Annotated in this window: 49 protein-coding genes (2 of these 49 cut by a window edge); 8 read left to right on the top strand and 41 right to left on the bottom strand. The window is 39.1% G+C overall.

The genetic code is table 11. From position 1 onward, the window contains the following. The 7 genes from B2W36_RS21845 to B2W36_RS21815 form a co-directional block, all read right to left on the bottom strand. A protein-coding gene (locus B2W36_RS21845) for a cytochrome-c peroxidase (RefSeq protein WP_293889558.1) crosses the window boundary here: on the bottom strand, window positions 1-236 show its 5' portion. It extends 853 nt beyond the left edge of the window; only the first 236 of its 1089 coding nucleotides appear in the window; it begins with the start codon at window positions 234-236; its stop codon lies off the left edge, out of view. Window positions 237-246: 10 nt separating this feature from the next. Continuing rightward, window positions 247-1095, bottom strand: a complete 849-nt coding sequence (locus tag B2W36_RS21840) for an MbnP family protein (RefSeq protein ID WP_293889557.1) — start codon at window positions 1093-1095, stop codon at window positions 247-249. A 114-nt stretch (window positions 1096-1209) separates the two neighbouring features. Further along, window positions 1210-2058, bottom strand: a complete 849-nt coding sequence (locus tag B2W36_RS21835; protein ID WP_293889556.1) for a FixH family protein — start codon at window positions 2056-2058, stop codon at window positions 1210-1212. Window positions 2059-2072: 14 nt separating this feature from the next. Further along, window positions 2073-2726 (bottom strand): SCO family protein, encoded by a 654-nt coding sequence (locus tag B2W36_RS21830; protein ID WP_293889555.1) that lies wholly within the window; start codon window positions 2724-2726, stop codon window positions 2073-2075. A gap of 88 nt (window positions 2727-2814) precedes the next feature. Beyond that, a complete protein-coding gene (locus tag B2W36_RS21825) occupies window positions 2815-3195 on the bottom strand; it encodes a hypothetical protein (protein ID WP_293884871.1) in 381 nt (126 codons plus the stop codon). A 163-nt stretch (window positions 3196-3358) separates the two neighbouring features. Beyond that, window positions 3359-3541 (bottom strand): hypothetical protein, encoded by a 183-nt coding sequence (locus B2W36_RS21820; protein WP_293889554.1) that lies wholly within the window; start codon window positions 3539-3541, stop codon window positions 3359-3361. Between the two features lie 192 nt (window positions 3542-3733). After that, a complete protein-coding gene (locus B2W36_RS21815; RefSeq protein WP_293889553.1) occupies window positions 3734-4177 on the bottom strand; it encodes a serine hydrolase domain-containing protein in 444 nt (147 codons plus the stop codon). A 182-nt stretch (window positions 4178-4359) separates the two neighbouring features. Here B2W36_RS21815 and B2W36_RS21810 point away from each other — a divergent pair, with 182 nt between their 5' ends. Continuing rightward, a complete protein-coding gene (locus tag B2W36_RS21810) occupies window positions 4360-4926 on the top strand; it encodes a fasciclin domain-containing protein (protein ID WP_293884863.1) in 567 nt (188 codons plus the stop codon). 759 nt (window positions 4927-5685) lie between these two features. Here the strand turns inward: B2W36_RS21810 and B2W36_RS21805 are convergent. The 3 genes from B2W36_RS21805 to B2W36_RS21795 all read right to left on the bottom strand — a co-directional run bounded on the left by B2W36_RS21805 (window position 5686) and on the right by B2W36_RS21795 (window position 7888). Beyond that, window positions 5686-6840, bottom strand: a complete 1155-nt coding sequence (locus tag B2W36_RS21805) for an acyltransferase (protein ID WP_293884862.1) — start codon at window positions 6838-6840, stop codon at window positions 5686-5688. A gap of 78 nt (window positions 6841-6918) precedes the next feature. Next, on the bottom strand, window positions 6919-7482 hold the full coding sequence (locus B2W36_RS21800; RefSeq protein ID WP_293889552.1) for a Crp/Fnr family transcriptional regulator: 564 nt from the start codon (window positions 7480-7482) through the stop codon (window positions 6919-6921). Between the two features lie 181 nt (window positions 7483-7663). Next, complete coding sequence (locus tag B2W36_RS21795; RefSeq protein ID WP_293889551.1) at window positions 7664-7888, bottom strand: hypothetical protein; 225 nt, start codon at window positions 7886-7888, stop codon at window positions 7664-7666. Between the two features lie 201 nt (window positions 7889-8089). Here B2W36_RS21795 and B2W36_RS21790 point away from each other — a divergent pair, with 201 nt between their 5' ends. Continuing rightward, complete coding sequence (locus B2W36_RS21790; protein WP_293889550.1) at window positions 8090-8623, top strand: AAA family ATPase; 534 nt, start codon at window positions 8090-8092, stop codon at window positions 8621-8623. A 415-nt stretch (window positions 8624-9038) separates the two neighbouring features. Here the strand turns inward: B2W36_RS21790 and B2W36_RS21785 are convergent, their stop codons facing one another. The 5 genes from B2W36_RS21785 to B2W36_RS21765 form a co-directional block, all read right to left on the bottom strand. Then, window positions 9039-10040, bottom strand: coding sequence for an NADP-dependent oxidoreductase (locus B2W36_RS21785; protein ID WP_293889549.1), 1002 nt, complete (start codon window positions 10038-10040; stop codon window positions 9039-9041). Between the two features lie 143 nt (window positions 10041-10183). Then, window positions 10184-10948, bottom strand: a complete 765-nt coding sequence (locus B2W36_RS21780; RefSeq protein ID WP_293889548.1) for an SDR family oxidoreductase — start codon at window positions 10946-10948, stop codon at window positions 10184-10186. A gap of 61 nt (window positions 10949-11009) precedes the next feature. Beyond that, window positions 11010-11747 (bottom strand): SDR family oxidoreductase, encoded by a 738-nt coding sequence (locus B2W36_RS21775; protein ID WP_293889547.1) that lies wholly within the window; start codon window positions 11745-11747, stop codon window positions 11010-11012. 31 nt (window positions 11748-11778) lie between these two features. Then, window positions 11779-12867: an alkene reductase gene (locus B2W36_RS21770; RefSeq protein ID WP_293889546.1), complete on the bottom strand. Its 1089-nt coding sequence runs from the start codon at window positions 12865-12867 to the stop codon at window positions 11779-11781. Window positions 12868-12933: 66 nt separating this feature from the next. After that, a complete protein-coding gene (locus B2W36_RS21765; protein WP_293889545.1) occupies window positions 12934-13524 on the bottom strand; it encodes a TetR/AcrR family transcriptional regulator in 591 nt (196 codons plus the stop codon). Between the two features lie 554 nt (window positions 13525-14078). Here B2W36_RS21765 and B2W36_RS21760 point away from each other — a divergent pair. After that, a complete protein-coding gene (locus tag B2W36_RS21760) occupies window positions 14079-16394 on the top strand; it encodes a TonB-dependent receptor (protein ID WP_293889544.1) in 2316 nt (771 codons plus the stop codon). Between the two features lie 271 nt (window positions 16395-16665). Here B2W36_RS21760 and B2W36_RS21755 read toward each other — a convergent pair whose 3' ends face one another. Further along, a complete protein-coding gene (locus tag B2W36_RS21755; RefSeq protein ID WP_293889543.1) occupies window positions 16666-19605 on the bottom strand; it encodes a M16 family metallopeptidase in 2940 nt (979 codons plus the stop codon). Between the two features lie 302 nt (window positions 19606-19907). Here B2W36_RS21755 and B2W36_RS21750 point away from each other — a divergent pair, with 302 nt between their 5' ends. Then, window positions 19908-22373: an outer membrane beta-barrel family protein gene (locus B2W36_RS21750; protein ID WP_293889542.1), complete on the top strand. Its 2466-nt coding sequence runs from the start codon at window positions 19908-19910 to the stop codon at window positions 22371-22373. A 279-nt stretch (window positions 22374-22652) separates the two neighbouring features. Continuing rightward, window positions 22653-23366, top strand: a complete 714-nt coding sequence (locus B2W36_RS21745) for a DUF3667 domain-containing protein (RefSeq protein ID WP_293889541.1) — start codon at window positions 22653-22655, stop codon at window positions 23364-23366. 95 nt (window positions 23367-23461) lie between these two features. On the opposite strand, the gene B2W36_RS21740 is transcribed toward B2W36_RS21745, so the two are convergent. After that, window positions 23462-23830, bottom strand: a complete 369-nt coding sequence (locus B2W36_RS21740; RefSeq protein WP_293889540.1) for a winged helix-turn-helix transcriptional regulator — start codon at window positions 23828-23830, stop codon at window positions 23462-23464. A gap of 160 nt (window positions 23831-23990) precedes the next feature. Here B2W36_RS21740 and B2W36_RS21735 point away from each other — a divergent pair, with 160 nt between their 5' ends. Together B2W36_RS21735 and B2W36_RS21730 are read left to right on the top strand one after the other, a co-directional pair. Beyond that, window positions 23991-24923 carry an alpha/beta hydrolase gene (locus B2W36_RS21735; protein WP_293889539.1) on the top strand — a complete coding sequence of 311 codons (933 nt, stop codon included), beginning with the start codon at window positions 23991-23993 and terminating at the stop codon, window positions 24921-24923. A gap of 17 nt (window positions 24924-24940) precedes the next feature. Further along, the gene (locus B2W36_RS21730) at window positions 24941-26098 is read left to right on the top strand and encodes an MFS transporter (protein ID WP_293889538.1); all 1158 of its coding nucleotides are present in this window, start codon (window positions 24941-24943) and stop codon (window positions 26096-26098) included. 166 nt (window positions 26099-26264) lie between these two features. Here B2W36_RS21730 and B2W36_RS21725 read toward each other — a convergent pair whose 3' ends face one another. The 10 genes from B2W36_RS21725 to B2W36_RS21680 all read right to left on the bottom strand — a co-directional run bounded on the left by B2W36_RS21725 (window position 26265) and on the right by B2W36_RS21680 (window position 39892). Beyond that, window positions 26265-27449 carry a glycoside hydrolase family 76 protein gene (locus tag B2W36_RS21725; RefSeq protein ID WP_293889537.1) on the bottom strand — a complete coding sequence of 395 codons (1185 nt, stop codon included), beginning with the start codon at window positions 27447-27449 and terminating at the stop codon, window positions 26265-26267. A 69-nt stretch (window positions 27450-27518) separates the two neighbouring features. Continuing rightward, window positions 27519-28643, bottom strand: coding sequence for a glycoside hydrolase family 76 protein (locus B2W36_RS21720; protein WP_293889536.1), 1125 nt, complete (start codon window positions 28641-28643; stop codon window positions 27519-27521). A 13-nt stretch (window positions 28644-28656) separates the two neighbouring features. Beyond that, entirely contained in the window at window positions 28657-29799 is a 1143-nt protein-coding gene (locus tag B2W36_RS21715) for a SusE domain-containing protein (protein ID WP_293889535.1), read from the bottom strand. A 73-nt stretch (window positions 29800-29872) separates the two neighbouring features. Next, on the bottom strand, window positions 29873-31498 hold the full coding sequence (locus B2W36_RS21710; protein ID WP_293889534.1) for a RagB/SusD family nutrient uptake outer membrane protein: 1626 nt from the start codon (window positions 31496-31498) through the stop codon (window positions 29873-29875). An 11-nt stretch (window positions 31499-31509) separates the two neighbouring features. Continuing rightward, entirely contained in the window at window positions 31510-34947 is a 3438-nt protein-coding gene (locus B2W36_RS21705) for a TonB-dependent receptor (RefSeq protein ID WP_293889533.1), read from the bottom strand. Between the two features lie 211 nt (window positions 34948-35158). Continuing rightward, entirely contained in the window at window positions 35159-36328 is a 1170-nt protein-coding gene (locus tag B2W36_RS21700; RefSeq protein ID WP_293889532.1) for a FecR family protein, read from the bottom strand. Window positions 36329-36433: 105 nt separating this feature from the next. Further along, window positions 36434-37036 (bottom strand): RNA polymerase sigma factor, encoded by a 603-nt coding sequence (locus B2W36_RS21695; protein ID WP_293889531.1) that lies wholly within the window; start codon window positions 37034-37036, stop codon window positions 36434-36436. Between the two features lie 637 nt (window positions 37037-37673). Then, the gene (locus B2W36_RS21690; RefSeq protein WP_209578022.1) at window positions 37674-38120 is read right to left on the bottom strand and encodes a GNAT family N-acetyltransferase; all 447 of its coding nucleotides are present in this window, start codon (window positions 38118-38120) and stop codon (window positions 37674-37676) included. A 350-nt stretch (window positions 38121-38470) separates the two neighbouring features. Continuing rightward, entirely contained in the window at window positions 38471-39370 is a 900-nt protein-coding gene (locus tag B2W36_RS21685) for a dihydrodipicolinate synthase family protein (protein ID WP_293889530.1), read from the bottom strand. Between the two features lie 21 nt (window positions 39371-39391). Beyond that, window positions 39392-39892 carry a cupin domain-containing protein gene (locus B2W36_RS21680; protein ID WP_293884847.1) on the bottom strand — a complete coding sequence of 167 codons (501 nt, stop codon included), beginning with the start codon at window positions 39890-39892 and terminating at the stop codon, window positions 39392-39394. Between the two features lie 33 nt (window positions 39893-39925). Between B2W36_RS21680 and B2W36_RS21675 the strand changes: the two genes are divergently transcribed. Beyond that, complete coding sequence (locus B2W36_RS21675; RefSeq protein ID WP_293889529.1) at window positions 39926-41413, top strand: PLP-dependent aminotransferase family protein; 1488 nt, start codon at window positions 39926-39928, stop codon at window positions 41411-41413. Between the two features lie 30 nt (window positions 41414-41443). On the opposite strand, the gene B2W36_RS21670 is transcribed toward B2W36_RS21675, so the two are convergent. The 14 genes from B2W36_RS21670 to B2W36_RS21605 form a co-directional block, all read right to left on the bottom strand. Beyond that, complete coding sequence (locus tag B2W36_RS21670; RefSeq protein ID WP_293889528.1) at window positions 41444-42517, bottom strand: ATP-binding protein; 1074 nt, start codon at window positions 42515-42517, stop codon at window positions 41444-41446. A 244-nt stretch (window positions 42518-42761) separates the two neighbouring features. Further along, window positions 42762-43367 (bottom strand): GNAT family N-acetyltransferase, encoded by a 606-nt coding sequence (locus tag B2W36_RS21665; protein ID WP_293889527.1) that lies wholly within the window; start codon window positions 43365-43367, stop codon window positions 42762-42764. Window positions 43368-43452: 85 nt separating this feature from the next. Next, window positions 43453-44019 carry a Crp/Fnr family transcriptional regulator gene (locus B2W36_RS21660; protein ID WP_293889526.1) on the bottom strand — a complete coding sequence of 189 codons (567 nt, stop codon included), beginning with the start codon at window positions 44017-44019 and terminating at the stop codon, window positions 43453-43455. Window positions 44020-44105: 86 nt separating this feature from the next. After that, complete coding sequence (locus B2W36_RS21655) at window positions 44106-45020, bottom strand: TIGR01777 family oxidoreductase (RefSeq protein WP_293889525.1); 915 nt, start codon at window positions 45018-45020, stop codon at window positions 44106-44108. Then, window positions 45017-45544: an isopentenyl-diphosphate Delta-isomerase gene (idi, locus tag B2W36_RS21650; protein WP_293889524.1), complete on the bottom strand. Its 528-nt coding sequence runs from the start codon at window positions 45542-45544 to the stop codon at window positions 45017-45019. The genes B2W36_RS21655 and idi overlap by 4 nt, the downstream gene beginning before the upstream one ends. Before the next feature lie 53 nt (window positions 45545-45597). After that, complete coding sequence (locus B2W36_RS21645) at window positions 45598-46434, bottom strand: phytoene/squalene synthase family protein (protein ID WP_293884840.1); 837 nt, start codon at window positions 46432-46434, stop codon at window positions 45598-45600. Window positions 46435-46506: 72 nt separating this feature from the next. Then, on the bottom strand, window positions 46507-46920 hold the full coding sequence (gene uraH / locus B2W36_RS21640; protein ID WP_293889523.1) for a hydroxyisourate hydrolase: 414 nt from the start codon (window positions 46918-46920) through the stop codon (window positions 46507-46509). A 640-nt stretch (window positions 46921-47560) separates the two neighbouring features. Then, window positions 47561-48211 carry a MarR family winged helix-turn-helix transcriptional regulator gene (locus B2W36_RS21635; protein ID WP_293889571.1) on the bottom strand — a complete coding sequence of 217 codons (651 nt, stop codon included), beginning with the start codon at window positions 48209-48211 and terminating at the stop codon, window positions 47561-47563. A gap of 101 nt (window positions 48212-48312) precedes the next feature. Next, complete coding sequence (locus B2W36_RS21630) at window positions 48313-48624, bottom strand: hypothetical protein (RefSeq protein WP_293884837.1); 312 nt, start codon at window positions 48622-48624, stop codon at window positions 48313-48315. Between the two features lie 193 nt (window positions 48625-48817). Continuing rightward, a complete protein-coding gene (locus B2W36_RS21625; RefSeq protein WP_293884836.1) occupies window positions 48818-49960 on the bottom strand; it encodes a TlpA disulfide reductase family protein in 1143 nt (380 codons plus the stop codon). 32 nt (window positions 49961-49992) lie between these two features. Further along, window positions 49993-51627, bottom strand: a complete 1635-nt coding sequence (locus B2W36_RS21620; protein ID WP_293884835.1) for a S41 family peptidase — start codon at window positions 51625-51627, stop codon at window positions 49993-49995. Between the two features lie 21 nt (window positions 51628-51648). Beyond that, complete coding sequence (locus tag B2W36_RS21615; RefSeq protein WP_293889522.1) at window positions 51649-53652, bottom strand: TlpA family protein disulfide reductase; 2004 nt, start codon at window positions 53650-53652, stop codon at window positions 51649-51651. An 11-nt stretch (window positions 53653-53663) separates the two neighbouring features. After that, a complete protein-coding gene (locus B2W36_RS21610; RefSeq protein WP_293889521.1) occupies window positions 53664-55022 on the bottom strand; it encodes a RagB/SusD family nutrient uptake outer membrane protein in 1359 nt (452 codons plus the stop codon). Window positions 55023-55034: 12 nt separating this feature from the next. Further along, a protein-coding gene (locus B2W36_RS21605; RefSeq protein WP_293889520.1) for a SusC/RagA family TonB-linked outer membrane protein crosses the window boundary here: on the bottom strand, window positions 55035-57671 show its 3' portion. Its footprint extends 900 nt past the window's final position; 2637 of the gene's 3537 nt are visible here — the last part of the coding sequence; its start codon lies beyond the right edge, outside the window; it ends in the stop codon at window positions 55035-55037.

The raw sequence follows: 57671 nt of genomic DNA, 5'->3' as shown, positions 1-57671 counted from the left end.
GTTGAGGAAAGTAAGGGTTCATAAAACAGGCGCCGTCCCAGTTCGACGCCTGACTTTGTGAGGGGATTGTCTGGCGTTGCAGCTGGCTGGGGAAAGTTGGCCGGCACTTCCAGTACATAAGCAATATTATCTTTTGGACCAACCGGTTCTACGGCTTCCTTCTGACAGGAAAACATTAAATTGGCCACCAACAAAAAACCAAACTGAAATACCTTAATTCTTTTTGATATTGACATCCCCACTATCTTATTTTGTTTTGGATTCAGTCCCTTTGAAAACTATTGCCTTGGAAAGGAACGTATCGCGCAAGCTTTTCATTAGATCTTTTGTTGTCTGGCTGATGGTATTATTGGCCCAAGGATAAGGTGTCGTTGACAACAGTTCTTTAACATCTACATTGAAATTTATAGTAGAGGTTGTGGTGCCGCTGATTTCAATATTTTTATCAAATGCCACTTCTTTTTCAGCGCCAGTGTATAGCTCATTAGACCCGATATCCCACAACAATGCCTTTTTGTTTGGATTGCCATCCGCCCAATAGATATTTCCTTTGAGGTTCAGAAACTTGTAACTTGTAAACCACATCCATCCGTCGTCAAAGCCCATTCCATTCAGCACGCCCAGTTCACCAGTGGTCAACGAGAAGTTATCGTTATATTTAGGCTCTACACCGATCGAAAATTTGATGCTTTTATACTGCCCTACGGGAATATTTTTTAATTCGATTTCTTCTCTTTTTGTGGCTGGGTATACATCATTGGAATGATCAACGACCAATTCCTGGGTTTCCTCAACCAAATAATATGAATTGGGTACCAGTACTTCCTGTCCGGCGGCATTAATCAATTTGACATTGCTTACCCAATAGCGGAATCTATTAAAATCGAATTGAAGATTGTATGTACCACTTTCATTGGTTAGCTTGTAATCATATTTTTTGTTCAATTCAAAATCCTGATCGCCATACCTTGCATCAAACTTAAGTGTCGCTGTCCCTTGGCTATCCGTAAGAACTTCTTTGACAACTTCTTTCTCACAAGATGAAAGACCAAGACCTGCAATTGCGGTCAATAAAAAGACTAGATTTTTTTTCATTTTAATAATTTATTTTATGTTAGTTGGTTTTAAAACTATCGTAAACCTGGAAGCTATTATAGATTTAAAAAAACAGCCAGAAATTACGATAATCCCTATTTTTAATTTCAATAACTATTTAGTTACCTGAACATGGTACTTGATATCGTCCTGATTTGCTTTCTTCCCGTCTTTCCACAGTTCAACGATGATTTCCCATTGGCCGGCCATGGAAAAGTTGACCTCTCCTTCATAGTAACCATTTCCAATGGCTTCGGCGTCCTTATTCCCTGATGATCCATGCCCCATCGACGGCATATTTGTTGCTAATTTGATACGATATCCATCCAGTGCAGGGAAATGGTGGTCTTCCATTTTGTTCAGCAAAAATTTGATCGGATGCTTTCCCTGCTTTAAGGTATCGGGAAGCAGATTAGATACAAATACGCGGCTATCATCCCGTGTACCGGAGCTCATCGTACGCGTTGTCTTCGCGGCGGATACGGGCAGCTTTATGGCTATGGTATCTTTTTCCCCTTCCTTCTCAAGGATGGTATACAAGTGCCAGCCTGGTCCCATATCCGGTATATCGGCCATGATAAATACCATTGGTCCCCGATACCAACCCTCGCCCAAAGCAATAGGATGTTCAAAAGGTGCTCCATGCTTCATCATTCCCATATCCATCTGTGGGTAATAGTCAAGTAATGAACTATTGTAAGGTTTGCCATCTTTGTCCTTTACCTGTAAATAAATAGTATGATATTTATTGTCAAGTTTATCATCTGCATAGACTTTAAATGTCAGACCATTGTATATGGTATCAGAGATCGAAATAAGCTCAGATTCGTTAGGAATGGCAGATGCCACGGAATCCTCGCCATCAGCCTGTTTTTTGTCGGTATTTTTAGACGAACAAGCGATCGCCGATAAGGCAATTGAAAATGCTATAGTAAATTTGAAAACTAGTTTTGATAAATTCATTAAATTATATTTTGTTATCCTTTATTCAGCAAATGCTGGATATCGGTTATGATTTTTGGAATTGAATCTGTTTTTGTACCATCATACACTGCCCTGATACGAAAATCAGTATCGACAAGTGTAAAAGCGCCGCTATGGTCGAATCCTCCCGGAGCGTTCGGATCTTCCTGCGCGAACGAGAAATAACCGCCAGCACCAGCTAGCTTGTACACCTCGGCTTTCGGACCATTCAGGAAAAGCCAATTGGAAGGTGCTCCCAGCTCTGCAGCATAACGCTTCAATATATAGGGCCTGTCGTATTTAGGGTCTACCGTGTGTGATACAATGACAACGCGGGGTTCATTCACAAAGTGTTTTGCGATTTGGAGTAAATTGCGGGAAGTGACCGGACAGATCGTGGGACAACGTGTGAAAAAGAAATCTGCTAGATAGATTTTTCCTTTCAATGTTTTTTTAGACACGATGGTACTGTCCTGATCAACCAATGCAAAATCAGGTATTGTATGGTATAGGGTATCTATAACCTTGGTTCCGCCCCTATCAGTTTCAGTAATCTCTCTTTCACCTAAAATGGGTAATCGATCTGAAATAGATGATGGCTTACATGCAATAAATTGGCATGCTAAAAATAAGGTCACAGATATTCCTATACGGGAATATGTGCTCATGATCTCTTGATTTAATTATTTTTGACACTCGCAATTGAAAAAGCCATCTCGTTGAATAGCTTATCAATTGCCACATGCGATTAAATATTTAAATCAATGGTGGATGGAAAATTGTAAAGATGGGATTGTACGAATAATCTTGTTTGTACTCTGGATAAGACAAACGAATGTAATCTTCGTTACTTAAGGAAGAAATATCAAAAGAAAAATTGTGGGAGTTGTCAATAAAGACTACGTCAATAATACGGGATTCAAGATTTTTTTGTTCTTTCTCCTCATGTTCGCGCATTTTCTTCATCAACACACATTGCCCACGGCAGGAAAGTGCTTTTTCATTGAAGCGATTCACACATTCATTGCGTGCGATATAATCTCTATTCAATTCAAATACAGACCATAGCCATACATTTGAAAAACTCTGTAAGAGCATCAATGGCAGTAAGATCCATATGAATTGTTTCGCCTTCATGTTTAGTTAATCCGCCAAATATAAAGATGAAAGATGGAATAAGCAAACTTATTTTTCACACAGATTTTTAACCCCTTCTATAGATCAATAATCGTACGATATATCAACTATAAGTTAGAATTGTATTAAACCAGATATAAAGTTGTTACGGAAGAACATAAAGCTAATCTGCATATTTCTTATATTCTCTTAACTCTAGCACCAAATCTCCTTCCTTCAGCAAAAGGCGCTGTTCGCTGGGAATAAACTCCAAGATGCTCCCTTCATCATCATATACAAATGTACGATCGGATTTATAGCGATAAGGAACATACATCCGTCCATTGTCTGATAATTGACCGATCAAATTTGTACCATCCGATGAAATCGTAATAGTTTGACTTCTATACTTATTTTGATAGGTTCCTGCGATCTGGCGATACTGCTCTTCGGTCAGGTCTTTTATTTTATTGAAATCAGGTAAGATGGGGTCTGTACCGTAAACATATTAAATGACTGTATTTTGTACTTGACTTAAGTTAATATTAACAGCATTGCACTAAGTGACGATACCCAGCTTTTCTGCAGGAAAATACCAGTAATCCGAGAAATAGTTTTCAATTCTGCCACCGTGAATATACCCTATTGGATTCTTAAAGTTTGCTTGTTCAATTCCCATTCCATATTCACCCTTATTTTCGGGTAGCATCAGCTCTAGGTTTTGCTTTGAAATCAACCTACCCTCACACAGGCCTGAAAGAAATATATTAAGTTCTAATGCTGTTGTCGCTATACCACCGCTGGCAGGATGATTGGAAAAATTTACTATTGAATTTCGAATATACTTATTTTGAATATGATACAATATTGCTTCGTGTTTATTTACATCTGTCTCTGCTGAGAAATAAGTATTGCATAATTTAAGAGGTTTGCATATCTTTTCCTGTAATAACGCTGCATAAGATTTCTGGTATACTTTCTCCAGTAAAAATCCTAATAGCACCTAATTCGTATTAATGTATTCGTTGGCAATATTTGGTTCAAAGCTACATTCGGCTACTCACGATACTATCTTCTTTTGCAACGTATTGTATAAAAATTTCATACTGCATGGCAATCCAAACTTCCTATTTTATCGTAAATGATCATATAAAACTTTTAAATCACATGTAAAAAATAAAGATCATGAAAATTAAATCAATCTTATGGGCAGCTGCCACTGCAGCAACATTATTGGGAAGCACTTACATGAGCCAAGCTCAAACAAAGGAAAAAACTGTTATGGTGGGTGGTGCACCGATGTATCCTTCCAAAAACATTATTGAGAATGCAGTCAATTCTAAAGATCATACGACTTTAGTTGCTGCAGTAAAAGCTGCTGGGCTTGTGGAAACCTTACAGGGGCCTGGTCCTTTTACGGTTTTGGCTCCTACCAATGACGCTTTTGCTAAAGTACCCAAAGAGGCTCTAAATAATTTAATGAAGCCAGAAAACAGGGCTCAATTAACTTCAATATTGACTTATCACGTGATTCCTGGGAAATGGAGCGCTCCGCAAATCGTTCAAGCAATTAAGGATGGCAAAGGAACCTATTTAACCAAATCAGTGCAAGGTGGCGACCTTACTTTTTGGATGAAAGGGAAAGATGTTTATGTAAAAGACGCAAAAGGTAATAGCGCAAAAGTAACGGTTGCTGACGTCAATCAATCGAATGGGGTAATCCATGTGATAGATGCTGTATTGATGCCTTAAATAGGATGTGCACAGTAGTGTAGGGTAAACGAAGAGGAGGAGCAACGGTATCATTGTTCTTTCTTTTCGTTTACATCATTCGATGTTTACAATTTAGTTAAGTTATTAGCGCTATTAATCGTGATTAGAATACCAGTATATATTTTGAAGACTATGTGTACTGACTTTTGAAAATTGCAGTTCTGTTTGTGCTGATTTCAGAAATTTCTTCAGATTTCTGCTTTTAATTTCATCATACCTGTTTTTATATTCGACATCGTTTAAATAAATATCTTTCCCATTTGTCACGCAGAACCTAAAATATATCTTTGAAGTTTTTAAGGCAGGTGATTCGGTTTCATAGTTGTAAGCATAAAATCCGTAAATATTATTTTTTAAGTACTTCTGCGGAGATGCATTTCCTTTTTGTACATATATAAAATCTCCTTCGAACCAAATTGTCATACATACGGAGAGCGCCTTTAAAATAAAAAAGCATGTACCCAAATAGATAAGCATGAAAAACATCATGATCGTAAGATGGAATATTGCCTTAAAAAATATATAGTATAATAAACTATAGCATACCAAACATGGAATAATAATGAAAAGGCTCCAACTTGTGGGATAAGGTAAAACCTGTTTGAACGTAAATACATTACTTTTAGCCATCACTAAAGATACAATATATTTTTTTTCCATTCATCTGCATCTATATACAACCTATTTTTCAGAAAAATAAACATCATAATAATCATTAGCTTACTTCATAAAAGCGGATTATCCAAAGATCCATTTTGATGCCCGGGGAATCATTTTATAAAAACAAGCGACAAAGCCCCAGGAGATCAAGAAAACAATAGCTGCAGTGACAGGGATCTTTAACGATATCGGAATCGCAAGTATGTTAGCCAGCCAATAACCAAAACCTACAACAAAATAATGTATCAGATAAATTCCAAAACCGCATTTTGTAATATTTGAAAACACCTCTCTCCATTTAGATGATTTCACCTTAAACGTTCGAACAAACAAAAAAATGGCTAATGTCATCATTAATACTTGTGGCGAACAATATAAGAAAAACAGTTCGATCTGTTCCTCACTGGAGTTCGGATTGGCTACCATCCATTTAAAACCACTAAATGTGATTCCATACCCAATACCAAATAAGGGTATACTAACTAAAAGCGTTTTGCGAAAGGACCATACTTTGAAACGATGTGTCAATATATACCCAAGCAGTAAATACCCATTAAATCCAGCAAAATAATAAAATGTACCAAAACTATTCCAAGCACTAAGACCAAATAGTTCCTTCGAATAAAATGAGTAGGCATACGGCAAAAAAAGCGTGCATAACCAAATTACAAAAAACACTTTTCGCTGCCCTGGCGTTGACTTCTCTACCCACGCAGAGAAGAAGGGCATATAAAGGTATAGGCCTATCAGCATATAGATATACCACATAGGTACGGTGTAAACATTGAACTTAATCGGAATTAAGGAAATTTGAACGAGCGCACTCTTAAAAGTTTGGGCGGCGTCTTTCGGCGCATAGGCAAATACTTCTGATATGATCGTCGAGGGAAGACCGAGTACACCCGTAATCCAAGGAAAGAGGTTATACAATACAGACCACAATAAAAAAGGAACAGCGATCCGCAGAAGACGCTTTCTATAAAATTCGCCAATGTTCATTTTGACTGGAAGCAACAACAGCCCAGTAATCATAACAAAGATAGGCACACAGGCACGGAGCAGTGAACCGTATATAGCTCCCCAATAGTTAAAATCCGGGTTTGATCGCGCTTCGGGCGACACATTAAACGGATCGGAACAGTGAATGGCAATCACCATGATTATAGCGATAAAACGCAATAGATCAACCCAGACAATTCTTTGCTGATCAAAATTAGAAAAAGAGGTTTGCATGCTCAACGTAATTTGGTTAAGATGCAAAAGTAGACAATCTGATTTTGAACAATTTTTAAGTAGTTAAAGAAATTGATGCTATTTACGCAAAGCGCAAAGTGTTACATGCGATATGCCGAGATAGGAAGCTATATAGCCTAGATTTACCCTTTGGATTAATTTAGCGTGATTTGCCATAAAATCTTCGTATCGTTTTTCGGCCGACAGATAAAATCGGTTGATTAACCTACGCTCCATCTCCACAAAGGCTCTTTGATGCACATACCGCATCCAGTTAGCAATATCAATATGACTACGACAGAGCACTTCCAATTGATCAATTGGCATAAAATATAACAACGAATCCTCGAGAACCTGAACTGTTTCACTCTCATAATCGGGCACAGGTCCGTGAAAACTATTTGTTGAATAAAGTAGATCCCCTTCTTTGCTAAACCAAGATGTAACTTCTTTTCCATCGCGTACTGTGTATGCCCGAGAAATTCCGTTCTCAACAAAATAAATATTTCTATCAATCCTATCTGGCTTTATCAGTATGGTCTTTTTTGACACACTCAGTTCTTTTAAACCGCTAAGCAATATTGCTAAAGACTCATCTCTTATGTCAAAATGCTTACGTATAGATGCGATGATATTATCCATGGAAGGCTATTTTCAATTCTTGGTAAACGACAAAGCTAAGGAAAAGCAATCTATAAAACCTTTTAAACTTTTGCACCTATAGTTTAACGAATAAGGGCATATCGCCAGATTAAAATCCAGATAATTTATCAACTTTCCGAAAAGCTCCTTGCGAATGGATCATCGCTGTTATTATAAAAAACTATGGTTTTATTTCATTGTACATAGGCTGGAACTCGCGATGCCATTTCTCCAATTTATTATTCTTAAACCGAAACAAATAGAATTCATCATCAAAAGGAATATTTCTATAGGAAATCACTTCTATGGTATCCTTATAGCTAACTTCTTTTTGCGATATTGAATAGGATGCACCCAAAATAGTAACAACCTGCGATTTAGACATCCCCAGTTCAAGTTGCTCCATCTTTGATTTCCTCATTGTGGCAATTCGGGTACCTGAACAAGCAGATAAAAATATCGTTAAAAGAGTTAAAATGGTTATAAAATTTGTATTCATATTGCTAATATAAGAAATAAAATCCCTAGATTAACGGCTAAATACCTGAGCATTATGACCATATCCTTCCAAAGCGTATAATATGAAAATAAAACTCCAATAGAAAAAATGAATCTATATATTATCACAGGCGGCCCTGGTGTTGGCAAAACAACATTGGTTGACTTTCTTAATAAAAAGGGCTTTTCAATTGTTCCTGAATCTGCTCGAGCCATCATTAAAGATCAAGTGAATAAAAATGGTGATGGCGTTCCTTGGAAAAACAAATACGTATATGCACAACTGATGTTTAAGGAATCGCTAGAGGCTCATCATCAAATTTTCAATGGTAGTTGCAATAAAACGGTCTTTTTTGATCGTGGACTTGTGGATACATTATGCTACATGAAAATGGAAAATATACCTGTAACTGATGACCAAATTAAGACTGTAAAGGATACAGTTTATAACAGAAAGGTTTTCATATTACCGCCATGGGCTGAAATTTATGAAACTGATATGGAGCGAAAGCAAAGCTGGGAAGAAGCCGTTAATACTTATTGCAAAATGAAAGATACTTATATCGATCTGGGATATGATGTAATCACAGTTCCAACTGGCTCTGTTGAGAGCAGATATAATTTTGTTTTAAATCACATATAACTTATGTTAGGATGCTAAGAACTAATGTACCAGTGAAGCGTCACTCCATTTGGACATCAAGCTGCCCCAGGGGATAATTCCCCTCTCTTCTCCGTTGGTACAGGATAGCGATAGTAGAGATAACGGCGATTAAGCACGCCACCGCTACCGTGGCATAGCGAGCGAAGTCGTATGTTTTTTTTAAGTTTGTTGTAACGCGATTGAATTGTATGCGCTATCCCGATCTACAGATCTGTAGGTTTCCTGCATAAGCTGCATTTTGTACAGGTGCTAACCCACACCATCTTTAACAGGTTTCAGTCTATATGTGAATTCCATGTCTTAGTTTCCCAATAGGGGGGGCATATCATAATTTGACTACGTTGCCCATGGGCGAGTATATATGACAAACTCAATAGGATAATCAAAAAAATTATTACTTGATTTTCAATACTACTTTTCCTTTTGCCCTACCACTTTCTAGGTACTCCAACGCTTCCTGCGCCTGATCAAACGGATAAATCTTATCGACTATTGGTCTGATTGCGCCACTTTCAATCAATTTTGTTATTTCCTCAAGTTGAGTCCCACTGGCTTTCATAAACAAAAAAGAATAGTGGATATTTCGTTGCTTCGATTTTTTTCGGATCTTACCGCTTAGCATACTGAATATAAACTTCATCATCCATGAAAACCCCATCTCTTTGGCAAATTCAGCTGTTGGCGGGCCTGAAATAGAGACAAGCTGTCCCTTTGGTTTAAGAATATTGATTGATTTTAATAGGGTTTTATTATCCTGACTGTTCAGAACATAATCATAATCTTTGAGCTCGTTCTCAAAATCCTGCGTTTTATAGTCGACGACAACATCTGCCCCTAGTGATTTAACCAAGTCAACGTTTTTACGGCTAGTTGTGGTGGCTGTTTTCAGCCCCAGATGCTTAGCCAGCTGGATCGCAAAGGTCCCGACACCGCCAGATCCCGCCTGAATAAAGACCTTTTGCCCTTTTTTCAAGTTTGCTTTTTCAAAGAATGCCTGCCATACTGTCAATCCAACCAGTGGTATAGCAGCCGCTTCTTCCATCGTAATGTTTTTTGGTTTCAGTGCAGCATCTGCCTGATCGAAGGCTATAAACTCTGCAAAAGTTCCGATGCTGAAGTCTGCCGGACGAGCATAAACTTCATCACCTACTTTGAATTTCGTCACCATTTTTCCCGTTTCAACAACTACACCTGCCAGATCATGACCTAGAACAAGAGGCATTTTGTACGGAAGCAATACTTTAAATTCTCCATTCTTGATTTTAGAATCGAGTAAATTGAGAGCAGTTGCATGTATCTCTACTAGGATATCAGTATCTTTTATCGAAGGCTTTTTTGCCAGCGAAAGCTTGAGCTGCTGCTTCTTGCCATATTGATTGATTATATACGCTTTCATATAAAATTTTTAAATGATTTTGGATGTGCTATTGATTGATACCTGAAAATATAGCTAAGAAATTACTAAAAAGAAAAGTATTCATTACCATTTCTACCGATGAATTATCGTATTCTTAGCTATAAGGTCACAACTTGACGTTACTATTTCAGCTGACTGTAGTGTTTTTTTGCATTAACAATGGTATAGGCTTTCTCAGGCATAAAACGATTGAGGAAATAAAGGACTTTGGCATCTCCAACTCGTATAGTATATGTATTATTTTTTAAACCCTGAATTAAAGCCTTTACTAATATTGCTGGACTGATTTTCTGATCAGGTCTGTCGGCTACCATAGCTGTATCTACCAAGGGTGGCAATAATTCAAAAACTTTTACGGTGCTCTGAATAGCCTGCAGATGTGACCGCAGAGATTTTGTGTAAAATGACAACGCCGTCTTTGAAGCCGAATAGGTTGCTTCCAACACGGAAGGAACAATACTTAAAATGGATGTCGTATTGATGATGGCTGCCTCACTACGCAATTTGAGCATTTCTATAAATAGATTGTTTAAGCGTATTACCCCAAAATAGTTGACCTCCATTTCATAGACCGCGCCGGTTAAGTGCTTGTTAGTTGCGATACCAAGATTAATCGGAGGAACTCCAACTCCCGCATTGTTGTAAAGGATATCGATTCCGCCCAGCTTAAAAACCTGTTCGAAAAGTGCATTTGCGTCCTCCTCTTTAGCAACATCACTTTGAAAAGTAATAAGATCTGGGAGCCGTTCTTTTACGGACTCTAATTTATCCTTATTTCTACCTGTGATAATGACTTTGGCACCGTGCTGCAAAAACTGTTTGGCAGCTTCTAGTCCTATTCCGGACGCGCCACCGGTAATAAGAATTGTTTTTCCCTGGATTTTCATTGCATTTGTATTTTTGGTAAGAAGTCACTCTGAAGATTATAAAGAGTGACTTCTTATTGAGTTAAGAATTTTCCTCAGCAGCTAATTTCGCCATCGCCTCTCCTACCGCTGCTGCATATTTTTTCACCTCTCCGACAGGAATGTCAAACTGGTTCTTCTCTAAACCAATGAATAGTTCCTCAGCAACTTCTGATGCAGGAATACCGTTCTCTCCTCCAATATAGGATGAGAATTCAGTATTTGTCAAAGGAGGATAGACTTCATAAACCTGCAAGTTTTTGTGCTCGGCATACGTGTATCTTAAAGCTACTGTATAACTATGTAAAGCTGCCTTTGTAGCGCCGTATGTTGGCAGGAATTTATGGCTCCCATAAACGGCCAAAGAAGAAATATTAACTACCGCTGCTTCACTCTTTTGTAATAAATGAGGAATCATAAGCTCGTTGAAATGTATAATCGCAAAATAATTTATATTCATTTCAACTCGCGCTTTCTCAACTGCATTGGCCTCTTCACTTAAAAGGTATCCAAAAGCTGCTCCGGCATTGTTGATGATAACATTCACATCGGGATAATTGTTTTTCAGCTCTTCTGCCACACGAATTCTGTCCGCCTCCAGAGAAAAATCTCCTTGGATTCCTACCGCTCCCGGCAGCTCTTTCAATGCATTTTCGAGACGTTCTTGATTTCTTCCATTGATAATAATGTGATTGCCTTCTGCAATTAATTTTTTGGCGATGGCCAAGCCAATTCCGGCACTGCCGCCCGTAATGAATATGGTGCTTCCTGTTGTTTTCATTTTTATTTATTTTTTTTTGAATGATTGCTTTTTATTTTAAAAATGGATAATCTGTATATCCTTTTTCTCCAGGTGTGTAAAACGTGTTCTGATCTGGCTTGTTCAATTCTGCGCCTGTTTTAAAACGCTGCACCAGATCCGGATTTGCAATAAATGGAACTCCAAAAGAAACGAGATCCGCATCCCCCTCCTGAAGAACTTTTGTTGCCGATTCCTTATTAAACCCTCGGTTGATGATAATGGTTCCGTCGTAGATTTTACGGAAATGCTTTGCGACTTGCTGTATAGCGTAGGGATTATCTGAAACGTCAGTGAATGGCTCGATGAGATGCAGATATGCCAAATCATATTCATTTAATCTGTTCACGATATAATTGTACAGTTCAATAGTCTCGTCATCGACCAGAATTCCCATAATTCCGTTAAGTGAAGGATTGAGACGAAGTGCAACCTTTCTCATATCAGCAACATTTTTGATGGAGTCCAAAATTTCAAAAAGAATCCTGGCCCTATTTTCTACTGAACCTCCATACTCATCGGTTCTGAGGTTGGAATTTTTGCTAAAAAACTGTTGTAGCAGATAACCGTTGGCTCCGTGTAACTCTACTCCATCGAAACCAGCTTCAAAAGCGTTGACCGCTGCTTTTGTAAAATCTTCTATAGTTCTCCTGATATCTTCTGTCGTCATGGGCTGTGGCTCTTGGGAAGGCTGAAAACCTGACGCCGTAAATACCTGCTGTTCTGGATTTACATTCGACGGCGCCAATGGCTTTTTACCGTCGTGCAAATCGGTATGAGAATAAGCTCCAGTATGCCATAGTTGAGCAAAAATTTTACCCCCTTGCTGATGAACGGCCTCCGTTGTCAGTTTCCAACCTTCAATCTGCTGCTTCGTGTAAATTGCTGGAACATTGATTACGCCGACAGCTTCAGGGCTTATGAATGTGCCTTCTGTGATAATAAGTCCAGCCGTTGATCGCTGCTGATAATATTTAGCCGTCAGTTCGGTAGCGCTATGCTCCTGATTGTCAGAACGGCTTCTGGTCATTGGCGCCATCACAATTCTGTTTTTGAGTTTTTGCCCGCTCAAATTGTAATTGTCAAATAATTCATTGCTCATATTTAAATTTCTATTTGTGTTAATTGTTATAAAATATACTTTTTAGTATATTTTTGCTTAAAAAAATTACAGAATGTACTGATCAAGCTCTTTCTTCAAGTCACTGATTAGGTGAAACATAGGTTTAACGGAATCTATGGTACGGCAGATGACTATACCTCCTTCTATTGCTGCGAACATTTTAAATGCAAATCTTTCCGGATTTAGCTGGGATGAAAACTCGCCACTTTTAATACCTTCATGTAGAATTTCAGACAGTGATTTCTGTCCAGCCAAAAATCTTGTAGCGATCTTTCGCTTGATTTCAGGAAAATTGTCATCCGCTTCAACTGCCGTATTAAATACCGGACACCCCCCACTTATATAAGTATCAATTGGATTTTTATAAAAATCCATAAATGCGTGGATTTTCGCCTTGGCAGTAGTTTCCCTTAAGACTGTAGCAGTAATTTTATCAGTGAGATTATTCAGTGAATACTCTATGACCTGTTCGGAAAGATCATCTTTGCCATCAAAATGTCCATAGATACAACCTTTTGTTAAATTGGTAGCTTCCAAAACATCATCGATACTGACACCAGAAATTCCCTTTTCATTGTAAAGTACTGCTGCTGTTTCAAGAATAAATTGCTTTGTTTTTTCTGCTTTAGTTGCCATGATGATATAATCTGAATAGTGAAACAATACATTTAATAGGCAGGAAACATCAGATTGCCCGTGATTGCTTTTTCTGCTTCGACTTCTTCCTGAAGTACATCCCAGTGTTCTATTATTTTTCCGTCCTTAATTTTAAATATGTCAACAGCGATGTAATTTTTTCTCTTATCGTATGCAAATATACTAAAAGGTATATTTTAAATCCAAATAAAATATACCAAAAAATTTATTTAACTCGATCTAGACCTTAAAAAATAACTTAAAACACAATTAGTAAGACATTTAAACATCTTCAAGTGCTCCCTGATGGTCCACTCACTTCATCCTAAAATGCCAATTAAATTCTATTTCAATCATCTATCAAATACGCCATCATCAATAAAATATAATTCATAAAAATTATTGTTATTATTTAGATTAATTATAAATATATTTGAATCATATCAGATTAGAAAATAGAAACATTACTAGCCATGAAAGTATTTACGAATAGCATAGTGCTAACACAAATCAATTTTGCGAGAGAAATAAAGGATAATAAGAGTTTAATAGCCATGTTGAGAACAATTGTTTTTATAACATTTTTATTTGTAGCACAGATTTCATTAGCCCAAAAGCTAACAATAAGTGGTCAAGTGAGTACTTCTGACGGGAAACCTGCTCCACAAGTTTCCATCACATTAAAAAACCATAAAAAATCTACCGTAGCTGATGAGACTGGTCAATTTAGGTTTAATAATCTTTCTCCTGGAAATTATACTGTCGTCGCATCTTACGTCGGATTAAAACATCAGGAGCAAGTTGTTTCACTCGCTGAAAATGATATGCGAATTGACTTTGTTCTTTCAGAAGATAGCCGAACGTTACAGGAGATCATCGTAAACGGAAATTTCAAGACAACAAAAAAAGAATCAGAGTTTATATCCCGTATGCCTCTAAAGGATTTAGAGACACCACAAGTCTATAATATCGTTGGTAAGGAAATTATGGAACAGCAGATTACGACAGATTATAAACAATCGTTACGTAATATTGCTGGAGGCGGTGTTGCCTATGGATTTGTCAATAACGGATTTGCTTATACGGTGCTCCGCGGTTTTTGGACTGGTGTGCGGATGCGAAATGGCGTTGCATCCTCAAATTGGTCGGGTATTGATCCTGCCGTTGTTGAACGCTCAGAAGCAATAAAGGGGCCTGCGGGGACATTGTATGGCAACAGTACGACTTCTTTTGGCGGACTTATCAACCTGGTTACAAAGCAACCTTTTGAAACCGCTCGAACAGCAATCGATTATACCCTTGGAAGCTACAATCTCCAACGTATTGCGGCGGATGTAAATACACCGCTCAAAAGCGATAAGTCTGTATTATTTCGCCTAAACGCGGCTTATCAATCTGAAAATACTTTTATGGACTGGGGGTTCAACAAGCGGTACGTTGTGGCACCATCCTTTCTCTTTAAGGTCAATGAAAAGCTGAATATTTCGCTTAATACGGAATTAACAAATGCCAAAATGAGCATGCTTCCTTACATCGATTACAGCGCATTGGGTTTGAAAAACATAAAAGAACTTCCACTCAAACATAATCAATCGCTGGGAAGCAATGATGTTATCTTTGATGGTGGTGGGATAAATATCTTCACAAAAGCAGATTATCAGATTTCGGACAATTGGAAATCCACGACTATCGCTTCCTTAAATAGCAATAACATTAATGAGGGCGTATATACGCGAGCTCGTTTTTTATCGTCTACCCAAGTGGAACGAACAGCAAGCAGTTCGGCAACAGATGAAAATGTCTACCAATTTCAACAATTTTTTAATGGTGATTTTATCTTGGGTGGTCTAAAGAACAAGGTTGTCCTAGGACTCGATGTGTATCATTATAACGCTGTTGATAAGGGATATGTGGGCGAAGAGTATAAAGATGTTATTACGATTACAGAAGCCTATTCCCCGCTATCGCTAGCAAAAATCAAAGCAAAGCGGGAGACACTGATAAACGGTTATCAGACAACAAAAAGTTCTGTTTATGCAGCATACGCTTCAAGTGTAACCAATTTGACGGATAGATTGTCAATACTTCTAGGACTGCGGGTAGACCGGCTGAATAATAAGGGAACCGCAGTTATGCGGGGTGATTTTAACGGCGGTTATAATCAGACTGCAGTATCTCCCAAATTTGGGGCTGTCTATCAATTATTAAAAGATCAGTTTAGTGTGTTTGGAAATTACACCAATGGATTTCAAAATAATGCTCCTGTCAGACAGCCTGATGCAACGCTGTTTAACGTGAAGCCTACTACCGGAAATCAATTGGAATTCGGGCTAAAATCATATTTGTTTAACAGTAGATTGAGTGCGACAGTCAGTTTCTTTAACATTGCCATCAACAACGCTGTACGGACAAATCAACAAGGCTATACCTTCCAAGATTCTAAGCAGAAAAGTAAAGGTTATGAGGTCGATCTACAAGCAACTCCTTTTGACGGATTACATATTACTGCCGGATATGGCTATAACAAGAACACTTTCACTAACAAAGATGAAAATGGCCATGATGTTACCCGTAGAAACTACCTGCCGGCTGACTACGGCAATCTGTGGTTGACCTACAAATTTTCAAATGGTATTGCTCAAAACTTTGGATTGGGCGGTGGAACAAATTACGTTGGTGAAATCAATAAGTATACGCTTGATCCAAAAACTGATGCATATTTTCTAACCGACGGAACAGTATTCTATGAGCTTTCTAAAGTTAGATTGGCGCTCAAGATAAACAACATTGGTAACCAAAAAATTTGGGGAATAAATGATAATCCATTACCGACGCGAAACTTTGTAGCATCAGTGAAATATCAATTTTAAAAAAGTTGCTCCATCTTCGATTTCCTCATTGTGGCAATTCGGGTACCAGAGCAAGCAGATAAAAAGGTCGTTAAAAGAGCTAAAATGGTTAAAAATTTAATTTTCATAAACCTAATTTAAGCAATAAAATCATTAGATTAATGGCGAAGTACTCCATTATTGCGGTTATGATATTCTAGCTGATCGTAAAATAGCGCTAATGAATAAAAAAGGGGCCATCAAAATAGATGTGCCCCGATAAACTATAACATTGAATATTTTTTTATTTGGATCAATATCCAAATATTTCATCAAGAGTTAATTTTTTAACATTTCCCAACCCAGACATCAGGCCCTCATTTAGGTCCTTTTCATCGCCTACAATGCAATAGATATACGGTTTATGACTGATATTATCGTTATGGAATGCTTTTAGATCTGAAAATGTCAGCTGAGGAAGCTTCTCAAAAATTATCTTTCTAGCATCTTCTGTAAGTCCACGACGTTGTGCGGCCAAATAGCTGGAAAGAATGCCTGCGCCAGTAATCCGTTCACTTGCCAACGACTTTAGTAAATTGGTGCGAATTGATTCTAGTCCTACCTTTGATTCTGGAAGCTCATTCAAAAGCTCATTCATACCGCTAACGGCATCTTTAAACTTATCAGATTGTGTTCCTATATACGCGCCCACCATACCGTGATTTTGCTTCTTTTGAGGCTGTCCATAGTAAGCATAAGTGGTGTAGGCCAAAGCTTTGGATTCACGCAGCGTTTGAAAAACAATACTTCCCATGCCGCCTCCAAAATAACCGTTGAAGAAAGCCACTGTAGGTATTTGGTTTTTATCAAATAATCCGGAATTACGAACCCAGAAAACTTCTGCCTGCTTCATCGCATACTGGGCAAACAAGACTTTATTTTCGTTTGTAGGCTTTTCCTCAAATTCTATACCTTTCTCAATCGCTGAATAAGGTAAATCATGTTGTTTTAAAGGTTTCAGATTTTTCACTAGATCAGTCACCTCTTGGGGGCCATAATATAGGATGCGATGTTTGGCATTTGCTAGATGATGTAACACAGCTACGAGTTCAGATGCCTTCAATCCGTCAAGTTCCTGATCGGTATAGGTGTAGTTAAATGGATTTTTGGCTCCATAACGTGCATACGCTTTTAATCCTTCCATGATGGATGCCTTATTCTCCTTGGCATTAGCCCGCGACTTTTTGACGCGTTCAATATATGCTTTGAACGCCCCCTCGTCTACCACGCAATTGTGCATAAGATCGTGCAACAGGGCAATGGATGCTGCGAAATTACTATTCATCCCTGAAACAGAAACGCTACTTTCTTCATTTCCCGAAGAGACCGAAAAGTCTGATGCCAATTTGTAGAATGCCTTGCTAAAGTCTTCGCTACTCTTATCTTTGGTACCCAAAAACTCCAAATATCCCACCGCAAGGCTTAATAATTTATTATCCCAGCTTCCAAAATCAAAATGATAGGTAAGGCTAAACAACTCATTATTTTTATTTTGAACGGCCAACACATCGATATCTTTCAATTTTGCTGTTGACATATCTTTTGCAAAATCAATCCATTTAGGTTTGATATCCTGCTCAGGCATCGCGTTAATCTGCTTCAAAAAGGCGGATTCAACATTTCGGTTAACAGTAATCGGCGTAATAGTCGGTTTTACTACTTTATCCACCTTGTCATCCTTTCCTTTTTGTTTATAGATAGCAACATAGTTCGCATCAGAAAGATACTTATTGGCAAAACGTACGATATCTTCTTTTGTAATTTTTGATAATCGATCGGTATAACCTAATTCTTTTGCCCAATCAATCTCCGATGTGAAGCCTGACATGAGCTGCTCCGCAGTGCTACTATAGTTATCGAATAACTTGATCTGCGATTTCTTTTCATTATTAACGATTGAGGTCAGCAAGTCATCTGAAAACTGCCCTTTTCGCAATTTATCAAGCTCGCTCAGCAATAAGTTTTTGACATCATCCAGACTTTGTCCGGCACCGGGGTTCCCCTGAAGTATCAACATCGAATAATCTTTCAATACGTAGGGAAATGCACCTGCACCCAATAATTTCTGTGATTTAACTAGATTTAGGTCAATCAATCCCGCGGATCCATTGGTCAGCACATTTGCCATAAGATTCAGCATTTGCGCATCAGGATCAGCCGCCCCTGGAAAACGAAATCCCATCAGCAGATATTCCGCTGTAGGTCCCATGACAGTTCTAGTAACGGGACTCGTAATCGCTTGTTCCTTTTCAAAAGTGTAGGCTGGAACAGCTTTAGGTTTCATTGTGGAAAACGACTTGTCAATACGTTGAATAACATCGTTGGGATTGAAATCACCCGACATAATCACGCCCATATTATTGGGCACATAATAGGTCGTGTAATATTCCCGTATTGCTTTTAGCGAAGGGTTTTTAAGGTGTTCTACAGAGCCCAATACCGTTTGTTTTCCATAATTATTTTTCGGAAACATGGCCGCAAAAATAGTTTCTATAGCTTTTCTATTGTCGTTATCCAGACTGATATTTTTCTCTTCATAGACGGATTCCAGCTCGGTATGGAATAAACGCAGTATGGGATTCCTGAAGCGTTCGGCCTGAACCGTTAAATATTTGTCGAGCACATTATTGGGAATGTCTTCCACATAGACGGTCTGTTCAAAAGATGTAAATGCATTGGTTCCCTTGGAGCCCATACTACTCATCAGCTTGTCGTACTCATTCGGAATCGCATACTTAGCTGCTTCACCGGATACGCGATCAATTTCTTTATAGATCGCCGCCCGCTCATTAGCATCCGTTGTATGATTATATTTCTCATACAGATTGTCAACCTGATCCAACAATGGTTTTTCTTTCGACCAATCGAGACTACCAAATTTGTCGGTACCCTTAAAAAGCATATGTTCAAGATAATGCGCCAATCCGGTATGGTCCTTAGGATCTGTTTTACTTCCAGCCTTGGTCGCGATGTATGCTTGAATACGAGGCTGTTTGTTATTCGGGCTGAGGATGAGAGTGAGACCGTTTTTAAGTTTGTAGAAACGGGTACGAACGGGATCGTTGGTCACATACTTATAGGCATATCCACCTTCAGTGGAATCTTTCCATACATATTTATCTACCTGGGCCTGGATGCCGGTCGTAATGAACAATAGCGAAATAAAGGCTATTGTTTTAAATTTTCTATTCATAATTGGACGTGATTTTTTAATTGACAACTTAAGGCAACTATCTATACAAGATTATTTACAGCAATAATCAAAATTAGCAGCCACAAACACAAACACCCTTTAATAATTCAAGAAAAAAATCTCAAAAACACCACATAGACGAGAAAAAAAACAAAAATAGCAGTATTTAACCTTACCCCCATTCATTTTTTTTGTTTAGAAGTCATTATATCATATGCAACATTCTTTCGCAAAGATCGACTAACTAGTAGCTACTAATTAAAACTATCGTCATCAAAGCTTAGCGTAAGAAACTTAAATTTATGAATGTACTAAAACAAATTTTTCTGCTTGTCCCATATCTACTCTTCTTCTCTCTATCTCATGGTTCACATCATACAGCTTCTACGGCCACCATCAATGCTGATGATTCGACTTTTAGTGTTAAGGGCAAAATAGTGGATTCAATTACCAATGAAGCGGTTCATCTAGCTTCAATATACCTATATGAGCGTACAAGTGATAAGGCTCCAATAAAAGCAACGATGACAAATGAAACCGGTGACTTCCAACTGAGGCACAGCACTTCGTTTTACATGACAATAAGCTATATGGGATTTCAGCCACAGACCAAAAGAATTGAGCGTATGAATGCGAGCGATATCAATATTGGTATAATAAGACTGCAAAAAATTGAAAATAAGCTTGAAGAGGTGGCCGTTTCTTCAAAAAAGCCTACGCTGGAACTTATTGTCGGCGGATATAAATTTAACACCGACAACAATGTCATCGGAAACAACACAAACATGGCAGAGCTGCTCAAGCAGGTGCCCGGATTGACTGTGGACGAGCTGGAAGGTAAATTACAATTGCTTGGAAAGGGGGCCACAGTGTTGGTTAACGGCCGCAAAGTCAATATGGGCGGTCGGGATCTATTAAATTACCTAAAATCCCTGCCGAGCAACGATGTCCTCTCAGTTAATGTGCTTACAAGCCCGGGCGCAGCCTACGATTCATACGGTGATGGAGGGATCGTAGATATCAGACTTAAGAAAAATACCATTCTGGGTTTCTTTGGTTCTGCCAGTGCCAGTATTTCTACACTTTGGGGCACAGAAGAATCAATGAATCTTAATCTTAGAAAAAATAAGTTTGAAGTTTCATTGGGGTATAATTTTTCATACAATGAAGACCAACATAGACGGAATGATCTCATAAAAAACTACTACTTACCGGATTCAACTTATCTCTATAGGCAAGAGCAGGTTAGCCATAGATCCCAACGGACGCATGCAATCAAAACCAATACACTTTATCATATTGATTCGACGAGCACACTTTCTTTTAATTATTGGTACGCTTACTTTTATGGAAAATTTCCAAACGAACGGGACGCAGCTGTCTATAATCAGAAAGATGAGTTTCAAAGGAGAATTGAACAGCGTGATTTAATTTTTTTAGACAATCATTTCCATATCGTCGATCTTATTTATGATAAAAATTTTGAAAATAAAAATAAGCTCTCGATTGGTCTGAATTATTCTACCTATTCCAATGAGAATAATACGTCATTTTGGAGAAAGGCTTATGATTTTTCCGGCATCGGAATAAATTCATCAGAAAACAATAGTAGAAATTTTATCACGACCAGACCCTATGAAATCTGGACATTCAATGCTGATTATATAAATAACATTGGAAAGGACATCGATCTAAAATTTGGGGCAAAATACAACAGAGCAAATACAAATAGCTTCTTTAAGGATTTAGCAACAAATGGAAATATGGCGGATACAGAAGGAAATAAGGAAGATGAACTCCAATATAACGAGAGGATACTTGCCGCTTATGCTACGATGAGCGGTAAACATAAAGGCTTCTCGTTCGATGTGGGTTTGCGACTGGAATCATTCGACTATTCACTGCGATCCATTTCAAGAAGCGAACAGATAAAAGATAATTATATTAATTTATTTCCCAATTTTAATATTCGACATAATTTAGATGAGAAAAACAGTATTTCTTTATCGGGGAATAGAAGAATTGAACGGCCTGGTTACAACATGCTCAATCCATTTGCAGTGACAGATAATCCGATCTATTTTACCAATGGCAACATTTATTTAAAGCCTTATTTTGCCAATAGACTGGATCTCCAATATTCACATCAACTGAATGACAACCACTCCGTCTTACTCTCTTTATATGGAAACTCTTCAACCAATATGTTTGCGTATGTGTCGAGATACAATCAAGAGGTGGCAAGTCCAGAGTTTAACTATTATAATGATCATAATCAGCAACAGGTTGGAGGCTATCTCATGTTGCAAAACAAATTTGGACGCAAGGTGAATATCAGCACCTACCTATCGCTTCAACGTCCGACGTTCAAATCGAACAATTCAGAAGATATTTTGTTACCCGGAAGCCTAAACTTCAACAGCTCAATCAATACTCTTATCCATATATTCCCAAAGACTACGATTCAAATACTTGGGTTTTATGCTTCGGTACGCAATAGTTTCCAAATGAAATATGGCCCCTCAGGATATATAACGACTGGGTTGCAACAAAAAGTACTTAAAGACAAGCTGAACATATCCTTAACTATTGAAGATATTTTTAACTTACAAAAATTTCCTATTTCCAGTTTAGGTAACGCAATTGCAATAGCGTCAATAAACAAATTATCATCAAGATATGCAAAAGTGAGTGTGAGTTACAATTTTGGAAAGACCTTCTCGATTAAAGAGACAAAAAAAATGGAAAAGGATTCGAGAATAAATTAGCATGTGCGTAAACAGGAGTGACAACCGAGCAGTAAAACTACACTCAAGTGTAGCTTAATTTAGCATAAACTCCAATATTTTTGATCGATATAACAACCGATACCAAATGAAACGCGCAAAAGACATGAATACCAAACAAGATGCTCTTCCTATTAATCTGTTCACCTTTAAACCGTACTAAACATTTTTTTATCGCAATGTTGTATTTTAGTAATAGGAAAACTTCTTCCAGGTATGCACGTATGTCTCGTCACCTGTATCAACCCAAAAAACACTGATATGAACTGTAAAAACTGTGGAGCTACCATTGCTTCTAAATTCTGTCCAGATTGTGGTCAACCAGCGGTTCTTAAAAGAATAGATGCCCACTACATTGCTCATGAAATTGAGCATGTACTTCATTTTGAACGGGGTATATTGTATACGATTAAAGAACTTATTGTCACTCCCGGCCAAAATGTAAAAAAATACATTTCGGAAAATAGGAGCCGGCTAGTCAAACCGATTATTTTTATCATTGTGACTTCGTTGATCTACTCCATTATTACTCACTTTTTTCATGTCGAAGACAAATATGTATTTTACAACGAAGCTAAACCGTCCACTACTGGAGTGCTATTTCAATGGGTGCAGGGACATTATGGTTATGCCAACCTTATCATGGGTATGTTTATTGCTTCGTGGATTCAACTATTTTTCAAAAAGTACAATTACAACTTTTTTGAAATATTAATCTTATTATGCTTCGTCATGGGAATGGGCATGCTTATTTATGCCGTGTTTTCCATTTTGCAGGGTGTTACTCATATGCGCATAGCTAATGTTGGTGGCATTGTCGGCATCGTATATTGCTCTTGGGCAATAGGACAATTCTTCGACGCTAAAAGGGCAGGAAATTATTTGAGAGCACTGGCTGCCTATATTTTAGGATTAATCACATTTTCAATAACGGTACTTCTATTGGGTTTAACCATCGATTATATTATTGGTTAAAGTTACGGCTTTGCTATGTGGTCAGGGCTAGCGTATCCAGCAGCCCTGTTTCCATTTTATATGATTTCAATGTCGAAGGAATAATTTGCAACGTATTACACTTGCTTTTCCATCAGTTTTCTATGTTTACCGCCCCAATTACTCAATTGCGACCAAATAGGTACTAATTCCTCAGCAATTGCTGTCAGTTCATAATCTACTCTATGAGGTACTTCGGCATATACAGTTCGGCTGATAAGCCCCTCCTTTTCAAGTTCCCTTAACTGTAATGTAAGCATGCGTTCGGTGATGCCGTTAATTCTGTCACGAAGTTCGCTGAAACGTAATTTTCCGCCCTCCAATTTACATAAGATCAATAATTTCCACCGCCCTCCAAGCATACAAACGGCGTATGTCAGATCGCATCCTTCTACGATAGATTTCTCATTTTGCATATTAGTTGAGTTCTCTTTTCTCTTTCCCATAACTTACAAATTTGTTCGTATCACACAAATAGCTGCTTTGTGTGTAAATGTATCATTTCTGCTTAGTTTTACTCAAAATTGAAGATACAATATGAAAAAACTCATCGGAATATTTATAATATCAATGTTAATTTCTTGTAAAACGACAAAGACTACCACAATGCAAACAGTTAAATTTACGCTGGAAATCAGTAAAATCGTAGATGAACTCAGAAAGATTCATGTTTTTGACGGCAAAGACATTTTAGATATGAGCCGAAAAGGCTATGAGACTATGGCGATTCAGCTCGGTGGTAAAAAGGAAACGATCAGAGTAATCGAAGAATTTGATATTCCTAACGATCCCCACGCTATTCCTATCCGAATCTATAGACCAAACGGAATGCAAATCCAAAAATCTTCCGCTATCATATTTCTTCATGGAGGTTGGTTTGTTTCGGGAAATTTTGAAACACATGATGCCATGGTTCGGCAATTAGCTAATGCAACAGGTTCCGCTATTATTTTTATCGACTATAGGCTAGCCCCAGAATACCCATTTCCGGCTGGACTTGATGATGCTCATTTTGCCAGTGAATGGATTATTAAAAATGCAGATGATCTACATTTGGACAAGGACAAAATCGGTATCGTCGGCGACAGTGCAGGTGGTGCATTGGCTGCAAGTATTTCAACACAACTAGGCCAACAATTTAGATTTCAAGTGCTCATCTACCCTGCTGCAGATAATAGCCTGGATACACAGTCGTGGAAAGTCTATAAAGACGGTCCTATCATTAACAGGGAGGAAGGTGTTAGGGCTTGGAACTGGTATCTGAATACCCCAGAGAAAAAAACAAATCCATTAGCAATCCCCATACGAATAAAAGATTTTAAAACTACACCTCCGACACTGGTTTTATTAGCTGAACACGATCCGCTAAGGGATGAAGGATTAGTGTTGGCAGAAAACATGAAAGCCTCTGGAGTTCCTATCAAAACCCTGTTTTACAAAGAAATGACCCATGGTTTTATGCATATGGGTGCCCTATTAAAAGAAACGAAAGAAGCTATTGTCGACATCGCCGAATTTACAAAAGAACACACTCAATAAATCTCAACTGATTTTTCATGAAAAAGTACGCATACATCGGGGCTTTAGGATTTTTAGCTGTTATAACCACAGAATTTGGAATCATAGGCATACTACCCCAGCTTGCAGATTATTATCGTATAAGCATTGATGAAGCCGGATATCTACTAGGTGCTTTTGCATTGGTAATTGCCTTAACAGGACCTTTTATGACCTTATTTTTTTCTAGGTTCGAACGCAAGAGCGTCATGCTGTTGGCGATATCAATTTTTCTGCTTACTGGAATAGTTTCTTCCTTCGCTCCCCCTTTTTGGTTATTGATGTTGGTGAGAATTTTACCTGCATTTTTGCAACCTGTTTATATTGCTACAGCATTGTCAGTTGCGATAGCACATGGCAATAAACAAAACGAGAACGAAATGATGAGTATTGTGTTTAGCGGTGTAGCGCTGGCTATGGTTACCACAGTGCCTTTCTCCACGTATGTGGCAAGCTATTTATCTTGGGAATACTCATTTATGGTACAAGCAGTCATTAGCTTTGTAGCACTAGTCGTTATCTACGTGCTTCTTCCTTCGATGCCTATAAAAGAGAAAAAATCTTATGGAAGCCAATTAAAAATATTGACCAAACCAAAGTTCATTGTTAGCACAGCGACGAATTTCTTTATGATTTCAGCCTGGTTTTCTACCTATAGCTACTTTGCTGACTACTTGAATAAAGCAAAGAATATGGATAGCACAATGATCAGTTACATGTTATTCGTGTTTGGAATGATTGGCATACTGGCAAATTGGTCAGCAGGAAAAATGCTCAATAGAGATGTAAAATTTACGACTGCATTTTTTCTCTCAGGCACTATCTTAGTCCCTATACTATTAAACTTTTCTGGAGGTAATACCCTTGCAACAATTTTTGTCATCATTTTATGGGGCTTTCTCTATTCTCCAAGTTTTCTGAATGCGTCAACCTATATGATTTCTTCAGCGCCAGAAGCAATGGAATTTGCAAACAGTCTAGCTACATCATTTGGAAACTTAGGTATAACTGTGGGTACAACTATCGGAGGATGGATTATTGTTAACAAAGGTGTAGCCTATACTCCTTGGCTTACCTTAGTATTTGGTGCACTCGCTTATTTCATGGTATTATTTAGGGGATACCTGGAGAAAAAGGAGGCTAAAAAGTACATGTAAAGACACGCTTTGGTGTAGCGTATATTTTCAGTTTGTCCGTTTAGATAATAACGGACAAACTGGACTGCACCCAATCAAAATATTGCAGCTTAGCCACTAGGTATAGAAAGAAGGTAAATATGTCTATGTCTGCGTCGACACAGCTTAATGATGGAACTAAGCTTGCCTAATACCCTAGCTGCGCCAAACGTCCGTACATCTCCACAAAAGCACATTGATCTAATAGCCACTTAGATTTCTGCTTTTTCTCCAATGTCCAATCAACATCAAACAGTCCATATTCATCCCGCATATTATCCCATGCCCTGTCGAGGTTTTTAGCAAAAATGTCAAGATATGTTTTATTTCCATCCTGTACAAATAGACTGACATATCCTCGCATCATTACGGCATGGAACCATAAATTGCTGTTCTTTAAAATTGGAAAATCGCTTTCCTCCGTAGTGCGAAAAAAATAGGCTAAACATGCTTTCGCCAGCACTTGGGCGTCTTGAAGATATTTTTTTTCCTTCGTCAGCTTATAAAGCAATGCTGCAGCCTGCAACATTTGCCCTGAATTATATGAATACTTGGCTTTACCTATATTTCCATTGAGCTGAATATTATCCCAATACAGGTTATCCATTGGATCTTGCAGTGCTGCTTTCGTCCACGCATACAAACGCCGTCCCTCATTCAGGTATTCCTTGTCTTTCGTTGCTTCAAAGAGTTTAAGTGCGAATACTGCTGCAGGAGCGTTTGAGCAAGTGTTTTTAGACTCTTTCTTCTGCTCGCACCAATAGATTCCACCTCCAAGCTTTTCATCTTCACCACTTTTTACAAAAGTCCAGATCTCTTTTGCATGCTTTAGGTAATTCATCTTTTTTGTCTGCAAATAGCTATCGGTAAAATCAATTCCGAGCCAAACGTTGTCATCATAAAATCGGTCTGACACTGGAGCAGAATTAATGTAGGAAGCATATCCAACAGGCATTCGCGTGTGATCTCTATATTCCAATAGCCCAGGCAATACCCGCTCGTCCAATATCTTTTGGTATAATGCTTTGTTCGTTGGCAGTTCCATCACGCTATTGACTGCCGAAAAACTTCCCGAGAATGGCCATAAATAGGCATATTTCTTTTGTGCTGCGGCTTGCTCTGGATTGTCAAGATAATCTGCTTTGAAGCTTTGGTCAAAAGGAAATTTCTCTGTTAACAGCTGGTTGTTGGCATTTCCATATTTAGCATAAATAACAGTTAAAGTTTGTTGGGCTCTTTCGGCAGACTGTCCTTTATTGCGCTGGGCATTTCCGGTGAGATAACATAAGCCTGACAGTAACACGGTGGTCGTTATTTTAGTAATTTGTTTCATCTGTATCTCTACTTTAAAGAAGCCGTTGCGAACCTTACGAAAACGCAAGGCTTCTTTTCATTTATTCAATTATTTTAGTTTATTCTGATAGCTTGCCAATCCTTCAAACAACATGGCCGCACTTGCATAGGCTGTAAGCTCACTATTACCTAAGGGTGGCTGTGCCCAGGAAGAACCAAAGAACAGCGTGGGCAAATTTGTCCCCTTGGTCCAGGCAACCTTACCATTGTTGACTAAAAACTGCTCAAACTTATTACGGTATGCTGTGTCAATTCCCTCCTGACTTAAATATTCTACGAAATATCGTATAAATATTCCTTTAAACAATGCGCCATCACCATTTCCTTCATCGCGTAGAATATTGTTCCCTCCATCAATACATCGGGTAATGGTGTAGTAACTAATTTTTTGTGCGTCAATCAGATAAAGCTGATCTTTTGTAATCTTAAATAGTTCAACCGCAGTACCGAGTAATGTTCCTTGGTTGTAACTAAGCGTCGTCATATCTACATTGCCCGACTGACCATTGATATTATCATAAACGGCACCTGTTGAAGGGTTGTATAGGGTTGCTTTTTGCCACTCATAGATCTTTTTAGTCCAAGCGAGATACATCTCATCTTTTGTCAGGCGATACAACCGAGCTGCTAAAATACTAGCTGGCCCATTGGAACAGGCATTTTTGCTATACTGCATATCTTTGCGCCAAGCTAACCCACCGCCTGCATATTGTTCATTCCATGCACCAACGATATCCGTCCATAGAAGTAACACAGTGTCGAGGTATTTTTGCTCTTTGGTAATTTCATACAAGCGCAGTATGGTTAATGCATTCCATTCCATATCATCATAGAACACATTATAGTAGCTGTTTCCATTTTTAATCTTTACACCATCGAACCATTTACCGAAATAGGCACTGTATTTGGCGTCTTTAGTTCGTAAATAGGCATCGATGACGACGTCCATGGCATGTGCATTGGGCCAATACTGAAATCCTACATCAGATTGATTGATCGCATTGTTAAAATACCCAGACTCATTCCAAAATCCGGCAATCATCTTATCGGAAACCTGTGTTGCAATAGCTTTCCAGCTTTCCTGTACGGTGTCTTCTTCCGTATAGCTGTCTTCAATTTTAGTACATCCGAAAAGTAGAAACACTATGGATGACAGTATAATCAATTTATTCATCAGGTCTTCTCCTTTAATTTGGTACCACGGTATGTGTATAATCCTTGTCACCTTGTAGAATCATCGAAATTTTTGTTGGATGACCATCCACTGCTGCTGCAAATTTCCATTTATCATCCCACTGCGATAGATTGGGCAATATACGGACGAAATAATAAGATGGAGCTGATGAACTATTAGGTGCACTATCAGTTCCATTTTGGGTTCCCAATTGTAAGGTTTCTGCCTTTCCAGCCTTGACAGTTTCCATTTGAAATTTATAGCGTTGATCGCGACCCCAGCTTTCTTGTTTAAAATTAATGATCCCTGTTGCTGACCAAACTCCCTTACCTTGATAAGGTAGATCCAACACCACAGCTCCGGATGGCGAAAAATAAACTCCCATGTTTTTGATCTCTGTGTAAGTAACTGCTGCAACATTGAAATCAATTCGAATACGATATACTGCTGTCTTAGCAATGCTGTTACTTCCGGTTTCACCTTCTTTTATTTTGGTTTGATCTTCCGAATAGAAAACACGTCCCTCAGCAGACTTGCGATCCGTAAAAATGTATTTTTTACCGGCTTCCAATTTTGTAAAGATCTCATATTCACCGTTCCCTACCAATTTAAAAGGTAAAGATGAGGCAACATCCGTCCCACCCTCAGTTGCCTCTCCAGTGATAAATAATTCATCGGGGATTTCCGCAAAACCTTCCAGTGTTTTGATGTTCAATACCTTTTTCGCATTGCTCAACACCCGTTTCATTCCACGGATAGCATAGACTGACCAGATTACATCGCCGCTCTCACCAGGGTTGATCCCCGCTTTCGTTGCTACCTGATTCAATATTTTGTGACTGATATTGGCGCCGTTTGAGTTTCCATTATTATCCGAGGTGACTGTATAAAGAGGCTTGCTAAAATCGCCATCGGACTTGTCAAAGACAACTTCATATTGAGCTGCCCCACCGTCGGCCACCAAGGCCGACTCCCATTCAAAATACAGCGCTGCGGAGCTGGAACTTAATAATTTGACAGCTTTTCCATCTGCAGGAGCATATAGATTCTCAACAGCAGACACCTCTGCGTCAGCGTATTTCATATCGTCTTTTTTACAGGAAACGATGCTCGCAACCAATGCGACCATTGCTATAACTTTAAAATACCATTTCATGTCTTTATCCTAAATTTATGGTTTGAAACGTACATTTTTTTAATGCGACGTTTGTGCTAGTTTTTTAATTAATTTAGTTTGAGTAGCCCTGATTGTTAGGCAATAAATTTTTATTTAGATCGATCTGGGTTCGTGGTATCGACCAGAGATAGTCTCTACTTTCATCAAATCGACGGATATCCAGTTTGATATTGCTATTGTTACCGCCGTATTTAGCACCCAATACCTGACCATCCAAATAAGTTTTACCCGCCTTCCAGCGCATGATATCATAGTAACGCAATCCCTCAAGAGCGAGCTCAGTTCTCCGCTCATTTCGGACAATTGTTTTCAGGTCTCCGGTCGTCGGGAAGTCCAGCGCCTTTGATGCTTCAAAACCTGCCCGCTGACGAATAGGTCTGATCGTCATGTCCCATACTGCGGCATTCAGTTGTCCCAGTGCTTCTTTTGCTTCTGCATACATCAATAAGATATCGGCGTACCTGAACATGATGATGTTCAATCCGGCATCGTATTTTACCGTTGCTGTTACATCGTAGTATTTCTTTACGTAATAACCTGTCGCGGAAGCGTTGGCACTCGCACCCTGATATTCGTCGAGCCGTTCCTTATCGGTTGTACCCGAGCCGGGTTTGATAAAAATCTTGCGTATTGTACCGTCAAAATCTGTCCATTGTCCGCCATGAAAAACGATGGTTGCGGCCATGCGTGGATCGCGGTTGACATAGGGATTACTATCGTTATATTGCGGATCCGTAGCAATGGTATTTCCGCCCAGTGTCAAATAATTATCAACCAGACTTTGCAATGGTGCATAACCGTTTAAACGTGCCTGTGCAGAGATTGGTGCGGCATCATATAACTTATTCCAGGTTTTTAAAAGAGGTACATAGGCATAATCCAGAATAACCTCTGAATTATATTCATTGGCTGCAGTAAACAGCTCCGGATAACTGCGGAATAATGCATAAGTTCCAAATTCGGTTTGTTTTTTCATCAGATTTTCACAGTACTCCACTACTTTATTCCAGTTGCTTTCATACAGGTAGGCCCGGGCTTGAAAGGCTGAAGCAGCCCCCTTGGTAATCCGGCCGCGGTCGTCTGCAGGTAAAGCGTCTTTGTTCGGTAGATCGGCGATGCATTGATCCAACTCTTGATGGATAAATGCCATAATAGTCGCTTTTTCTGTCCGTGGTAGAGTCTTGGACTCGTCCAGTGAGATATCTTTCGTGAAGAAAGGCACAGCGCCATAGAAATTAATAAGTCTAAAATAGAGAAATGCACGGATAAAGCGCACCTCGGCGATACGGCGTTTTTTGAGTGCCGGGTCCATTCCGGGTACACGCTCCACGTTCTCTAGATAGACATGGCAGGTCTTAATACCGCCGTAGAGATCGGACCACTCTGCCCCAAAGCGGCCCAGTGTCGGATCGGCAGTTCCATTACGGATTGCACGCTGGTCTGTGTTTGAGCGCCCCTCAAAAATATTATCACTCAGGGCTTCATCATTCCACATACGATCTGCTGAATACAGCTGATTATAGGCCATATTGACGATTTTTTCGGCATTGTCTGCGTAGTCCCAAAAATTTTCATCGGTAAAACGATCTGTTGGCAGCGTATCCAACTTATTACAGGATGTTAATTGGAGAATTGCCATTAAACTCAAGCCTCCTACAAGTATCTTATATAGTTTCATTACATAAAAGGTTAGAATTGAATATTTAATCCACCGCCATAGTATTTCAACGTTGGATAATTGCGGGCACTATTGGCCGAACCACCCATGTTAGAATCAAATTCGGAAGATTCGGGATCTATCCACGAGTTTTTGCTCAAAGTCAGTAAGTTTTGGGCGTTAATAAAAAAGCGAACACGTTGCAGTCCCCATTTCCCAATCACTCCTTTCGGCAATGAATAGCCTAGCTGTATATTTTTCAGGCGGGCGTATTTCCCATTGAAAAGATAGAGGTCAGAATCTTTCCCAAAATTGTTGGTGGACGCTGTTGATCCATTTGCAGTCAATCGCGGCCAATGCCCGTCAATATTTGTGGGTGTCCAATAATCGAGTTGGTGCTGATAAATGGCATACGAATAGTTCTGATGAAAAGGCTCGATCAATTCTCCGCGAATCATCATATCACGCTTCCCCACCCCTTGCCAAAACATGCTAAAATCAAAATCTTTATAATTCAAATTATAGGTAAGCCCAAATGTAAACCGAGGGAAACCATTGCCCAACACAAACCGATCGCGCGCGTCGATAATTCCATCGTTATTTCGGTCGACATACTTTACATCACCGGGACGCAGATCTGCCGCCGTAATACCGCTCGGCAGCGCCGAAGTTTCAATAGCTGTTATATTTTGGAAGAGTCCTTCCATCTTATATCCATAATAAGAATTATAAGGTAGCCCAACACGCGTTAATTTGGTAATATTATCTACTGTTGAAATACGGTCATCACCCGGCATTGCAATAATCTTATTGTGGCTGTCCCCCATGTTGGCATTAATCGAATGTTGGAAATCTCCTGTTGTCGCCCGGTAGTTAAGGTTTATTTCCCAACCCTCATTGTTCATTTCACCTAAATTCTGATTCTTTAGGGAAGTTCCAAATGTTGAAGGTATCTGGGGTGACATCAAGATATCTACTGTCCGTTTTTTAAAATAGTCGAAACTGGCCGTTAATTTATCACGGAAGAAGGATGCATCCAGCCCAATATTGAAATTATAAGTTTTCTCCCACCGCAAATCTAAACTGGCATAATTAAATCCAGCAGCAGCAACCGGCTGGTTGTTAAAACCATAACTATTCGGATAAGATTCGTAGGTAAAATAATACGCGTAATCATCTACGGCCTGATTGCCCAGAACACCATAGGTAGATCTGATCTTTAAGCTACCGATATGGTCTTTATACCAATTCATAAAAACTTCATCCGAAGCTCTCCATCCCAGTGATCCTGAAGGAAAGAAACCCCAGCGGTTAGCTTTCGAAAACTTGGAGGATCCGTCATAACGAAAACTAAATTCTGCAAAATATTTATTAGCAAAGTCATATCCCGCCCGTCCGAAAATGGAATTAATACTATTTTGCAATGTGCCATTTGGTGTTACACGTGCACTCACAGGGTCAATGACAGTGCCTGTAGTCGGTGTTCCGAGGACAGGATCAGTAAACTTCATTTTCAACTCGTTTTGTCGACGTGTATAGGATTCGTTGGATGCTCCAAAGAGACCTGATACATGATGACTTCCAAAACTTCGGTCGTAATCTAGGAGCAGCTGGAAGTTTAATAGTGAAGCTTTTTCATTAAAATCTTCGGTATTACGGTCTGAGTTTACATAGACCTGCGGTTGCAAGGCATCTGGATTTGAATATAATGGAACTTGGATTCGTCGAATAGAACGGTGGTCTGCATAGATATCTGCTCCGAAGATACCACGTATTTTCAAACCTTCGAAGAGTTTTGCTTCAAGATTCAGGTTGATATTGAAATAATCATTATCATTTTTGATGTAGCCTCCTTCGTTTAACTCAGCCAGTGGATTTTGGTCTGTCAGCGCATTGTTGACAAGATATTTTCCATTATCTGCCTGCATGCGATAGTAGTAATAGGAAGGAAGTCGCGAGGCATTGATAATGGCGCTACCAGCTGTATTGCCCACATTGTTATTCCGGGTATAGGCTAAAATCGAAGTGAGTTTAAAGCGGCCTATTTCTGTACTGAGGTTCGTCCGCAAATTGTACCGCTTAATGCCAAAGTTTTGTCCGACAAAATTACTGGGTTGATTGTAAAAGCCGCCGGAAAATAAGTACGAACTTTTCTCGCCGCCGCCGGCCACACTGATGTTATATTTTTGCTGGAAAGAATTTTTCATAATTTCAGGCAAGTTCCACCGCTCAATATCCCGATGGGCATACAAGTCAGCGATAGCCGCCGGTGAAAATTGTGGATCCATTCCAGAATTGGTTAGCGCTAGATTACGTAGGGTAGCATTTTGGTATCCTTCAACTGGAGAAAACAAAATTTTAGGTTCTTGCACGCCCCATTGTGTACCGAGATTTACTGCGGGGCGCTGATTTTGGCGTCCTCTTTTTGTTGTTACCAAAATAACGCCGTTGGCAGACCGCGACCCATAGATGGCTGTGGACCCAGCGTCCTTCAGTACCGAAACAGTTTCGATATCATCTGGATTAATCTTATTAAGCGTTCCGCCTTCTGTGATGATTCCATCAATTACCACTAGCGGCGCATTACTGTTCACGGTTGATATCCCACGTATATTGATATTCATCGAATTATCATTGGGATCCATGCTTTTCTGTTGGATGGTCAAGCTAGGTGAGGCTCCTTGAAGTGCTTGCGTTACATTGCCAACAGGTCGGTTCTCGAAGGTCTTCGCACTAATTTGATCAACGGCTCCGACGACACGCTGACGCGTGGTGGTACCGTAGCCAATCACGATAACTTCTTCCAACTGACTATTGCTATTCTTCATGACCACATTGAGCTGCCCAGATCCATCATTCCGCAAAGAGGAGATTTCCACAGTCAACGCGTCGTAACCTACCGAGGAGAATACGAGCATTGCTTTTGGGGAAAGATTTGTCATGGTAAATATACCCTCGTTATTAGTGGTGGTACCCATTGCTTCATTTCCCTTGACACGCACAGAAACGTTGGCGAGCGGTTCGCCACGTTCATTGGTTACGCGTCCTTTTACAATGGCTTGACTTGGTTTCGCCATAGACTTCATTGCTTCAGACTTTATGAAAGTATTTGGCTTGTCATGAATAACAACAGTCTTATTGTCAAGCTGGTATGTCAGGGGCTGATCAGTAAAAATCTGATCCAATACTTCAGACAGCTGGCGGTCCTTAACTTTTATGTAAACAGGATTAGCATTTTGCAACTGCCTCTCTGTGTACAGAAAATTGTATCCTGTCTGTAATTTGAGCTCCCTAAATATTTTTTTTAGGTTCATATTGGAGTATTCCAATGTTACCTTTTGTGCAAAGGTGGTAGCGCTAACCTGCATAAAAGTAACCAAGATAATTATGGTTGTCAATCGCATAATAAGCCATAGTTTACGGTATAGCCGATAGGCTATCTCCTTTTTTCTGATATAATTTTGATACATTTGTTAGGTTTATTTGCAGTGTATTCGAGTCGTCCAAAACACAAACATACTGCAGATTGGATAGTTAAAATTTAATTGTCCCAAACGGCAACCGAGTCCTTCGGGATCTTGGTTGTCTTTTTATGCCTAATCTTGTGGCTATTCCTTTAGTCTATTTTTCTTCATCGGTTTGTTTTTTAGGTTATTGTATAATCTATGATGCACAGGATAATTAGGGAAGTACATATAAAGTTTTTCCGTCGATTCTAAAGTGAACAGCACCTGTTTTTTCGAGCAAGCCCAAGACTTTTTGGACATCGTCAAAACGCGAGATTCCACCGCCAAACTTCTCCGTCGTTTTTCTACCCTGAAAAATAACGTCAACATTATACCAGCGTGCAATCTTGCGCATGACGCATTCGATATCATCTCCATCAAACATAAATTCGTTATTAGTCCAGGCAATAATCGGAGCGGTGTCCACCTGACGGGATTTCAGCACACCATTTGCACTAAGGTTAGACTGTTCGCCCGGCACTAATAGTACGCTTTCACTTCGTGAGCTGACTTGCACACGCCCTTCGAGCAACGTGGTTTGTGTCGACTCTTCTGCATAGCTACTTAGATTAAAATGAGTACCGAGCACTTTGACCTCTTGATTTGCGGTCTTCACAATAAAAGGGTGTTTGGAATCTTTCGCTACTTCAAAATATGCTTCACCAGTTAGCACAACAGTTCTATTGCCCCCTTTGGAAAAACGAACGGGATACCTGAGCGAGGATGCAGCATTGAGCCATACTTGTGTCCCATCAGGTAGTTTAATTCGGTAGGTTTGGCCTTTAGTTGTCGATAAGGTATTTTGTCCTAAAGCGCCTTGGGCATGCTGCACAACTTCATAGATTAATTGTCCGTCGCTTGTTTTGGCGATATTTATACCAGATTCTTCCACAATTTGGCCATCTTGTGTATCATACAAATAAATCTGTTTGCCATTGGCTAATAATAGCGTGGCAGATTGCTTTCCCGGTGATATTGCACTTTGTATTGCTGGCGGACCAACATTGTTCGTTTCTACGTTAAAAAACCGTTGACCGATAGCTAATAGTCCAATAATGGAGGCTGCGATTGCGCCGATACGTTTCCAATCCCACAGCGATCTTGTTTTCGGTTTATTGATCTGGAGATGCAATTGATCCCATGTATTGTCCAATACAGCCAATATCGCTGGATCATCCAACAAATATTGATCGATGGGATCGTCCAAAACCTCTTGGATGATTTCTTGAAGTAGTATTTTATCTTTACCAGACTTTATATAGGACAAGAACTTGCGCGAATTTTCTTCACTAAGTTTTCCATGTATATACTGCCTTAGCGTATATCGAAGTGTTTCCTTTTCCACAATTGGTTACTCTCTTTTTAGCTAATACACTTCAGCAGCGTACATCATCTGCTCCGGTTTCATTTTTTTTTATTTTTTTGAGGAAGAGAAAGATGATCAACATGATTACTGTTGGAGAAGTATAAATGAAACGAGAAACCATGTAGATTTGTCCAAAATTCCATGTTTCTCTTTTATATACTTAGTGGCTTTTACAATATGGTCATTGATCGTCGACGTCGATATACTTAATAAATTGCTTACTTCCGCGTAGGTCTTGCCCTCAATCTTACAAAGTTTATAAACCAGTCTACGTTGTGGTGGAAGTTGGTCTATGGTTACCGACAACCATTGCCGATATTGCTTTTCATAGAGTTGTTCTTCGACATGACTATACAATGCTGTATTTTGCAAGCTGAGATATGCTTGAACTTGCTTTTCAACGTTATTTCTTCGGATAAAATTGTAGACAGCATATTTGGCAATCTGAAACAGATACGATCGAAAAGACTGATCGGGATCAATCAATTCACGCTTATCCCACACTTTAATAAATACCTCTTGTAGTAATTCAGCAGCATCTTGTTCAGACTTGACCATCTTACGGATATTGAGATAAATACGTCCACTGTACTTTTTGTAAATTAGCTGAAAAGCTTGTTGGCAACCCGAACGTAGGGCGATCAACACAGCTTTCTCTTCAGCGTCGTCGTATTTTTGTGCATCCATGGTCACGTTTTACCCTTTCATCGATAGCAAATATTGCTAAACGTTTATTCTATTTGGTTATCTATTTCCAATCTTAAAATTTATGGTATAAACTAGTGAACGTTATAAACTAGTAAGCATCATAATTAGTGAACGCCAAACAAGATAACTACGTGATGCCGGAATATTTCATAATATTGCCGTTCAACCTGTATCGTTTAACTTGTATAAGGACTATCGTAAGATGGTTATATGCAAATGTAGTAAAAACTAAAACGGTTTTGCACTCATTATTCTTTTTTTTTCCAAGTAACTCTTTCATCTTCTATCTATATTTTCGATTGCTGATCGGAAAATTAATTTTCTGAACAATAGTCCGAATTACGCTCAGCCCTCAATTCCGAATCGTTTGGAATGAAAAGGAGAATCGCTGCTGTACCATCGGAAATAGGAGCTAAACGGTAGCTTTTTAGACTGGAAAAAATGATAATGTCGATTAAAACAACTTAATTAACAAAAGAAGGAGTAGAAAACTATTGCGTTCTACTCCCTTTGGTCTTTCAAAAAGCGAAACTTTCGGCCGAAATTTAACGCTTCTTTAGCAACCTATTTTACAACAGAATACCGTTGTATTTATACGTCCTGCTATCGTATTTTTCTACTTCCACCAATAGTAATAGTTGTGATTGCCATCATATTCGAAACCACAACGTGGATATAGCTTATTCCCTATGTCGTTTGTTTTTTCCGTTTCAAGCATCAATCCGCAAGCTTCTGTTTCGCCACACCACTGTTTTGCTTGGTTTATCAATGCCACAGATAAGCCATGCCCTCGATAATCAGGATGTACAAACAAATCACTTAACAGATATTGCTTTGCAAGTTTAATGTAATGGTACAGTTTGTAAAGCTGTACAAAACCAACAGCTTTACCATTTGCATATACCACAAAAATAGTGGATTGATCGTGAATCATTCGTTCCCTTACAAACTGTCTACACTGCTGGTAGTCGTCATTCTGACGGTAAAAAATCCGGTAAAGGTTAAATAATTCTGCGGTTTCGTCTAATTCGTTGAGACCTACTTTTTTAATGTTAAACTCCATTTTTTATGAGTGTTGTTGATTATGCTAAAATAGATGATAATAAGATGAGCTTAGTGGTACAGTTTATCAAAAAACGGGTATGCCAGTACATAAGATTTGGTTACTGCTTTCGATTTTACATTCACCTTAATCGTATTGAATGGCCTATACCGAGCTTTACATGAATTACCCGTCTGTTTTGACGTCATTGTACTTTATTTGAAATCACATCTGAACCTGTAAAGCCCAGAAGCTCTGGTTGGTTCCCGGGCTTTTAAAAGACTTCCAATCTGTGATCGAAACTCCAAAGTTGATGTCATACATTTGCATTATCCGGTAACAATGAAGAACAGGCTGTACACCGGTATGATTTAACTTTGATAAACTTCGTTTTCCATAGCTGAAAGTATGTCAGCCAGTTCTGCTATTTCCATTTCGTTGAGGGACTGAATAGGGCTTTTAAAACCACCTCCACCTACTTCGAGTAAATCCAGACCTGCCTTTATGGAACGTGGTAAACCTTTGGCGACAATAAATTTCAGCAGCTCAATCTGCTGGTAGAAAACTGTTCTCGCCCGGTCCAGATCATTTTTCTCAATGGCGTCATAAAGTGCTATGTTGAGTTCAGGTATCAGATTAGGCGCAGCGGTACACCAACCTCGTGCACCTGCAGAAAAAGCGGCCAAAGCCAGCGGATTCGAACCATTGAAAAAAGCTACTTCTTCGCCTAAGACCTTTCTCAAATAATGCATTCGCTGAATATCTCCAGTGCTTTCCTTAATCATCGTGACGTTTGGAATGTCCAGTAAACGTTTCAACAATGTAGGCGACATATCCACGCCACCCGTAGCCGGATTGTTATATGCCATAATAGGGATAGAAATTTTGGACGCTACTTTGTCGTAGTGGTTTACAATTTCGTCATCGGTAAGTTTCCAATAGCTCATTGGAATAATCATTACGGCTGTTGCTCCTGCTTTTTCGGCAAACTTTGCATGATAAACGGTTCGCTCTGTTGTAAGGTTTGAAACCCCTACCAGTGTAGGCAATCTGCCTGCCACCTGTTGCATCGTCGCTTCGGTAATGGCTTCTTTTTCACCATCATTCAGATAAGGCATCACGCCTGTACTCCCCAAGGGAGCAATACCGTGTACACCGGCTGTCACTAATCGCTCTACCTGCTTTTTGAACAAGGGAATATCGATGTGCTCGTTGCTGTCAAAGGGTGTAATGGGATAGGCAATCACACCTTTAAATGGTACTGTGCTCATTATGTAAATTTCATTTTAAAGTTAAAAATCTCTTCCTTCTTCTTCACGGAGTGCTACTCCAAGGTTTTGAAGTTGTGGGGCATTTTCGCAGGCAATATACTTTGCTGGTTGGCTATCGTTCAGATTTTGGTGCTGATGCCACGCCCACGATGGAATGTAAACAGCATCACCTGCTTCCCATTCCACAATTTCATCTTCAACTTTTGTCCACCCCTTACCTTCGAGCACATACAAAACGGTCTCATAGGTATGGCGATGTAGATGCGTTTTCTGTCCAGGCAATAATCCACCGATAGTCATACTTACATTTTTACTTGGCAGATCCACAAAGAATACCGGATGTTTTCTCTCCTCCGAAAATTGATGATGTACCCCAGCGTTCTCTACATTTTTGTGGATAACATGCGAAGGCTTTACATAGGTTGGCCGGGCAAATGTTTGATGAAAATCTTTTGAACTGAATTGTTTTTGCTCGTCATGAATAGATTTCTTTACTTCTGTAGCTGTTTCTAATTTTGCCATTACTGAAATATGATTTGTTTTTTGCACTATTGCATGACAAAAGTATTGTATCTTTGGACTGTATTAATGATGCAGTTTTTACAAAAATTGATAGTCCAGATGTTACGCGATTGGAAGTTTGAAATACAATTAGATGAGAAATTGGATAAGGCCGTTTACCTACAAATTGCCGATGCTTTAATAAAAGATATCCATTCGGGACGACTAAATCCTGGGGATGCTTTACCCGGAAGTAGAAACTTGGCACAACTATTAAAAGTCAATAGAAATACGGTTGTAGAAGCGCTAAGTGTCCTGCTGATTGAAGGCTGGCTGGTTTCTAAGGAACGACAAGGGACATTTGTTGCTGATACATTGCCTAATTTTAAAGATGTACACAGTAGTGATGAATTAACCGCGACTATACAGCGTACTGCAAACCAGCATTATCATCTGCGGTTTGATGATGGGCATCCGGATACTAAAATTGCTCCTATTGGTGAGCTGGCTCGCGCTTATCGTCAAATTTTCAATCAAAAAGCCAAGTGGCAGATGATGGGCTATGGCAATGAATTTGGAGATTTTGAATTTCGTAAAACAATTGTTCAAATGCTCAATCATCAAAGGGGAATGCGGGTAAACGAACATCATATCTGCATCACAAGGGGAAGTCAAATGGCGATGTACCTCACTTCACAATGTCTTTTTACCAAAGGCGACTATGTGATGATAGAAAATCCTGGTTACAAACCCGCATGGGAAGCATTTGAACATGCAGGGGCCACGCTGCTGCCGGTTAATGTAGATCACAACGGCTTAATGATAGAAGAGGTCAGTCACTATCTGAAAACTTATAAACAAATAAAGGCTATTTACGTAACCCCGCACCATCAATACCCGACGACGGCAACCCTGAGTTTAAAGAGAAGATTGGAATTAATACAGCTTTCCAACACCTATGGTTTTACTATTATTGAAGATGATTATGATAATGAGTTTCATTTCGGATACCGTCCGCTGTTGCCTTTGTCAAGTTTTACAGAACTAAAAAACTATGTATATATCGGTACGCTAAGCAAGGTAGTAGCGCCCGCATTGCGTATTGGCTATCTGGTAAGCAATAACGGTGACTTAATTAAAAATGCGGGCAGCCTGCGAAAAATAATTGATGTGCAGGGAGACGGTATTATGGAGCAGGCAGTGTTACAACTTATTAAAGATGGTACGATTAAACGTCATATCAAAAAGGCAAGCCATTATTACAAATCCAAGAGGGATTTTATGGCGGGGCTGTTAAACAAACATTTCGCCGACAAAGCGACATTTACTTTCCCCGAAGGTGGTTTAGCATTTTGGATAGTGCCCCATAAGGCCGTCGATTGGTCGTATGTCGCAGGAAAATTAGACAGCGTAGGAATTCAAATCATTCTACCAAATACCTATAGCTTCGATAAACGGGTAAAAGGCATCCGGTTAGGTTATGGATCTCTATCGGAAAAAGAATTAGAAGAAGGAATTATCGCATTGTCGAAGGTGCTATAGGCAGATAGTCTCAATTGTAAACAATTTAAACTAACTTTGCTTTAAAAAGATCTTTATTTCAGTCCCTTGTCCAGGTTCACTGATTAAGTCTATCTTGCCACCCGCCTGTTTGACAATAGTATTTACCAGGTAGAGGCCCACTCCGGATCCATCAACCAATTTGGTAGCCCGCGTAAATTTCTCAAAAATTGTTTCCTTATCCTTAGCTCCCATACCGATCCCATTATCCTTAACAGATACAACGATATAGTCACCCGCTATGAATGATCTCACGAGAATTTCCGGAGGGCGTGTCTCTGGGGTATATTTCACCGCATTATTGATCAAATTATAGAGCACGCTGCGCAGCTTACGTCGTACAAAATAAAATTCCGAAACCGCTAAATCCTGATGAATAATCGCATCGGTCTCTATAAGCTGCTGTGCTAAACTCAAACGTACGTCCTCCAAAATATTAGGAAGATCTACCAATTCAGATGATGCCTGATACTTTTGCTTCTCCCACCGACTTTCGGTAAGATCGTGAATTATCTTTTTTATTTCTATCAAGCTTTTTTCATGATTTTGCATTAAAGGCAAGAATTTCTCGGAATTTCTATCCTTTACTTCCTTCATCAACCCAAATGTAAGATTGAGTACCAATAATGGATTTTTGATATCATGGGCAATCGTATCTAGCAGCAACTCATGTTCCAAAACGAGCCGTTCTTGTTCCTTAAGATCTCTCACCCTCGGAGTAATATCGACAAATGTTATAATCACACCGTTTGTCCGGTTCTCTTTACGAACATGATAAGGGAGTATATTCATCTGATACCACCTTAAATCTGTTGTCTGTATCTCTTTCTCCAGGATTTTACCGGTTGCCATAACAGTGTTTATATTATTGATAAAAGTCGGAAACCGAAAATTTCCCCTTATGTTTTCAAGGGACATTCCTATAAACTCTGGCTTAAGATCAAACTGCTTCATCGCTGGCGGAGTAAACTTCCTTAAAATTAAGTCCGCATCCACAAATAATTGTGGGATGATGGTATTGCTAAAATAATTTTCCAGGTCTTCGTTGAGTTGAGTTAAGTCGTTAATTTTATTGTCTTTATTCATAGAAGCACATTATATTTTACCCATAAAAACAAGCTAAAATAAATATTGTTTTGACTTACCCACCTATACAAAAGCTGATAAAAGTCCATTTAAACGTCTCAACAGCATTTAGTGAACAACATTTTATTCAGAAGCAGGCTAGGAAAATTTACTTTTTCATTTTTCCAATAGCTGCTATTTTTACTGGTTGTCCATACAGAGCTATATGGAGATTTCAATGAGTTTTTCAGCCCTTTACGAATTTTTAGACACTCTCGGTCTTATGGATAGTTGAACTGCGCCTTACCATAAACGTCATTCTGATATCGGATAACGCCACTTCGTCAATAATCTCAAAACCTTTTTTCCTATAAATTTTTACATTCAATGGATTAGCAGTTTCCAGATATACATCTCTTCCAGAATTTTCGGCCTCAGTCAAAACAGGATCTAATAATCCTTTAGCCAATCCTTTCCCCTGCCCCGAAGGCATTACACCGATACATGCCAAATATAGATATGGCTTTTGATTATCTATATGCGCATCCTTAAGTTTTAGCAGTTTAAGTGATCGAAAAACTGTCGAAGGTCCCATGTAGAGTAAGAACTTTAAGTTTCTAACTATTTGTGCAGCTGTTACACGCGTTTTGTTTTGAGATTGCCACAGTGCTACAGCATTTCTAGTCGGATCAATAAATATCTCACCGTTAGTGAATGTTTCTTCAACTATATAATTTGCCAGAAAATAAATCTTTTTTTCGAAGTTTCTTTTTCCAATCATCCACCTAAAGCAAGGATCGTTTACAAATGAACTACATATAACCTCTACCACGCGCGCAGCATCTGTCTTATTTGCTTTCCTATTTTTCATAAATACAAAAAACTGAAATTAAACGACCAATAAACATGACAATTGTCAATAAAATCAGTAGACAGCGGTACCCTATAATTCGCGTCTAAATTTTGCCTCGAATCCTGCTCAATGTTTCCACTTTAACTCCGATATAAGATGCTATATATCGGATACTCACGGTGGCAATTAATTGTGGATAATGATCCATCAAAAATTGATATCGCTCCAAAGCCGTTGTATGCTGAATAAATCGCAAACGTTCATCTAAAAGAAGAGCGTAGGAAATAATTAGCTTTCTCTCCAACTCCAATAAAATTGTATTGTCTTTTTTCAACTTATCAAAATCAGCTACAGAAATACGATAAACCGTCACTGGGCTAAGAGCCTTAATATAGTCGGTACTTTTGATTTTGAATACGGCTGTTCTAAAGTCAGCTACGATATCTCCAGGAAAGGTGAAGCTTGTAACAACTTCTTCCGTATCTCTTATATAATAGTTCACTAAGATTCCTGTCTCCACCACATAATAATACAAATTCCGCTGTCCGGGTGATAACAATAAGGTGTTCTTTGGAAATTTGACCAGCTCAACAAAATCAGCGATCTGATCATCTATGGCGGTCTTCAGATCTTTCAGTACGGAGGTTGCATAGTTATTGTAAAGCATCATATGTATATATAAATAATATGGACGAGTAACCACATATGAAGCAAATAAAACGAAAAAGTTCTAAAGTCAGCTTATATAATTATCGATCATTTACCATCACGCAGCAGCGACCGTTCTATGGTGTCATAAATAAATTTAAAACCCATACGCCTAATTTTCTCGTCACTGACGCGCGAACCTTGCAGCAGCATGACAGCCATATCGCCATATAATAGTTTTAACATAAATCCGGGAACATTAGGCAAAAAGCTTGTTTTAGCAAACGATCTCAGCAATACGTAAGAAAAATCATTCATAGTAATATGTTGAGGAGCAACAGCATTATAAACACCTCGGACATCCTCTTGATGGAGTATAAACTCGTACATACGCCCCAAATCACGAATGTCGATCCAAGGGAGGTATTGCTTCCCATTGCCTACTGACACATTGATACCAAGTCTTGCCAACGGCGCAAGCTTAGCATACATACCTCCCTCTTTACCCAAGACAATACCTTTTCGCAATATAACAGTTTTGACCCCCAAGCTTTCAAACTGCCGAGCAGCCTTCTCCCATAATTTACAGATGTGGGCCAGAAAATCACTGCCGCTATTAGCATCTTCCGAAAATAGGGTATCGGTTGTACGTGCACCATAATAGCCAACTGCCGATGATGAAACAATTTTATCAATCGCAATAGCATGGTGTTCGATGTATTTGTAAAGTAAATTCAGTGACAACACCCGGCTTTCGATGAGGTCCAAACGGCGTTTAGTTGTCCATCGTCCGGCGCTTATATTTTCACCAGTCAAATTAATGATGGTATCTACTCCCTCAAAAGCCTTTATATCGATGTAGCTCTTTTCTAAATCCCACTCAAAAAACTTTGTTCCGCTCTGCTCAGATTCCGCTAGAGCCTTACGTGTTAAGACGTGTACCTCATAACCAAGCTGTGTGAGGTGGGAAACGAGATAACCACCTACAAAACCAGTCCCTCCTGCGATTAAGATCTTCTTCATATACTAGCTTGTTTTAGCCTCTGTATTACCTGAGGAAGCGCGGCTTTGAACCAATAGGTATAACGTGTCGGATGAGCAGAAATATCCGTCAAAATTTGCTCAACCGAACACCATTTAAAATCAGCGGCCTCTGCTGGATTGAGTATTGGATCAGTATCGATACATCCTATGAATACATGGTCATACTCATGTTCAATCAAATTATTTTCGACTTTAGCATGATAGATAAAGGCGAAAGAGAAACTTAATTCGCAAGTGATGCCCATTTCAAAAAAAAGCCGCTCTTGAGCACTATCTAAAACGTCCTCCCCAACCTGCGGATGCGAGCAACATGTGTTTGTCCAAAGCCCCCCACCATGATATTTATCCAACGCCCGTTGCTGCAGCAGTAGCTCTCCGCTACTGTTAAAAATAAATATTGAAAAAGCCCGATGCAATAGCCCTTCCTTATGAGCAGCAAGCTTATCCATCTGACCGATTTGTCGATCATTTTTATCTACAAGGACAACATGATTTCTATCCATAGTTTTGTAATTTAAGAGACAAGGAATATCCGCCTCTAAATTCATATTTCAATTTATAAATACGCTATTTTGTACCGTACATAACTCTTGACCGCAACCAAGGCCTTTTGAAGATTCGGTATCCGAATCCGATTTTCTAAAATTTCTTTTGAAGATTTTCTACGAATCTTGGCAAAAAGTGATAGATAATATTTGTAAGCTAAATAAACCCCAAACTTTGCAGATGCGGGCAGTTTTTTTATTCCCAAAAGCGCTTCCTTAAATTCATTGTGAATTTCATGCTCAATCTGACTTTTGATTGCGTTATTAAAAACTGTCATATCCAAGTTAGGAAAATACGTCCTTCCAAGAATATGATAGTCCTGTTTGAGATCACGTAAAAAGTTTATTTTCTGAAATGCAGATCCGAGTTTCATGGCGTAGGGTTTCAGTTCTTCATACTGCGCTCTGTCTCCCTCGGTAAAAACTTGCAAACACATGAGTCCCACAGCTTCTGCCGAGCCATAGATATATTCCCTATAACGTTCGTCATTGTAATCGATCTTAGTCAGATCCATCTCCATACTGTGAAGAAATTGACGAATCAGCTCAGTATCTACTGCATACCTATGTACTGTTTCCTGAAAGGATTGTAATATGGGATTCAAGGAAATTTTCTCTTCTAAAGCACAGTTTGTATCTAAATATAAGCGTCCCAAAAGGCGCTTCTTATCATAACCGTGAAAACTATCTACAATTTCATCTGCAAGCCGCACATAGCCGTAGATTGCATAAATACTATTACGAATGCAGGGTTTTAGTGCCAAGATACCGAGTGAAAAGCTGGTACTATATTTTTCGGTAGTTCTTTTGCTTACTTCATAAGCGAGTTCATCAAATAGTTTCTTCATGGTCCAATAATTTATGATCTGACTAGACGCTCGATTGAGTAATACAAGATCAATAAGCCGCTTTCATTTCACCTAGCTACCTCTGTATGTGGAATATCCAAATGGACTTACCGTGATTGGAACATGGTAGTGTTTATCGTCTTTTATCTCAAAAATGACTTCAATAAAAGGATAAAAGGTTTCGAGGTTTTGACTGACAAAATAATTTTCTGTATAGAATTTAAGTTTATATATCCCTTTATTATCACTCTTTCCAACTACTAAAAAATTACCAATACGACCGTTACTATCCGTTTTTTCACTGGCTATAGTAATCCATTCCTTATTTGGCATTAGTCTTTCCAAATCAACTTTGACATTTGGTGCGGGACTTCCTTTGGAAATATCCAAAATGTGACTCGACAATTGATATTTATTATTCTGGCAATATGCTGTAAATCCAAACAACATACAAAACAGGATGATAAAATATTTGTTTATATTCATATCTATTTATTTAATATCTCTTTTCTTTCATTACTTAACTTATTTACCTACAATAAGGTTTGATCAATTCTTACTCCCTCATAATTAATGTCCAATACTCCTTTTCTTACTCCACTCGATTTACAGCCTGTAGTGAAGGGCATCATCCGCTATCGGGATGCTCAGTTCAACCTAAATAGATTATAAATATACTATTATTGTTTAAATAAATTTAGAATACCTTATTTTAAGTTTAAAAACAAACTAAAAACAAGAGATGACGCTAAACCCGATATCTTGTAATCCTAATTTTCCTATTTATTGTCATGCTCTAAATATAAAGCCACTGATGCTACTTAGAAATGGTATAAGCTTCATTGAATTTTACCACCATTTTTTTAGTAACCATAAAAAAATTATTTAAAATCTTTCACCAAATATAGTTCATTTAAACTCTATTTTAGTATTAAAAAATACTAAAATAGAAAAAAATAGCAGTGAAATAATTGAAGATAATTAATTTAGCTAATACATCGGTATAAAAAGACGGTTGAGCACAATCAATAGGTACTTAATAATCAACACATTGCACAAAGATAACACATTGCACGAAGATTAAGCGAACGAATGCTTTTTCAAATAAAAAAAGATTAGGCTCAGCCTAATCTTTTTTTAAATATTGTTCGAGGTCGTTCACGTCTTTCTTTTCAATCAGGGTATGATGATGATGATCAAGCTTTGCAAGCAATATGATCAATAAATCACGTTCTTTATTGGAAAGATTTCCAACTAATATATTACCTACAATTTTCATTTTAGGCAGCACCTTAAATAATTCGGCACGCCCAGCATTGGAAATACATATTGGTTTAGCTCTTTTATCAGAGACTTTGGGTGCCTCTTCAATTAAACCAAGACGCATTAATCTCCGAATCACTTCAGTACCGGAGGCCTTTTCGACTGCATTTTTTCGAATCAGTTCTGTTTGCAGAAGTTTGTCATAAGAAAATAGCACCATTAAGAAGGTAAAGTCCTCTGGAGACTGTAGATGAGTTCCTTCGAATGCCAATTTAATATAATGTTTGGCATAACGGTTCATCATCAAAAGAAGTTTTCCTAAATCTTCTGCTGGAACGTCCCTATCTTCTACCACTGCATGGTCTCCCCCGACTTTCCGTGTTTGAGTCATCCCAATTGAATTTTTGAGATACATGTATTTTAGGAAATCATCAAGTGTGCCATTTGCTGATTCATTGGTGCAGTAATCTTCAAGCTCTTCAGCTATTTCGATCAAAAGATCTTTTCTTATCATCACGACTTTCTCTTCTTTACAAATGAAAGAATTTTTATTGCGAAAAAAAAATTAAAAGGTACGTGCAGCTATTGTAACCATCAGCAAATTGGCGTGCTCGTTTAATCTTCCACTCGCTTTTCACCTATAACGATGTCGCCAACAATAGATCTTAAATAGCCTTCATATGCGATATTCAAGCCCTCAATAATTACTGGATCGTGTGCGTCAATATCACCCAGTATTTGCTTATCATCATAGCTATTTCCAACAATTGCTAAGGAACAATGTTCGCTTTGTATTGGAAAAAGTCCGACACCTATGATTTCCTCTCCAAATGTAACAAACCAAGTTTCTTCACTATGGTCTGTCGTTGTGTTTGGTATATGTATGGCCTGCTTCAGGTCTGCACATTTAATCAGATCAAAATTCATTTTCTTTATCTATTTTACATAGATAGACAGCTTGAAATGGAATATTGTTTTTTAAAACCGGACAATATATTGCCGTATTCGATCTTGGAAGTGATCACTTACAGGAAGTTGCTAGGGCTACAATGAGGTTGCAGCCCTAGCAACTGGATAAAAATTTGTCGGCACTGATGCTGTTTTATAGCATAAATGAAAACTATTTTGCAAAAATTTCAGCTAGTTTTTTATCTAACTCTTCACCACGCAAATATTTAGCAATAATTTTTCCATTTGGATCAACCAGAAAATTCATGGGAATAGCCTTGACATCATACATGGCCCCAGCTTCATTTTCCCATCCCTTAAGATCCCCCACCTGTTTCCAAGTCAGTCCATCATCTTGAATAGCTTTTAACCACTTCGCTTTATCCGCGGCTTTATCCATGGAAACTCCTAGAATTTCAAAGCCTTGTTTCTGGTATTTCGCATAGGCTTTTACTAAATTTGGATTTTCACGACGGCAAGGTGCACACCAAGATGCCCAAAAATCAATCAGGACATACTTTCCACGGTAGTCCGATAACTTGACCGGTTTACCATCAACATCGGGCTGTGTAAAATCTTGTGCTTCTACTCCTTCGCTCGTTTTTTTGACCAGAGCAATACGCTTAGCAAGGTCTTTCCCAAGAATAGAGTTTTGTAAGCTCGGATCTAATGTGCTAAATATTTTTTCGGCTTTGACAGCGTCAAACTCGGGTGGTAATGTTGAGTTAAATGCCATCAAGGCCATATAGCTTTTTGGATTTTTGGAAACATAGTCCAACTTTGCATCGATTGTCTGTTGCTGTATCACATTAGCACGATCTTCCAATGTTTTAATGTATTTGGGGTCTTGCTGATCTGCAAGCGATTTGGACTTATATTCATTTTCCAATACCTGATACTGGTCATAAATCGGCTTTAGCATAGCATTTACCCGATCATTTTCTGCATTCAAAGGAGATCCAGTTATCTTTGCATGTCGTATAGAATCTGCCGCCGCGAATTTGATTGTTGTTCCTTCTATCAAAAAAGGCAATATATCTTGCTTTGGTGGTTTCGCTGGATCGAAAGGGGCATTATCGTGAATGATACGTAAATGCGCTTCCATCGGTGACGGAATAGTTCCTTTAAATTCAAATTTTCCATTTTTCATTTCAACAGAATCAATCTTTTCTTTTCCTTCGTAGCTCAGACGAAGATAGGCTTTTGCAGGTTTATCTAACTTGCCCACTGTACCTTGCAGCGTATAATTTTGCTGCGCATATCCCATCGCTGGCAATATACAGGCCAATGCGAGGGTCCATTTTATATTTCTCATATTCATTCAGTATTTATTCTACTATTTAAAATTTATTTTGACACGTTTTCAGTACCTTTTTTTAAGGTTTGCCCAACAATGCCCGTTTGTAATAATTGTTTATAAAGCTTTTCGTCACGAAGGACAAGTAGGGCGTCTTGGAAACTTTTATTCGATTCATTTCTGATGCGCGCCATATAATCCCCACCGGTATAAAGTAGTGAGGCAACCTGCGCTTTAAATTCTATGTCGATGGCAGCGTGGGCACTTTGATGATCTTCTGGAGGTATAGCAATAGACTGCTTACGTGCTGCTGAAATCAGCTGTCTATGCACTTCTTTAGGCACATTAAATCGAGAATTAAATGCGGTAAAGTCTGGATAAGCATTCAGTAACGCGCGACGATTCTGCTGTACAAATTCAAATCCACCTTTGGCAACAATCCCATTGTTCATGAACTGTGCCATCCAGGTGCTATATAGATTTGTGTCGATGGGCACAAATCGGTCTGGCATGATGCCTCCGCCGCCATACACGGTTCTTTTATTAGTCAATGTGCTGTACTTTAAAGAATCTGGAAAAGAAATATGTCCTGCTTCCAATAATTCCTTAGAGGCCATACGGCGATTAAAATCCTGGAAATAATCTTCCTTTCCTTTGGTATAGGGTTTCTGAATTGACCGTCCGGATGGAGTATAGTAGCGGGCTCCTGTTAGATTCATTTCTGAACCGTCAGACAATGGAACGGGTTTCTGCATGAGGCCTTTTCCAAAACTGCGCCGACCGATGACCACAGCGCGATCCCAGTCCTGAAGTGCTCCTGTAACGATTTCACTGGCTGAAGCTGTGGATTCGTCAATTAGGACGACCAATTCCCCTTCGTAAAATTGACCATAACCGCCAGTGAAGTAGTAATCTTTTCCGCCTTGGTTAGGTACGGAATAAAAAACAATTTTCTCTTTGGGTAAAAATTCATCTGCGACACCAATAGCGGATTGCACATAGCCGCCACCATTACTCTGCAGGTCCAGGATCAATTTTTTCATTCCCTGGCTTTTGAGGCTCTTTAAAGCAGCGTCTATTTCCTGACGCGTGGTCTGATTGAAAATTGAAAGTGCAATATAGCCAATTTCCTTGTCGACCATATAGCTTTCACGAACGGATTTCTCCAGTATATTTTCGCGTACTATGCTTATATTTTTGCTGTCAGTGCTTCCCGGCGACACGATTGTCAACACAACCGGTACATCTTTTTCCCCACGCAATTTTTCCATAATCTCACGGTTCCCCCATTTTTCCCCAACGATGCTATCGCCATCAATGCCGAGGATTTGGTCACCAACACGGATTCCTGCACGCATGGCTGGACCATCTGGATTAACTTTTGTTACGAAGGTCTGTTCATTATTTTTTAGAAACTGAATCCCAATTCCAGCAAAACTTCCACTCATGACCACACGCATTTGCTCGGCTTCCTCACGACTCGTATAACGTGAATGAGGATCTAAATCCGAAATCATTGCTTTGATCGCGGCATCTACCAAATGTTCTTCATTTACCTGGTCGACATAATTCTGCTGAATAAGCTTCAGTGCCTCCTCAAATTTATATTTTGGATTCATCTGAGCCTGCAGAGACAGTCCCAGACCGAGCATTCCGACGAGTAAGCTTGTTGCTTTACTATTCATAGTGTATCTTGGTTTAATAGTCTATTTTTCGTTTTTAAGGATTTCAATAGCAAGGGATAGTTCATCCATCAATTTACTCGGACTTCCCGAATAACCTCCTGAGCAATAGCGCACACGACCGTTTTTAACAATGATCTTCCGTGGAATGGAAGAGTCGCCGAACAATGGAACCAATTGTCTAAATAGTACATCTTGTTCTTTAGTTACTGGATTGACGGAATCGTGTAAGAGATTGAAACGGAAACCTTCACTACGAACATAGTTGACTGACTTATCTTTATAATTTCCGGTCTGCATGGTACCCAGCATATATATCGCAACCTGTTTGTCCTGTGCATATTTATCGACTAAAAGCTGCATTCCGGGGAATGCCATGATACATGGTCGACACCAAGTCGCCCAGAAATCCACTACCACAATTTTGTCTTTCCAGTCTTCTGGCGTAATAAATAGCCCGTCAGCGGTTTCTAAACGAAAATTAGGCATCGGGTGATTGACCCAGTTATGATCAACATAGGCTTGCAATGCGGCTTTTTCTTTATCAGATTTTAATCCCGCCAGATAAGTTTGATAACCACTTTCATCATTGGGGTGTCCTTTTAAGTAAATTGATTTAAGCTTGTCAAACATCCGCGGCGTCATTGCATTGTATCGCGCGCTCATTTCCAGTAAAGGCAGGATTTGCTTATCATCGCCAAGCCCTTCTAAAACCTGAAGATTAATTTCATTCAGTTCGGCATTATTGTATTTAGCATCTTCGGAGAGCAGCGTAAAGTATTTCCGTGCTTCTGTATATTTTTTGAGATCATTTAACAAGGAGATATGGGTAAAGAGACGGTCATTCAAGTTTTTAACCACATTGGAATCTGCCTGTGCCTGATTTTCAAAGTCAACCTGATAAGAATTGTCCTTTCGTCGAGCTATCAATTTGGGAAAAACAGCTTCGGAAACTTGATAAAGACTATCTTTTCCTACTGTCTTAAACATGTAAGCACGCATAATATTCCAGCGCATCAACTCATTTCCTGTTCTAAAATCTAGATCATCGTATAACTTAGCAAACTTGTCGAGCTGTTTGGTTTCGAAGTATGCCGATCCTAGTCCGCGGTATATCGCATAATAAATAAATCCCTGAGCATTGGGATGCTGGCGCCACTCCTGAACAGAAAAACGTTGTAAAAACTTTTCATAGGAAGTGATTATTTCAGCGTTACTCGGATTGCCACTCATCGTATTACTATAAGCGATAAAACGAGCTGTCGCTCCACTTGGGTAATCAGTATTTACACGCTTCTCGATCATTTGTATCACTTCAGTATCTTTTAGTATTGAACTCGCAAACGAATAAAGCTGACCAAGCACTTCATCGCTCAAATCTTTTCGTTGTAATTGCTGCGTGATCAGTTTTTGGGCATATGCAGGAAAAGCATCACCTAAAGCCAATTTTTGTAAGTTCATAAAAGACTGAAAATAGCGGAGGTATTGCTTTCCGGACAAGGCAAACTCTTTATCAGCCAAGCTTTTGAGGTATTCTGCAGGCATCGCTGCGGGCTGGTTGCCATAATAAGTGAAAATTCCACCTGCTGCTATGGTGGGCTGTTGGAAGGCAGCCTCTCCAAGAAAGGCTCCCGGTACTGCTTTTCCTTTTGCATCACTTAAAGCTACCGCATAGCCTCGATCCTGATTGTTATCTATTACGTCGGGATGATCAAATTCGCCCTGATAGAATTTTACAGCAATAAAAGCCGTTGTCGGTTTGACAGGTAGCACTACTGTCCATAGCCCTGCTGCATTTTTTTGCATGGGAAGACTAATTTGCCTCCATGAAAAATCTTCGAAGAGAAAACAGGCCGCATTTATTGCATCGCTAAATTCAAGATCTTTATCCTTGGCATCGTATAGCACTTGAACAGGTTCAGATGTTCTAGGTTTGGCTGGTTTAAAAACACTGCTGTCAAATCGAGGCTGTGCATATGACACAGCCTGAACAAACAACAGCACTAAAAAAATAAATTCTTTTTTCATCTTATATTATTTTACATTGGTCTTTGACCTATTTCTGGATTGAGCTGTAAATATTTATTTGCTACTGGATATACATAGCTAGCACTATTAATTTTGAGTGTATACTCTTGATTTATAAATTGTCTTTTAAATTCTTTCGCCAATTTAGCATCAAGATTGAACCGACGCATATCCAGCCAGCGTAAACCTGTTCCGAAAAACTCCCGTCGGCGTTCATCCACGATGATTTGTAACGCCTGGTCTGCTGAGGTTGCCGATAAAGGTGTAAAATCCTGTTGCTTGAATCGCTTTGCGCGCAGCTTGTTGACAAATTCCATTGCGGTCACTGTATTTCCTTTTCGCGCCTCAACTTCGGCTTTAATAAGTAACATCTCTGGAACAGAAGGTCCAGCATTAGGAGCACCGACCATCACGCTCATTTTTTTTGAGCGCAATGCGCCACTTGGCATCTGACCAGTACCAGCTTGCATATAAACTGTACGTCGAAGATCTTTGGTATCAAAAAGAGAAACAAGCTCGGGATTTAATTGTTGATCAATCATTTGTCCAACCTGTTTTAAAAAATAGGTTTCAGGATGATTGAACGGAAGAGGGTATCCAGATGCCGATGTCGCGAACTGTTGCAAATCTAAAAGTGTTGCATTGTATTGAAGGGCTGCATCTGCATGCGTCGCTGCTAAATCGAAATTACGCATATGAAGATGTACAATGGCTAACAAAGCTTCTACAGCAGCTTTATTCGGATGTCTATTATTGCTTGCCGTTGTCGGAATATCAACTAATGCTTCGTTTAAATCTTGAAGTATCTGCGCATACACCTGGGCGAGCGATGCTCGCTTTAGCGAAGCAAATAAATCAGGTTGTAAAAGCAGGGGTACCCCCAATGCATTTCCGGCAGTCTTTGGGTCATAAATGTCTCCATAAAGATTAGCCAACACAAAATAAGCATAAGCTCTTTGGATTTTCGCTTCTGCCAAGAGTGCACGCTTCTCCTTCTCTAAACCATCCTCGCTTTGCATCACGCCAGCAATGACTTCATTGGCCGTATAAATTTGTTTATAAGGTCTTGACCAGTTCAGATCTTCTGTATTATCCGGCACAAGTTGCGAGGACCAAATATAAGGCCACGCGATACTTTCAATTTGTTGTTGTTGGTATGCCAGATTAGCAAAAGTGATATCGTCACTAGATAATATCGGTGTACTAAAAGTAGGCGAAAATACCGTTGTATTATTTAAGAGATAAGCATAATCTGTAGTATACTTTAATTCCCTACGGTTATACTGTTCAACTTCCACATATTTACGGCAGCCCTGCATAACGGCTGTCAGCGCAAAAATCGATGCAAAAAAAATATATTTGGTTTTCATGCTGTTTATTTTTTAAAAGGTGGCGTCAATGGTTAAGAAAAAATTCTTGGTAGGCGGCAAATTATTATAGCTATTCGTGCGTACATAAAGGGGATCAATACCTAGTTTATTTGCTTTCCAAAGAATGCCTAAATTTCGTACTGCAGCGTTTACACCGACAGATTTAAACGGCGTACGCTTAAGTGAAGTTGACGGTACGCTATATCCCAACGATATCTGTTGAAAACGTATATGGCTAGCATCAATAACCATTAGCTCGGAATCTCTAAACCTGTTGAAGCTATTTGTATTTATGTTTTTTAAGCCCGGAACATTTGTTGTTGCTTCATCACCCGGATTTCGCCAACGCGCTGTCTGCATCTTGTTTGTGTTAAGCACACCATAGAAAGTTCCTTGGTATTGTGGATAATTACCAAATGTTTCCAGACGTTTGACATTTCCAAGATCGTAGGTTATGCGAAAGCCAAGATTAATACCTTTATATGAAAATGTATTCATAAAACCACCAAAGTAAGGCGCCGTTTTACGTCCCATATACACGAGATCTTCACGCACAAATACATTGCGTCCCCCTTGCGTACTCTTTACGATGTCACCGTTGGCTTTGGCAATTTGTGACTGTCCCGTCTCATCGAGCCCCCCCCACTTATAGGCATATAGATAATCCAAGGGCATCCCTTCTAAAATCGAACCATTGATGTAGTTACTAATATCTGTTGCTATTAAACGTGAATCCGTAACTTTGTTGGTGTTGTAGGAAAAGTTAAGGGTGGAGCTCCATCGAAAGTCTTTCTTGCGAATGATAAGTCCCTGAATACCCAGATCGATCCCATTAGATTGCATCGTTCCACCATTAAATTGGAGGTCTGTCCATCCATATGTCGCATTATAAGGAAAATTATATAGGATATCACGCGTATGTTTTTTATAAAGATCAAATGCGATGTTTAATCTGTTATTGATCAAACTGATATCAAGTCCGTAATTTTGCGTATACACCTTTTCCCATCCAACCTCGGGATTTCGTGGCTGCGATATTGACGCCGGTATTTCACCTGTTGCATAGTCAGCCCCTTCGACGCTGATGATGGTAACATTCGATCCGCCCTGTGGAACTGTACCGCCGACACCATAGGTAATACGGAGATTCAGCGCGTTCAGCCAATCCAATTCTTGCATAAAACGCTCGGATTTGATATTCCATTTGGCCCCAGCAGACCAGATTGGTTTAGCTCGCTTCGATCTTGAAATACCAACTAACGTAAGATCGTCAAAACGTGCACTTGCAGACAAAATGTACCTATCCTTAAGAAATGATAATGCTCCATTGGAATAATAAGACATCTTGCGTAGGTTAGCTCTGCTAATGCCATCCGAACCTGTAATCGACTGCTGCCAGCCTTCGATACCCATAAAGCTGCCAAGTTGATTATACGGAGCGATTGAATAGGTATCTTCATTAAAGCCATATCCCGTTTGTGATGAGCTAAAGCCTGTTTGAGAACTAATCTCTGCTCCTGCGAGAAGATTTAAATTAACGAAGTCACCCCACGTCTTATTGACATTACCTTGCAAGCGAATATTATACTGTGTGGCATTTTGGTCTCGCAATGCGATTCTCCCGCCCTGTACGAAATTTTTGGTGAACGTATTATTTTGGAAATCAACAGTAGAATAATAATTTAAAAAGTCACGCATTGAATAACTTTTTAATTCGTCAAGATTTCGACTGTTTGCAATGGTACGTTGAAGCATACCTGACAGGCTGATGTTCGCCCAGCTAGTCACTTTGGCGTTGAGATCAGCATTAATTCTTATTCGATTGTCTGCAGTGGTATATTTGTTGTAGTCCAGTTCATCTATTGGACTATAGGTCCAGTCATACAACCCAATCTCTTTTAGATTTGCTGCTACAGACTCTGTAAAACGCAATGATCGCCGATTTCTACTTCCATCGGGATTAACCAATAATTCATATGGCCTTAATCCCTCAGTCGAATTGCCAATGGCGTTTGCCGCAACTTGGTTAGCAACAGTATTCGTATAATTATAATTCAATCCCGTTGTCAAACTTAATCGTTGATTTAAAAAGTTTGTCGATAAAGTTGAATTCATAAAAAAGGACTGGGCCTGATTGGAACGGAATACGGGAACATCCTTTGCGTAGCTGCCCGAGAACGCATACGTTGTCCTTCCATTTCCGCCTGAGAGGGAAAGGTTGTGCTGTTGGGTCACTGCATTCTGTAGCAGGTATTTCCGAATTTGGCTGGTATTGTCAATTTGACCTAAACGATCGAGCTGTTTAGCCAACTCATCATCGCTAATCAATCCCTTTTTATTTTTATACATCCATTGAACCGCTTCACTAGCAGGCTTATTGGTATTAAAAGGTTGCCATGACGAATTCCAATCTTCCGGATCAGCTATCCAGCCATAATCGAACATTTCCTTTTCAAAATCAATATACTGCGCAGTGGTCATCCGATCCAAGCTATTAAGATCTGCTGGAGCTGAAATACTGAGGCTGGTATTATAAGAGATGACGGGTTCGCCTACACGTCCTTTTTTTGTTTCAATGACGATAACACCATTTGCCGCCTGCGCCCCCCATATGGAAGCTGCTGCCGCATCTTTAAGTACGGTAATACT

The sequence above is a fragment of the Sphingobacterium sp. UBA3549 genome (genome assembly GCF_002376635.1).
In the GTDB taxonomy this organism is placed as follows: Bacteria; Bacteroidota; Bacteroidia; order Sphingobacteriales; family Sphingobacteriaceae; genus Sphingobacterium.
This window is presented reverse-complemented; position numbering and strand designations above follow the sequence as displayed.

Excerpts from the sequence above, each read along its gene's own strand:
- B2W36_RS21780 (WP_293889548.1), bottom strand. The coding sequence starts at position 10,948 with ATGAAAATCCAGGGAAAAACAATTCTTATTACCGGTGGCGCGTCCGGA.
- uraH (WP_293889523.1), bottom strand. The coding sequence starts at position 46,920 with ATGAATATAAACAAATATTTTATCATCCTGTTTTGTATGTTGTTTGGA.
- B2W36_RS21830 (WP_293889555.1), bottom strand. The coding sequence starts at position 2,726 with ATGAGCACATATTCCCGTATAGGAATATCTGTGACCTTATTTTTAGCA.
- B2W36_RS21800 (WP_293889552.1), bottom strand. The coding sequence starts at position 7,482 with ATGGATAATATCATCGCATCTATACGTAAGCATTTTGACATAAGAGAT.
- B2W36_RS21685 (WP_293889530.1), bottom strand. The coding sequence starts at position 39,370 with ATGAGCACAGTACCATTTAAAGGTGTGATTGCCTATCCCATTACACCC.
- B2W36_RS21805 (WP_293884862.1), bottom strand. The coding sequence starts at position 6,840 with ATGCAAACCTCTTTTTCTAATTTTGATCAGCAAAGAATTGTCTGGGTT.
- B2W36_RS21840 (WP_293889557.1), bottom strand. The coding sequence starts at position 1,095 with ATGAAAAAAAATCTAGTCTTTTTATTGACCGCAATTGCAGGTCTTGGT.
- B2W36_RS21695 (WP_293889531.1), bottom strand. The coding sequence starts at position 37,036 with ATGGATGCACAAAAATACGACGACGCTGAAGAGAAAGCTGTGTTGATC.
- B2W36_RS21790 (WP_293889550.1), top strand. The coding sequence starts at position 8,090 with ATGAATCTATATATTATCACAGGCGGCCCTGGTGTTGGCAAAACAACA.
- B2W36_RS21630 (WP_293884837.1), bottom strand. The coding sequence starts at position 48,624 with ATGAATTTTGATCTGATTAAATGTGCAGACCTGAAGCAGGCCATACAT.
- B2W36_RS21690 (WP_209578022.1), bottom strand. The coding sequence starts at position 38,120 with ATGGAGTTTAACATTAAAAAAGTAGGTCTCAACGAATTAGACGAAACC.
- B2W36_RS21750 (WP_293889542.1), top strand. The coding sequence starts at position 19,908 with ATGAATGTACTAAAACAAATTTTTCTGCTTGTCCCATATCTACTCTTC.
- B2W36_RS21745 (WP_293889541.1), top strand. The coding sequence starts at position 22,653 with ATGAACTGTAAAAACTGTGGAGCTACCATTGCTTCTAAATTCTGTCCA.
- B2W36_RS21795 (WP_293889551.1), bottom strand. The coding sequence starts at position 7,888 with ATGGAGCAACTTGAACTGGGGATGTCTAAATCGCAGGTTGTTACTATT.
- B2W36_RS21715 (WP_293889535.1), bottom strand. The coding sequence starts at position 29,799 with ATGAAATGGTATTTTAAAGTTATAGCAATGGTCGCATTGGTTGCGAGC.
- B2W36_RS21765 (WP_293889545.1), bottom strand. The coding sequence starts at position 13,524 with ATGGCAACTAAAGCAGAAAAAACAAAGCAATTTATTCTTGAAACAGCA.
- B2W36_RS21735 (WP_293889539.1), top strand. The coding sequence starts at position 23,991 with ATGCAAACAGTTAAATTTACGCTGGAAATCAGTAAAATCGTAGATGAA.
- B2W36_RS21625 (WP_293884836.1), bottom strand. The coding sequence starts at position 49,960 with ATGAGAAATATAAAATGGACCCTCGCATTGGCCTGTATATTGCCAGCG.
- B2W36_RS21675 (WP_293889529.1), top strand. The coding sequence starts at position 39,926 with ATGACAAAAGTATTGTATCTTTGGACTGTATTAATGATGCAGTTTTTA.
- B2W36_RS21645 (WP_293884840.1), bottom strand. The coding sequence starts at position 46,434 with ATGAAGAAACTATTTGATGAACTCGCTTATGAAGTAAGCAAAAGAACT.
- B2W36_RS21835 (WP_293889556.1), bottom strand. The coding sequence starts at position 2,058 with ATGAATTTATCAAAACTAGTTTTCAAATTTACTATAGCATTTTCAATT.
- B2W36_RS21635 (WP_293889571.1), bottom strand. The coding sequence starts at position 48,211 with ATGATAAGAAAAGATCTTTTGATCGAAATAGCTGAAGAGCTTGAAGAT.
- B2W36_RS21655 (WP_293889525.1), bottom strand. The coding sequence starts at position 45,020 with ATGAAGAAGATCTTAATCGCAGGAGGGACTGGTTTTGTAGGTGGTTAT.
- B2W36_RS21825 (WP_293884871.1), bottom strand. The coding sequence starts at position 3,195 with ATGAAGGCGAAACAATTCATATGGATCTTACTGCCATTGATGCTCTTA.
- B2W36_RS21785 (WP_293889549.1), bottom strand. The coding sequence starts at position 10,040 with ATGAAAGCGTATATAATCAATCAATATGGCAAGAAGCAGCAGCTCAAG.
- B2W36_RS21725 (WP_293889537.1), bottom strand. The coding sequence starts at position 27,449 with ATGAAACAAATTACTAAAATAACGACCACCGTGTTACTGTCAGGCTTA.
- B2W36_RS21730 (WP_293889538.1), top strand. The coding sequence starts at position 24,941 with ATGAAAAAGTACGCATACATCGGGGCTTTAGGATTTTTAGCTGTTATA.
- B2W36_RS21665 (WP_293889527.1), bottom strand. The coding sequence starts at position 43,367 with ATGAAAAATAGGAAAGCAAATAAGACAGATGCTGCGCGCGTGGTAGAG.
- B2W36_RS21705 (WP_293889533.1), bottom strand. The coding sequence starts at position 34,947 with ATGTATCAAAATTATATCAGAAAAAAGGAGATAGCCTATCGGCTATAC.
- B2W36_RS21610 (WP_293889521.1), bottom strand. The coding sequence starts at position 55,022 with ATGAAAACCAAATATATTTTTTTTGCATCGATTTTTGCGCTGACAGCC.
- B2W36_RS21740 (WP_293889540.1), bottom strand. The coding sequence starts at position 23,830 with ATGGGAAAGAGAAAAGAGAACTCAACTAATATGCAAAATGAGAAATCT.
- B2W36_RS21775 (WP_293889547.1), bottom strand. The coding sequence starts at position 11,747 with ATGAAAACAACAGGAAGCACCATATTCATTACGGGCGGCAGTGCCGGA.
- B2W36_RS21660 (WP_293889526.1), bottom strand. The coding sequence starts at position 44,019 with ATGATGCTTTACAATAACTATGCAACCTCCGTACTGAAAGATCTGAAG.
- B2W36_RS21810 (WP_293884863.1), top strand. The coding sequence starts at position 4,360 with ATGAAAATTAAATCAATCTTATGGGCAGCTGCCACTGCAGCAACATTA.
- B2W36_RS21755 (WP_293889543.1), bottom strand. The coding sequence starts at position 19,605 with ATGAATAGAAAATTTAAAACAATAGCCTTTATTTCGCTATTGTTCATT.
- B2W36_RS21760 (WP_293889544.1), top strand. The coding sequence starts at position 14,079 with ATGTTGAGAACAATTGTTTTTATAACATTTTTATTTGTAGCACAGATT.
- B2W36_RS21710 (WP_293889534.1), bottom strand. The coding sequence starts at position 31,498 with ATGAAACTATATAAGATACTTGTAGGAGGCTTGAGTTTAATGGCAATT.
- idi (WP_293889524.1), bottom strand. The coding sequence starts at position 45,544 with ATGGATAGAAATCATGTTGTCCTTGTAGATAAAAATGATCGACAAATC.
- B2W36_RS21615 (WP_293889522.1), bottom strand. The coding sequence starts at position 53,652 with ATGAAAAAAGAATTTATTTTTTTAGTGCTGTTGTTTGTTCAGGCTGTG.
- B2W36_RS21670 (WP_293889528.1), bottom strand. The coding sequence starts at position 42,517 with ATGAATAAAGACAATAAAATTAACGACTTAACTCAACTCAACGAAGAC.
- B2W36_RS21720 (WP_293889536.1), bottom strand. The coding sequence starts at position 28,643 with ATGAATAAATTGATTATACTGTCATCCATAGTGTTTCTACTTTTCGGA.
- B2W36_RS21680 (WP_293884847.1), bottom strand. The coding sequence starts at position 39,892 with ATGGCAAAATTAGAAACAGCTACAGAAGTAAAGAAATCTATTCATGAC.
- B2W36_RS21770 (WP_293889546.1), bottom strand. The coding sequence starts at position 12,867 with ATGAGCAATGAATTATTTGACAATTACAATTTGAGCGGGCAAAAACTC.
- B2W36_RS21620 (WP_293884835.1), bottom strand. The coding sequence starts at position 51,627 with ATGAATAGTAAAGCAACAAGCTTACTCGTCGGAATGCTCGGTCTGGGA.